Source organism: Acinetobacter guerrae (assembly GCF_009372255.1).
In the GTDB taxonomy this organism is placed as follows: Bacteria; Pseudomonadota; Gammaproteobacteria; order Pseudomonadales; family Moraxellaceae; genus Acinetobacter; species Acinetobacter guerrae.
This window is the reverse complement of record NZ_LXGN01000012.1, coordinates 1-57,671: the sequence shown is the minus strand read 5'-3', so window position 1 is coordinate 57,671 and position 57,671 is coordinate 1. Positions and strand designations below refer to the sequence as shown.

Annotated in this window: 52 protein-coding genes (1 of these 52 running past the window's edge); 45 read left to right on the top strand and 7 right to left on the bottom strand. The window is 38.5% G+C overall.

The features are described 5' to 3' along the window. From tviB to A7A69_RS08145, 20 genes are all read left to right on the top strand, one after another. Positions 1 to 650, top strand: partial view of a Vi polysaccharide biosynthesis UDP-N-acetylglucosamine C-6 dehydrogenase TviB gene (gene tviB, locus A7A69_RS08240; RefSeq protein WP_120370372.1) — the 3' portion only. Its footprint begins 628 nt before the window's first position; only the last 650 of its 1,278 coding nucleotides appear in the window; its start codon lies off the left edge, out of view; the stop codon is at positions 648 to 650. A gap of 38 nt (positions 651 to 688) precedes the next feature. Next, positions 689 to 1,747: a dTDP-glucose 4,6-dehydratase gene (gene rfbB / locus A7A69_RS08235; protein ID WP_152876924.1), complete on the top strand. Its 1,059-nt coding sequence runs from the start codon at positions 689 to 691 to the stop codon at positions 1,745 to 1,747. Next, complete coding sequence (gene rfbA, locus A7A69_RS08230) at positions 1,747 to 2,622, top strand: glucose-1-phosphate thymidylyltransferase RfbA (protein ID WP_152876922.1); 876 nt, start codon at positions 1,747 to 1,749, stop codon at positions 2,620 to 2,622. The genes rfbB and rfbA overlap by 1 nt, the downstream gene beginning before the upstream one ends. Beyond that, entirely contained in the window at positions 2,619 to 3,029 is a 411-nt protein-coding gene (locus tag A7A69_RS08225) for a sugar 3,4-ketoisomerase (RefSeq protein ID WP_152876920.1), read from the top strand. The genes rfbA and A7A69_RS08225 overlap by 4 nt, the downstream gene beginning before the upstream one ends. Continuing rightward, positions 3,016 to 3,558: a GNAT family N-acetyltransferase gene (locus A7A69_RS08220; RefSeq protein ID WP_152876918.1), complete on the top strand. Its 543-nt coding sequence runs from the start codon at positions 3,016 to 3,018 to the stop codon at positions 3,556 to 3,558. The genes A7A69_RS08225 and A7A69_RS08220 overlap by 14 nt, the downstream gene beginning before the upstream one ends. A gap of 1 nt (position 3,559) precedes the next feature. Next, positions 3,560 to 3,967 (top strand): MaoC family dehydratase, encoded by a 408-nt coding sequence (locus A7A69_RS08215; RefSeq protein WP_152876916.1) that lies wholly within the window; start codon positions 3,560 to 3,562, stop codon positions 3,965 to 3,967. A gap of 17 nt (positions 3,968 to 3,984) precedes the next feature. Next, positions 3,985 to 5,100, top strand: coding sequence for a DegT/DnrJ/EryC1/StrS family aminotransferase (locus A7A69_RS08210; RefSeq protein ID WP_152876914.1), 1,116 nt, complete (start codon positions 3,985 to 3,987; stop codon positions 5,098 to 5,100). Between the two features lies 1 nt (position 5,101). After that, positions 5,102 to 6,349, top strand: a complete 1,248-nt coding sequence (locus tag A7A69_RS08205) for an O-antigen translocase (RefSeq protein WP_152876912.1) — start codon at positions 5,102 to 5,104, stop codon at positions 6,347 to 6,349. A 9-nt stretch (positions 6,350 to 6,358) separates the two neighbouring features. Then, positions 6,359 to 7,195: a glycosyltransferase family 2 protein gene (locus A7A69_RS08200; RefSeq protein WP_152876910.1), complete on the top strand. Its 837-nt coding sequence runs from the start codon at positions 6,359 to 6,361 to the stop codon at positions 7,193 to 7,195. A 7-nt stretch (positions 7,196 to 7,202) separates the two neighbouring features. Continuing rightward, positions 7,203 to 8,297, top strand: a complete 1,095-nt coding sequence (locus A7A69_RS08195; RefSeq protein WP_152876908.1) for a glycosyltransferase — start codon at positions 7,203 to 7,205, stop codon at positions 8,295 to 8,297. Between the two features lie 26 nt (positions 8,298 to 8,323). Further along, positions 8,324 to 9,454 (top strand): hypothetical protein, encoded by a 1,131-nt coding sequence (locus A7A69_RS08190; RefSeq protein WP_152876906.1) that lies wholly within the window; start codon positions 8,324 to 8,326, stop codon positions 9,452 to 9,454. Between the two features lie 46 nt (positions 9,455 to 9,500). Further along, positions 9,501 to 10,436 carry a glycosyltransferase family 2 protein gene (locus A7A69_RS08185; protein WP_152876904.1) on the top strand — a complete coding sequence of 312 codons (936 nt, stop codon included), beginning with the start codon at positions 9,501 to 9,503 and terminating at the stop codon, positions 10,434 to 10,436. 10 nt (positions 10,437 to 10,446) lie between these two features. Continuing rightward, positions 10,447 to 11,496 carry a glycosyltransferase family 4 protein gene (locus A7A69_RS08180; RefSeq protein ID WP_338325126.1) on the top strand — a complete coding sequence of 350 codons (1,050 nt, stop codon included), beginning with the start codon at positions 10,447 to 10,449 and terminating at the stop codon, positions 11,494 to 11,496. Beyond that, positions 11,493 to 12,320, top strand: a complete 828-nt coding sequence (locus A7A69_RS08175; protein WP_152876900.1) for a glycosyltransferase — start codon at positions 11,493 to 11,495, stop codon at positions 12,318 to 12,320. The genes A7A69_RS08180 and A7A69_RS08175 overlap by 4 nt, the downstream gene beginning before the upstream one ends. 15 nt (positions 12,321 to 12,335) lie before the next feature. Then, a complete protein-coding gene (locus A7A69_RS08170) occupies positions 12,336 to 12,953 on the top strand; it encodes a sugar transferase (RefSeq protein WP_152876898.1) in 618 nt (205 codons plus the stop codon). Between the two features lie 28 nt (positions 12,954 to 12,981). Beyond that, positions 12,982 to 13,857 (top strand): UTP--glucose-1-phosphate uridylyltransferase GalU, encoded by an 876-nt coding sequence (galU, locus tag A7A69_RS08165; protein WP_152876896.1) that lies wholly within the window; start codon positions 12,982 to 12,984, stop codon positions 13,855 to 13,857. Positions 13,858 to 13,882: 25 nt separating this feature from the next. Further along, positions 13,883 to 15,148 (top strand): nucleotide sugar dehydrogenase, encoded by a 1,266-nt coding sequence (locus A7A69_RS08160; RefSeq protein WP_152876894.1) that lies wholly within the window; start codon positions 13,883 to 13,885, stop codon positions 15,146 to 15,148. Continuing rightward, a complete protein-coding gene (pgi, locus tag A7A69_RS08155; protein ID WP_152876892.1) occupies positions 15,145 to 16,818 on the top strand; it encodes a glucose-6-phosphate isomerase in 1,674 nt (557 codons plus the stop codon). Before A7A69_RS08160 ends, pgi begins: the two co-directional genes overlap by 4 nt. Positions 16,819 to 16,824: 6 nt before the next feature. Next, positions 16,825 to 17,847, top strand: coding sequence for a UDP-glucose 4-epimerase GalE (gene galE, locus A7A69_RS08150; protein ID WP_152876890.1), 1,023 nt, complete (start codon positions 16,825 to 16,827; stop codon positions 17,845 to 17,847). Positions 17,848 to 18,014: 167 nt separating this feature from the next. Further along, positions 18,015 to 19,856 carry an LTA synthase family protein gene (locus tag A7A69_RS08145; protein ID WP_152877026.1) on the top strand — a complete coding sequence of 614 codons (1,842 nt, stop codon included), beginning with the start codon at positions 18,015 to 18,017 and terminating at the stop codon, positions 19,854 to 19,856. A 26-nt stretch (positions 19,857 to 19,882) separates the two neighbouring features. On the opposite strand, the gene A7A69_RS08140 is transcribed toward A7A69_RS08145, so the two are convergent. After that, on the bottom strand, positions 19,883 to 21,250 hold the full coding sequence (locus tag A7A69_RS08140; protein WP_152876888.1) for a phosphohexomutase domain-containing protein: 1,368 nt from the start codon (positions 21,248 to 21,250) through the stop codon (positions 19,883 to 19,885). A 134-nt stretch (positions 21,251 to 21,384) separates the two neighbouring features. Beyond that, the gene (locus tag A7A69_RS08135) at positions 21,385 to 22,284 is read right to left on the bottom strand and encodes a LysR family transcriptional regulator (protein ID WP_120370390.1); all 900 of its coding nucleotides are present in this window, start codon (positions 22,282 to 22,284) and stop codon (positions 21,385 to 21,387) included. Between the two features lie 470 nt (positions 22,285 to 22,754). Between A7A69_RS08135 and lldP the strand changes: the two genes are divergently transcribed. Genes lldP through dld form a run of 4 tightly spaced genes read left to right on the top strand, consistent with a single transcriptional unit; the run spans position 22,755 to position 28,072 of the window. Beyond that, positions 22,755 to 24,416 carry an L-lactate permease gene (gene lldP / locus A7A69_RS08130; protein WP_171406774.1) on the top strand — a complete coding sequence of 554 codons (1,662 nt, stop codon included), beginning with the start codon at positions 22,755 to 22,757 and terminating at the stop codon, positions 24,414 to 24,416. Between the two features lie 19 nt (positions 24,417 to 24,435). Beyond that, positions 24,436 to 25,188 carry a transcriptional regulator LldR gene (gene lldR / locus A7A69_RS08125; RefSeq protein ID WP_152876886.1) on the top strand — a complete coding sequence of 251 codons (753 nt, stop codon included), beginning with the start codon at positions 24,436 to 24,438 and terminating at the stop codon, positions 25,186 to 25,188. Beyond that, positions 25,185 to 26,339, top strand: coding sequence for an FMN-dependent L-lactate dehydrogenase LldD (gene lldD / locus A7A69_RS08120; protein ID WP_152876884.1), 1,155 nt, complete (start codon positions 25,185 to 25,187; stop codon positions 26,337 to 26,339). The genes lldR and lldD overlap by 4 nt, the downstream gene beginning before the upstream one ends. 20 nt (positions 26,340 to 26,359) lie before the next feature. Then, positions 26,360 to 28,072, top strand: coding sequence for a D-lactate dehydrogenase (dld, locus tag A7A69_RS08115; RefSeq protein ID WP_152876882.1), 1,713 nt, complete (start codon positions 26,360 to 26,362; stop codon positions 28,070 to 28,072). A gap of 128 nt (positions 28,073 to 28,200) precedes the next feature. On the opposite strand, the gene A7A69_RS08110 is transcribed toward dld, so the two are convergent. Then, a complete protein-coding gene (locus A7A69_RS08110) occupies positions 28,201 to 29,424 on the bottom strand; it encodes an amino acid aminotransferase (protein WP_152876880.1) in 1,224 nt (407 codons plus the stop codon). Positions 29,425 to 29,826: 402 nt separating this feature from the next. Then, the gene (locus A7A69_RS08105) at positions 29,827 to 30,294 is read right to left on the bottom strand and encodes an Lrp/AsnC ligand binding domain-containing protein (protein WP_152876878.1); all 468 of its coding nucleotides are present in this window, start codon (positions 30,292 to 30,294) and stop codon (positions 29,827 to 29,829) included. 136 nt (positions 30,295 to 30,430) lie between these two features. On the opposite strand from A7A69_RS08105, the gene A7A69_RS08100 reads away from it, so the two are divergent. The 5 genes from A7A69_RS08100 to hemN all read left to right on the top strand — a co-directional run bounded on the left by A7A69_RS08100 (position 30,431) and on the right by hemN (position 36,447). Then, positions 30,431 to 31,690 carry a D-amino acid dehydrogenase gene (locus A7A69_RS08100; RefSeq protein ID WP_152876876.1) on the top strand — a complete coding sequence of 420 codons (1,260 nt, stop codon included), beginning with the start codon at positions 30,431 to 30,433 and terminating at the stop codon, positions 31,688 to 31,690. A 30-nt stretch (positions 31,691 to 31,720) separates the two neighbouring features. Beyond that, the gene (alr, locus tag A7A69_RS08095; protein WP_152876874.1) at positions 31,721 to 32,824 is read left to right on the top strand and encodes an alanine racemase; all 1,104 of its coding nucleotides are present in this window, start codon (positions 31,721 to 31,723) and stop codon (positions 32,822 to 32,824) included. Positions 32,825 to 32,834: 10 nt separating this feature from the next. Then, entirely contained in the window at positions 32,835 to 33,194 is a 360-nt protein-coding gene (locus A7A69_RS08090; protein ID WP_152876872.1) for a RidA family protein, read from the top strand. 188 nt (positions 33,195 to 33,382) lie between these two features. Continuing rightward, entirely contained in the window at positions 33,383 to 34,816 is a 1,434-nt protein-coding gene (locus tag A7A69_RS08085) for an amino acid permease (protein WP_152876870.1), read from the top strand. Positions 34,817 to 35,082: 266 nt separating this feature from the next. Continuing rightward, complete coding sequence (hemN, locus tag A7A69_RS08080; protein WP_171500796.1) at positions 35,083 to 36,447, top strand: oxygen-independent coproporphyrinogen III oxidase; 1,365 nt, start codon at positions 35,083 to 35,085, stop codon at positions 36,445 to 36,447. Position 36,448: 1 nt separating this feature from the next. Here the strand turns inward: hemN and A7A69_RS08075 are convergent, their stop codons facing one another. Then, positions 36,449 to 36,817: a winged helix-turn-helix domain-containing protein gene (locus A7A69_RS08075; RefSeq protein ID WP_152876866.1), complete on the bottom strand. Its 369-nt coding sequence runs from the start codon at positions 36,815 to 36,817 to the stop codon at positions 36,449 to 36,451. Between the two features lie 240 nt (positions 36,818 to 37,057). On the opposite strand from A7A69_RS08075, the gene salA reads away from it, so the two are divergent. From salA to A7A69_RS08055, 4 genes are all read left to right on the top strand, one after another. Then, positions 37,058 to 38,329, top strand: a complete 1,272-nt coding sequence (gene salA, locus A7A69_RS08070) for a salicylate 1-monooxygenase (protein WP_152876864.1) — start codon at positions 37,058 to 37,060, stop codon at positions 38,327 to 38,329. A 174-nt stretch (positions 38,330 to 38,503) separates the two neighbouring features. Further along, entirely contained in the window at positions 38,504 to 39,394 is an 891-nt protein-coding gene (locus A7A69_RS08065) for a LysR family transcriptional regulator (protein ID WP_120370404.1), read from the top strand. Positions 39,395 to 39,727: 333 nt separating this feature from the next. Beyond that, positions 39,728 to 40,975 carry an OprD family outer membrane porin gene (locus tag A7A69_RS08060; RefSeq protein WP_152876862.1) on the top strand — a complete coding sequence of 416 codons (1,248 nt, stop codon included), beginning with the start codon at positions 39,728 to 39,730 and terminating at the stop codon, positions 40,973 to 40,975. 37 nt (positions 40,976 to 41,012) lie between these two features. After that, the gene (locus A7A69_RS08055; RefSeq protein ID WP_171500795.1) at positions 41,013 to 42,410 is read left to right on the top strand and encodes an MFS transporter; all 1,398 of its coding nucleotides are present in this window, start codon (positions 41,013 to 41,015) and stop codon (positions 42,408 to 42,410) included. 73 nt (positions 42,411 to 42,483) lie between these two features. Here the strand turns inward: A7A69_RS08055 and benM are convergent, their stop codons facing one another. Continuing rightward, positions 42,484 to 43,398: a benzoate utilization transcription regulator BenM gene (gene benM / locus A7A69_RS08050; protein WP_152876860.1), complete on the bottom strand. Its 915-nt coding sequence runs from the start codon at positions 43,396 to 43,398 to the stop codon at positions 42,484 to 42,486. 432 nt (positions 43,399 to 43,830) lie between these two features. On the opposite strand from benM, the gene benA reads away from it, so the two are divergent. The 5 genes from benA (at position 43,831) to benE (ending at position 48,900) form a co-directional block, all read left to right on the top strand. Further along, positions 43,831 to 45,216, top strand: coding sequence for a benzoate 1,2-dioxygenase large subunit BenA (benA, locus tag A7A69_RS08040; protein ID WP_120370415.1), 1,386 nt, complete (start codon positions 43,831 to 43,833; stop codon positions 45,214 to 45,216). Next, entirely contained in the window at positions 45,213 to 45,722 is a 510-nt protein-coding gene (gene benB / locus A7A69_RS08035; RefSeq protein WP_151832913.1) for a benzoate 1,2-dioxygenase small subunit, read from the top strand. The genes benA and benB overlap by 4 nt, the downstream gene beginning before the upstream one ends. A gap of 74 nt (positions 45,723 to 45,796) precedes the next feature. Then, complete coding sequence (gene benC, locus A7A69_RS08030) at positions 45,797 to 46,813, top strand: benzoate 1,2-dioxygenase electron transfer component BenC (protein ID WP_152876858.1); 1,017 nt, start codon at positions 45,797 to 45,799, stop codon at positions 46,811 to 46,813. A gap of 30 nt (positions 46,814 to 46,843) precedes the next feature. Next, a complete protein-coding gene (locus tag A7A69_RS08025) occupies positions 46,844 to 47,629 on the top strand; it encodes a 1,6-dihydroxycyclohexa-2,4-diene-1-carboxylate dehydrogenase (protein WP_152876856.1) in 786 nt (261 codons plus the stop codon). A gap of 47 nt (positions 47,630 to 47,676) precedes the next feature. Continuing rightward, positions 47,677 to 48,900, top strand: coding sequence for a benzoate/H(+) symporter BenE (gene benE, locus A7A69_RS08020; RefSeq protein WP_152876854.1), 1,224 nt, complete (start codon positions 47,677 to 47,679; stop codon positions 48,898 to 48,900). 100 nt (positions 48,901 to 49,000) lie between these two features. Here benE and mobR read toward each other — a convergent pair whose 3' ends face one another. After that, positions 49,001 to 50,725 carry a phenol degradation transcriptional regulator MobR gene (gene mobR / locus A7A69_RS08015; RefSeq protein ID WP_152876852.1) on the bottom strand — a complete coding sequence of 575 codons (1,725 nt, stop codon included), beginning with the start codon at positions 50,723 to 50,725 and terminating at the stop codon, positions 49,001 to 49,003. 393 nt (positions 50,726 to 51,118) lie between these two features. On the opposite strand from mobR, the gene A7A69_RS08010 reads away from it, so the two are divergent. From A7A69_RS08010 to A7A69_RS07980, 7 genes are all read left to right on the top strand, one after another. Continuing rightward, on the top strand, positions 51,119 to 51,412 hold the full coding sequence (locus tag A7A69_RS08010; RefSeq protein WP_151981866.1) for a phenol hydroxylase subunit: 294 nt from the start codon (positions 51,119 to 51,121) through the stop codon (positions 51,410 to 51,412). An 18-nt stretch (positions 51,413 to 51,430) separates the two neighbouring features. Then, complete coding sequence (locus A7A69_RS08005) at positions 51,431 to 52,426, top strand: aromatic/alkene monooxygenase hydroxylase subunit beta (RefSeq protein WP_152876850.1); 996 nt, start codon at positions 51,431 to 51,433, stop codon at positions 52,424 to 52,426. Between the two features lie 21 nt (positions 52,427 to 52,447). After that, a complete protein-coding gene (locus tag A7A69_RS08000) occupies positions 52,448 to 52,714 on the top strand; it encodes an MmoB/DmpM family protein (protein ID WP_151724887.1) in 267 nt (88 codons plus the stop codon). 66 nt (positions 52,715 to 52,780) lie between these two features. Beyond that, the gene (locus tag A7A69_RS07995; protein WP_152876848.1) at positions 52,781 to 54,307 is read left to right on the top strand and encodes an aromatic/alkene/methane monooxygenase hydroxylase/oxygenase subunit alpha; all 1,527 of its coding nucleotides are present in this window, start codon (positions 52,781 to 52,783) and stop codon (positions 54,305 to 54,307) included. A gap of 117 nt (positions 54,308 to 54,424) precedes the next feature. Beyond that, positions 54,425 to 54,787 (top strand): phenol hydroxylase subunit P4, encoded by a 363-nt coding sequence (locus A7A69_RS07990; RefSeq protein ID WP_152876846.1) that lies wholly within the window; start codon positions 54,425 to 54,427, stop codon positions 54,785 to 54,787. Positions 54,788 to 54,801: 14 nt separating this feature from the next. Continuing rightward, entirely contained in the window at positions 54,802 to 55,863 is a 1,062-nt protein-coding gene (locus A7A69_RS07985) for an NADH:ubiquinone reductase (Na(+)-transporting) subunit F (RefSeq protein WP_152876844.1), read from the top strand. 321 nt (positions 55,864 to 56,184) lie between these two features. Then, positions 56,185 to 57,063 (top strand): SphA family protein, encoded by an 879-nt coding sequence (locus A7A69_RS07980; RefSeq protein ID WP_338325128.1) that lies wholly within the window; start codon positions 56,185 to 56,187, stop codon positions 57,061 to 57,063. Positions 57,064 to 57,671 lie beyond the last annotated feature (608 nt).

Sequence of the window (57,671 nt, the reverse complement as noted above, 5' to 3'; positions counted from 1 at the left end):
TTGAAAATACTCAGCGTGATGTCAATATTGCACTGATCAATGAATTGGCTTTAATTTTTAATAAATTAGACATAGATACCGAAGAAGTACTGAAAGCAGCGGGTACCAAGTGGAACTTTTTACCGTTCCGTCCGGGTTTAGTCGGTGGGCATTGTATTGGCGTGGATCCTTACTATTTAACCCATAAAGCCCAGTCTATAGGGCTTCATCCTGAAATTATCCTTGCGGCTCGTCGTTTAAATGATCGTATGGGCGAATATGTCGCTACTCAGCTTATTAAAGAGATGGTCAAGCAGCGTATACAGGTGGTTGGGTCAAAAATCTTAATTATGGGTTTAAGCTTTAAAGAAAACTGTCCTGATATTCGCAATACCAAAATTGTAGATATGGTGAAAGCACTCAAAGAATACGATCTGGATCTGGATATTTATGATCCGTGGGTGGATCCGCAAGAGGTTGAACATGAATATGGCTTGGCACCAGTAGCGGATCTGAAATCGGATAATTATGATGCAATTGTAATTGCAGTGGCACATGATCAGTTTAAAAGTATGACGATTGATCAATTTAAACAATTAGGCAAAGAAAAACATGTTTTATATGATTTAAAATATGTGCTTGATAAAGAGCACAGTAATATTCGATTGTGATTTTAAAGTTAAAAGATAGAACAATAGGTTAGTTATATATGAAGATATTAATCACAGGAGGAGCGGGTTTCATTGGCTCTGCGGTTATTCGGCACATTATAAAAAATACGAATAATGAAGTCCTGAATGTTGATAAATTGACTTATGCAGGTAATCTAGAATCTTTGCAAGAAATTGAAAGTAATCACAATTATCAATTTAAACAGATTGATATTTGCGATGTAGATAGAATTACTCAGGCATTTAATGATTTTCAGCCTGATCTTGTAATGCATTTGGCAGCAGAATCGCATGTTGATCGTTCAATTGATGGGCCAAATGCATTTATACAAACAAATATTGTGGGAACCTATACTTTACTAGACGTTGCTAGAAAGTATTGGTTATCGCTAGAAAATGGTAGGAAAGAAAAATTTAGATTTCACCATATTTCGACAGATGAAGTATACGGTGATTTGCACGGTACAGAAGATCTATTTACTGAAACGACTTCGTATGCTCCAAGCTCTCCATATTCAGCGAGTAAAGCAAGTTCAGATCATTTAGTTCGTGCATGGCAAAGAACCTATGGCTTGCCGACTATTGTAACAAATTGCTCTAATAACTATGGTCCATACCATTTTCCAGAAAAATTGATTCCTTTGGTGATTTTAAATGCTTTAGATGGTAAACCGCTACCAATCTATGGTAAGGGTGATCAAATTCGTGATTGGTTGTATGTGGAAGATCACGCTCGTGCGCTTTTTAAAGTCGTTACAGAAGGTGAGATTGGTGAAACCTATAATATTGGTGGTCATAACGAAAAACAAAATATTGAAGTCGTCAGAACCATTTGTAAAATTTTGGATGAATTAAAACCTCAAGCAAATAGTCAACCGTATGAAACACTTATTACTTTTGTGAAAGATCGCCCTGGGCATGATTTGCGTTATGCGATTGATGCATCGAAAATAGCAAAAGAATTAGGTTGGAAACCAGCAGAAACCTTTGAAACAGGTATCCGTAAAACGGTTGAATGGTATTTGAATAATATAGAGTGGTGCCATCGTGTACAAGATGGTAGCTACAAACGTGAAAGATTAGGTGTAACTGTATAATGACAACGAAAGGCATTATTTTAGCGGGTGGTTCAGGAACTCGTTTGTATCCAATTACCAAGGGTGTGTCGAAGCAGTTATTGCCAATTTATGACAAGCCGATGGTGTATTATCCGTTGTCTGTACTTATGTTGGCGGGTATTCGTGAAGTATTAATTATAAGTACACCTGACGATATTGATGGTTTTAAGCGCCTGCTTGGTGATGGTTCACAGTTTGGTATAGAACTTAGTTATACAGTACAACCAAGCCCAGATGGTTTGGCGCAAGCTTTTATTCTTGGTGAAGATTTTATTGGCGATAGTAATGTTTGCTTAGTGCTTGGTGATAATATTTTTTATGGCCAAGGCTTTACACCAATGCTTCGGCAAGCTGTCGCACGCCAAAAAGGCGCAACAGTATTTGGATATCAAGTCAAAGATCCTGAACGTTTTGGTGTGGTTGAATTTGACGAACAAAAACGTGCTATTTCGCTTGAAGAAAAACCCGAACATCCAAAATCACATTTTGCCGTAACAGGTCTTTATTTTTATGATAATGATGTTGTTGAAATTGCGAAACAGGTTAAACCTTCTGATCGTGGTGAATTAGAGATTACGACAGTAAACCAGATGTATCTTGAGCGTGGTGATTTGAATGTTGAACTGCTTGGACGTGGTTTTGCATGGTTAGATACGGGAACGCATGCGAGTTTACTTGAGGCAGCTCAATTTGTAGAAACCATCGAAAAACGCCAAGGTTATAAAGTTGCCTGTCTAGAAGAAATTGCCCTTCATAATAGTTGGTTAAGTAAACAGCAAGTTTTAGATATTGGTCAAAGTATGAAGAAAAATGATTATGGGCAGTATTTGATTTCATTGGTGAATGATCTATGAAGCTAATTGATTGGATTGACTTACCAAATTTGGGTGATGAACGTGGCGGTTTAGTTGTTGCTGAGGCCAGTAAAAATATTCCTTTTGATATTAAGCGTCTTTATTATATTTTTGATGCAAAACCAGATATTCCACGTGGTTTTCATGCACATAAAGAACTGCATCAAGTTGCATTTTGCATAAAAGGTAAATGTAGAATGCTCATGGATAATGGGCTTGAAAAACAAGAAGTATGGATGGATGAAGCTAATAAAGGTTTGATGATTCCACCTATGGTATGGCATGAAATGCATGATTTTTCGGAAGATTGTGTATTGTTAGTGTTGGCGAGTGATTACTATGATGAAAGTGATTATATTCGAGATTATCAGGCATTTTTGGTGGAGTTGAAAAATGAAAGAGTTTAATTTAAAGGCAAGTACAATATATTTAAGATTAGTTACTGAGAGTGATGCGGAATTTATTTGTGGTTTAAGAAATGATGAAACTTTAAATACCTATATTTCGCAATCTACCGCAGATGTTGAAGCACAAAAAAAGTGGATAATAAATTATAAGAATAAAGAAAAAAATAATGAAGAGTATTATTTTATGATTTGTAGAAATGATACAGATGAGGTGATAGGAACAGTTCGACTTTATGATTTTAAGGAAAATCCTAAGTCTTTTTGTTGGGGAAGTTGGATTTTGAATGAAAATAAAACGAAATATGCGGCTGTTGAAAGTGCTTTATTAGTTTATGAGGCGGGTTTTTCAATTTTAGAGTTTGAGCAAAGTCACTTTGAAGTCATGAAAGGTAATGATAAAGTCCATTCTTTTCATCTGAAAATGGGTGCAAACAAAATTTCAGAAGATGAAATAAATGATTATTATATTTTTCCAAAATTAAAATATGAAGAAAATAAAATCCAATATTCAAGATTTTTAGGGAGTTAAAATGCTAAACATTCATGAATATAAGGTGGGTATGTTTGCTGAGCTATCGCGGGCTTTTTCCGCTGAAGAAGTTAATGCTTTCTCTAAATTATCAGGTGATACTAATCCTATTCATTTAGATGAAAATTATGCAAAAAAAACAATATTTGGTGAAAGAATAGTACATGGTGCTTTGGCTTCCAGTATTTTTTCTACTATTTTTGCAAATCAATTACCTGGTGTTGGTTGTATTTATCTTAAATCTGAAAATAAATTTCTTAAGCCTATTTATTTAAATAAAGTTGTTGTTTTTTCTGTTCAGGTGGTTGATGTTTTGATTGAAAAAAGACGAGTTGTATTTAAAACTACGGCATTCTGTGATGATAGGGAATGTATTGTAGGCTTGGCTGAGTTATATATACCTGAATAAAATATTGAAGAAATATCATGATTCCTTTTTTAGACTTAAAAAATATTAATCAACAATATCGTGAACAACTGATAGAGGTTTGCACGCGTGTTATTGATTCAGGTTGGTATATTGGTGGAAGAGAATTAGAGAAGTTTGAACAAAACTTTGCAACTTTTTGCGGAACACAATATGCAATTGGCGTTGCCAATGGTTTAGATGCTTTGATATTGACACTAAGGGCTTGGAAAGAGCTTGGAAAATTACAAGATGGTGATGAAGTCATCGTTCCTTCAAATACCTATATCGCAAGTATTTTAGCGATTAGTGCTAACCAGTTGAAACCTGTGCTTGTTGAGCCAGATTCAAATACTTTTAATCTTGATCCAAAAAAAATTGAAGCTGCGATAACAGATAAAACAAAAGTGATTTTGCCTGTCCATTTATATGGTCAGCTTGCAGCAATGCCTGAGATTATGGATATTGCAAAGAAGTATGACTTGTTAGTTTTAGAAGACTCTGCCCAAAGCCACGCCGCAGAAATTCAGGGTAAAAAAGCAGGCAACTGGGGGGATGCCTCTGGATTTAGTTTCTACCCTGGTAAAAACTTAGGTGCTTTAGGGGATGCTGGAGCGATAACGACGAATGATACAGAGCTTGCAAATATGCTTAAAGCTTTACGCAATTATGGTTCACATGAAAAGTATAAAAATCTAGTACAAGGGGTAAATAGCCGTCTTGATGAGATGCAAGCAGCTATGCTTGATATTAAACTTAAATTTTTAGATGCCGAGACACAGCATCGACGTAAGATTGCAAATTTATATTTAACAGGAATTAATAATCCGTTCATCGCACTTCCGCTAAATAATATTAAGGCTGAAGAGTACAAACAACACGTTTGGCATTTATTTGTGATTCGGACAGAACACCGCGGAGCCTTACAAGCCTATTTGCTTGAAAATGGCATTCAAACTTTAATTCATTATCCTATTCCTCCTCACAAACAACAGGCATATAAAGAATGGAATGATTTGAGTTATCCAATTTCTGAGCAAATTCATACAGAAGTAATGAGTTTACCTATAGGACCGACACTGAGTTTGCAAGATGCAGAGCACGTGATACGACTATGTAATAACTTTAAAGTCTAAAATGAATTTACTCAAAACTAGTGTACTCAACGGTGTTGCTGTTTTAATTAAAACAGCAACACTGTTTGTATTAAATAAAATCTTGGCTTTATATGTAGGCCCAGCGGGTTATGCTGCTATCGGCCAATTCCAAAATTTTGTACAAATGGTTACAACTTTTGCTGGTAGTGCAATTAATACAGCAGTGATTAAATATACAGCAGAGTATTATGAAGATGAAAATAAACAAAGAGACATATGGAGAACAGCTGGAAGTATTGTTCTAATTTTTAGTCTGATTTCTTCATTATTTATTTATATTTTTCAGAAAAAACTTTCTTTTTATATTTTTCATACGGATACTTATCAATCCGTTTTTGTATGGTTTGCTGTTTTCTTAACTTTTTTTACATTTAATGCACTTTTTTTGGCAATACTGAATGGTAAAAAGGAAGTTCTGAGACTGGTTGTCGCAAATATTGTCGGCAGTATTTTTTCTTTGATTGTAACAAGTATTTTAGCAATAAAATATAGTTTATATGGGGCTTTGGTTGCGCTTTCGATTTATCAATCATTAGCCTTTTTAGTCACACTTTTTCTATGTTATAAGTCGGATTGGTTTAAACTGGCTTATTTATTTGGAGAGATAGATAAGACGATTGCAAAGAAATTTGCTGGATTTGCTTTAATGGCTTTGGTAAGCGCAATTTGTGTTCCACTTTCGCAAATGGTTATTCGTGGTTATTTAACTCATGAATATGGTCTTACGTATGCAGGCTACTGGGAGGCTATGATTCGTTTGAGTGCCGCGTATTTAATGCTAGTAACAACAACATTAGGTGTGTACTATCTACCGCGGTTGTCTGAGTTATCATTTATCCATGATATAAAAAAAGAAGTCTATTTGGGTTATAAGTTTATTTTTCCTTTAGCTGTTTTGGGTAGTGTATTCGTTTATTTCCTCAGAGATTGGATTATTACTCTACTCTTTACTCCATCATTTTTACCAATGCGTAACTTGTTTTTATGGCAAATGATAGGGGATGCACTTAAAATTGGAAGCTGGATATTGGCTTACTTAATGTTAAGTAAAGCTATGACTAAGCTTTTCATCACAACGGAAATTATTTTTGCAATAACATCTATCTTTCTCACTTTTATCTGTACAAAAGCTTTCGGGTTTGAAGGGGTTTCAATTGCATATTTACTTAATTATGGAATGTATTGGGCTGTCATGAGTTTTTTTGTTTTTAGACTATTGCCAGAGTAGGTATAAAATATGAATAAAGAAAATCAACCTTTAGTCTCAGTTGTTATACCTTGTTATAATCATGAAAACTATGTTCAAGACTGCATTAGAAGTGTAATTGAACAGACTTATCAAAATATTGAACTTATTATTATTGATGATGGTTCAAGAGATAATTCTGTACACAAAATTCAAGAAATGGTAGAGAAGTGTCAAAAAAGATTTAAGAGATTTGAATTTAGAGATAGACCGAATAAAGGTTTAAGTGAAACCTTGAATGAAGCATTGGAATGGTGTAAGGGTGAGTATTTCTCTGCAATTGCATCAGATGATCTAATGAAAGAAAGAAAGACAGAAAAGCAAGTAGATTTTTTACAAAAAAATACGAAAGTTGCGGCAGTTTTTGGTGGCATCGAATTAATAAATGATAAAGATCAAATCATAGATAAAAGGGTGACCCCTAATAAAACTTATAATTTTAAAGATATAATTTTAAATAAACATGATCTTCCAGCTTCTACTCAAATGGCTCGCTTAAAAGTGGTTAAAGATATCGGGGGGTATAATGCAGATTATAAAATTGAAGATTGGTATATGTTGTTAAAAATGGCTGAGAAAAATTTTAGTATAGTCTATTTAGAAGGGATTTTTTGTTCTTATCGTTTTCATGATCATAATTTTTCAAAAAATATGGAAGTTATGGGGAAGGAAATGAAAAAAATTATTTTAAGATATAGAGATAATGTTTTTTATAAAAATGCTTTGAAAATTATATATAAGCAGGAGTTTAATTATTTTAAAAACAGGAGAGAATATCTTAAAGCAATTAATGTTCTATTTAAATTTTTTGTTGCTTCTATAAAATAGGTCGATAATGAAAATTTTAGTAATAGTACCCGATTTAGCGGTTGGTGGTGTAACTAGTGTTGTAGTAAATCTAGTAAAAAAATTAAAAAAAGAATTTAATGCAAGAGTTTTTATTGTGACATTATTTTCTAAAAATGATGTTCAAGTAAATGATATCGAAGTTTTTAGTTTAAACATTTCTTCTATTAGTGGTGTTTTTAAAGGTTTTTTTCTACTTAAAGATATTATAGAAAAAAGTAATCCTGATGTTATACATAGCCACACATTATATCCGCATTTGTTAATTAATCTTTTAAGTTTGCTTTATAAAAAAAAATATAAGCTAATTAATAGTGAACATGGTACATATAGCTCAAAATTAAAATTCTATAAAAGAATGAATTTTTTTAGGATTCTTAATCCTCAGGCTGAATTAGTTACTAATGTGAGTGTTGCTAGTTGTGAAAGTTATATTAATGCAAATATTGTAAAAAGAGAGAAGATAAAACTCATTTACAATGGTATCGACACTAAAAAATATTATTTTTCTCAAAATGTGAGAGATAAAATTAGAAAAACTCTCAATATTGATGAGAAAATTAAAGTCATTGGATATGTTGGTCGGCTATCTACAGAAAAGAATGTCACTAATTTGATAGAGGCAATTTTACGAATTCATTCAATTAATTTAAAATTAATTATTATTGGAGATGGGCCGGAACGTGAGAATTTAGAAAGATTGGTATCTGAAAAGCAATTAAATGATAGGGTATTTTTTCTTGGTGCTTTAACAAATGTAAATGAATATTATTCAGCTTTTGATTTGCTAGTTCTTTCAAGTAATACAGAAGGTTTACCTACTGTATTACTTGAAGCTATTTCATCAAACTGCCTTGTAGCTTCAACAGATTGTGGCGGTGTGAAAGAAATACTACCAGATAATTATGAATTTTTAGCCAAGCCTAATTCTCCAGAAGAGCTTTCTTTAATTATTAATAAATTATTAAATTTGGATTCTCTAATAGTAAGTGAAATTAAAGAAAGTTGTTTCAAAAAAGTGGAAATGTACTTCTCAAATGAAGCCATGTGCCAGAGCTGGTGGAGAGTTTACAATGAACTGTAATATTTTAGACAATAAGGTATATTTTTATGATGTATAAAAGATACCCTGAAAGTAAAATGAGAGGGTTTAATAGTTCATTATGCTTCTTGTTAATATTATTTTCTTCTTTTTTTAGTATTAATTCATTACCTATAAATCCAGTATATTGCTTAGGGTTTCCATTAATTTTCTTTTCTTTTCTTTTCTTTAAAACTACTATTGATAAATTCCAATTAGGTCTTTATATCTATTTTTTAATTTCATGTATATTTTTTGCACTTGGCAGTTACTTTTTTTCTCATATTGATTCAAAAATAAATTATTTGTCTACTATACTATACTTATATTGTATTCTTATGGGAGGACAAACAGTTGCATCTGGAATGAATGTTGCAGTTTCTCGTCGAATTTATATTTATAATTTTACTTATAATCTCTTAATAATTTTTATGATTTTTGAGTTTTTTTTAAGGGTTGTTAATTCAAGTCATACTGGTTCTTTTTATGACTATAAATGGAGTTTGTTGTATTTTGACTCGAATTTTGTTTCATTTATTATTTTATTTTTTTTAATGTTTGCTTTTTTTTTAAAAGAGAAAAAAATTTTTAATATTGGTAAGATACGGTTTTCTTTATTGCTTATTTTGTTATTTTTTACATTTTCAAGAGCAAGTTTGTTTGCATTTATAGTAACTTATCTATTTGTTAAATCTGCAAATAAGTATAAAACGTCAATTTTTATTTTATTTTTGATTGGTTATTTTTATGCTGCATCTGAGTTAATTGGTAAATATAAGTCTGGTATGAATTATATAGATGTTGATGGTAGTTTTAATAGTAAATTTTATCTGATTTCTGTTGCTATTGATAATTATAACTCAATTCCATTTATAAATAAGCTGTTTGGGATTGGTTTAAATAATTTCTTGTATTATTCTGGGGGGATTTTTGCTCATAATATATTTATTACATTGCTTTACGAGTTTGGGATATTTGGTACGCTAATGTTTGTATGTTTTTTGTTTTATTCATATCTTAAAATAGGAAAAGACGTTGCATATATATATATTCCTTTATTGGTGGCTGGATTCTCTTTGTTCTCAGCTTATGTGCCTTTTTTATTTGTACTGATATCTTGTATGTATATTGAAATAAAGTATCTAGAACGAAGAGCGTAAACTTTAATTATATTTATAGTTTTAAAAGATGAGTAGTGTGATTTAAATGTTAGTATCAGAACCTTTAGTAAGTATTCTTATTCCAGTTTATAATGTTGAGGCTTTTGTTAAGGAAGCAGTTCTTTCAATTTGTAATCAGACATATAAAAATATTGAAATAATAGTAATTGATGATTGTTCTACCGATAAAACACATAATATAGTGGCTGAATTATCTATTGTTGATCCAAGAATTAAGCTTTATAAGAATGATAAAAACTTAAAAATAGTAAAAACCTTAAATTTTGCGTTAGAGCAGGCAAAGGGAGAGTTTATTGCAAGAATGGATGGTGATGATATTAGTTATCCAGATCGTATAAAACATCAACTAGAATTTCTAATGGAAAATCCTCAATATGATCTTGTTGGATGTCATGTTGATACGATTGATGAAAATGGTAGAAAAATAGGCAGCCTTAAACTGCCAGTAAGAAAAAAAAGTATAGATAAAAATATTTTTTTATCTTCTCCAGTTTTACATATTTGGTTAGCTCGCACTTCTGCCTATAAACAATTAGAAGGTTATAGAGAGATACCTGGTGCTGAAGATTACGACTTTCTTCTACGTATGCATACTAATAATTTTCGTTTTACAAATTTAGATAGCTTTGACTATGCTGTTCGTATAAGAGATGGTAATACAACATCTACAATTGGGTTTTCTCAAAGATTGATGTCAAATTATGCTGTTGAATTACACAAAGAAAGAGTATTATCTGGAAAAGATAGTTTTAGTAGGGAAAATGTTGTTTTATACCTTAATAAATATTCTAAATATGAGAGGGATTTTGATAAGTCAAATGTTTATCTAAAGCAAGCAATTTTATATAAATCAAATAAGAGGTATATAAAAATGTTATTTTTTTTAGTTGCTGCGTCTTTAAAATCGAAATTTCAGTTTCAATATTTAATACGTAGAGTTTTGTTTAAATTTATTTCTTAAAAGTATCTTTATGATGAAAATTAGTTTTATTATAAGCTCCTTAAAATATAAGTCTGGGATAGAACGTGTAGCATGTGTTTTGGCAAATGCTTTATATAATTCTGGATATTTAGTTGAAATTATTAATCGTGATACAAAAAAAAATAAAGTTGCATATCCTTTAGAAAAAGGAATTGAAGTCTATGCCTTTTCAGGTAATTATTTTAAATTTTATCAAAGTGTTGAAAAACATATTCAATCTAGTAAGCCAGATTATATCGTTTTGCATAACATGGGGAAACTCTCTCTATTGCTAAGTTTTTTGACGATTTCATTTAATTCAAAAATTATTTCTTTAGAACATGTTGCATTTTTAAGTCGGCCTGTATGGGTTCAATTTCTTTATAAAATTAGAGCAAAAAAAATTAATAAAATCGTTACGCTAACCAATAATGATGCTCAAGCTTATAGTTCATTTCATAAGAATGTAACTGTTATAAATAATAGTTCCCCCTTTATATTGAGTTTAGAGAAACCAAGTTATTGCCAAGATTCCAAAACAGTTATATCTATTGGTAGACTTACGTATCAAAAAAACTTTAAGGATCTACTTTTGGCTTGGTCATTGGTTAATAATGAAATCAATGATTGGTCATTGGACATTTATGGAACTGGAGAAGAGTTACATTATTTAAAAAAACTTATCGAGGATCGAAAAATAAGAAATGTTACTTTAAAAGGGCAAACTGACAATGTAGAACAAGTATATTCTAATGCTGCTTTTTATGTGATGTCCTCAAGATATGAAGGCTTACCAATGGTCTTAATTGAAGCGCAGACGTTTGGGCTTCCTATAATTTCCTATGATTGTCCGCATGGACCAGCAGAAGTAATCGATCACGATAAAAATGGTCTTCTTGTTGAAGATCAAAATTACAAAAAACTTGCTGCAGCAATTTTGTATTTGATTAATAACCCTGATAAAAGACTGAATATGTCCGCTCAGTCTTTACAAGAGGCAAAAAAATATTCTGTTGAATTTATTGTAGGTCAATGGGAAAAAATGGTTTTTACTAAATGAAATTTAGCACTTTAATTTCTTTATATCATAAAGAAAACCCTCTATTTTTAGATCAATGCTTTGAAAGTATCTGGAATAATCAAACCATTCAACCCTCAGAAATTATTCTTGTTTTAGATGGCCCAATTGGTGAAGAACTTAGTCAATTTGTGGAAAAATGGAAAAAGGTCATAGGTGAACCTTTAAAAATCATTCCATTAAGCCAAAATGTTGGTTTAGGAAAAGCGTTAAACGAAGGCCTAAAACATTGTTCAAATGAATGGATTTTTCGGATGGATACAGATGATATCTGTATACCAGATCGATTTGAAAAACAGTTAAAATCTATAAAGGAAAATCCAGAAATTGTATTATTTAGTGGACAAGTTATGGAGTTTGATCAGGACATCTCTGATGCAAATATTCTTAAAGCAGTCCCAGTTGGTTTTGAGGAAATCAAAAAATTTGCTCAAAAGCGTTGCCCTTTTAACCATATGACCGTTGCTTATAGAAAGTCAATTATCGAAAAATTAGGTGGCTATCAACATCATTTATTTATGGAAGATTACAATCTGTGGTTACGTGTGATCGGTGCTGGTTATCAAGTAGGTAATCACCCTGACGTGCTGCTTTATGCACGGGTAGGGAATGGTATGCATGCCAGACGTAAAGGTTTAGAATATATTAAAAGTGAAAAACAGTTACTAGATTTAAAAAAACAACTAAAGTTACAGTCGCCCATTCATGCTAATATACTTTTTATCGCAAGATCTTTATTTAGATTATTACCCGCAAGTTTGCTTGGTAAAATTTATAATATGTTCCTTCGTAAAAGGGCTAAATAATAGAGTTAGAGTGTAATGAAAAGACTGATCGATATTTTTATCTCTTTGATAGCATTAGTAGTTTTGTCACCAATATTCTTCATGGTGATGTACAAAGTCCGAAAAAACCTCGGTTCTCCTATCTTTTTTTATCAGGAGCGACCAGGTAAAAACGGTAAACTTTTTAAGATGATTAAGTTTCGTTCGATGAAGGATGCCTTTGATCAAGAGGGTAATCCATTGCCTGATGAAAAGCGTATAACCCCTTTTGGACAAAAGTTACGTTCGACATCGCTAGATGAAATGCCACAACTTATCAATGTTCTGAAGGGTGATATGAGCGTAGTTGGTCCGCGCCCTATGTTAAAAGAATTTGTTGAACTTTATTCACCTGAACAAGCAAGACGATTAGAAGTTCGCCCAGGTATGACGGGTCTTGCTCAAGTCAGCGGTCGCAATGAACTCGACTATGAAGAACGGTTTAAATGTGATGTTTGGTATGTAGATCATCACAGTGTTTGGGTTGACTTTAAAATTATGTTTAAAACCGTTGAGGTCATGACCAGACGAGAAGGAATAAACGCGCCTGGTCATGTTGGGCCTTCTTTATTTAAAGGCAATAACGCGCAAGAGCAAGATGAAGTTAAATCTTAAATTTTTATTTAAACAGTAATATTTTCACATGATCAAAAAAGCAATTTTACCAGTAGCAGGTCTTGGTACTCGTTTCTTACCTGCGAGCAAATCTATTCCTAAAGAAATGGTGACCGTGGTCGATCGCCCTGCTATTGAATATGTGGTACGCGAGGCCGTTGCAGCAGGTATCGAGCAAATTATTTTGGTGACTCATTCATCTAAAGCGTCCATTGAAAATTATTTTGATCGTAATTTTGAACTTGAAACCACGTTAGAACATAAAAAGAAATTTGATTTACTCCAAGAAATTACTGAGATTGTGCCTGCACATGTCAGTGTGGTAAGTGTCCGTCAACCACAGCCTTTAGGCTTGGGGCATGCAGTACTATGTGCAAAAGGTATCGTTGGAGCGGATGATTTTGCTGTGCTTTTGCCAGATGTATTAGTAAAAGCAACATCTGAGCAAAGTGATTTGGCACGTATGATTCAGCGTTATAACGAAGTATCTGCTGCCCAAATTATGGTAGAGGCTGTACCTGATGATTTAGTAGATCAGTACGGAATTGTCGATGTTGCGACAATTCCAGAGGAAGGGCAAAGCCAAATCATGCAAGGGATTGTAGAAAAACCTGCGGTGGGTGCTGCACCATCAAATCTTTCAGTGGTGGGTCGTTATGTTTTACCTGCCAAGATTATGCAGCTCTTGGAGCAAACACCAAAGGGTGCAGGTAATGAAATCCAGTTGACTGATGCAATTGCCATGTTACAACAGACAGAAAACGTTGAAGCCTATCGTATGCAGGGACAGACTTTTGACTGTGGAAGCAAATTAGGCTATTTAAAAGCGGTACTACATTATGGAGTTGAACACCCGAAGTTGGGTGACGATTTTAAAGCATTGATTCGTGAGTTAGCTCTTTAAATTTATAAGACTTTAGGTATAAAAAATGAAGATTGCGATATTGGGCACCACATTGCAGGCTGGTGTAATGGCAGCTTTGTTAGCTGAATATGGCAATCAAGTCTATTGGTGTTGTCAACATTCGCATCTATCGGCAAATTTGCAGACAATTCAATATCAAGATGATGAGGTAAATCGTCGTTTAGCCAAACAACGTGATAACAAAGCATTATTTCAAACGACTTTTGTAGATATTCCACTTGATATCGATGCTTATCTATTTTGTTATAGTCCCGCAGAGTTTGAACTTGCGCTCAATACACTCAAAGAAATTGCATTACGACCAATTATTCATCCACGTTTGATGGTGAATGGCTCAACGTTTGGCTTACATGGCACAGATAAGCTTAAAGCAATCATGCCGAATGATTATTGGGTATATCTTCCAGATGTGATTCAGGAAGGCAATGCAATTAATAGTATTTTGAATGTCAAACACATCATTGTTGGAATAGAAGCAGATGCTTCAAAATGGATGATGGAGGAATTACTTCGTCCATTTTTTCGTTATCAAAATCAATATTTGTTTATGCCGATTTTGGATGCCGAGTTTACCAAACTCAGCATTTCAGGCATGTTAGCAACGCGTATTAGCTACATGAACGATTTGGCTATTGTGGCTGAAAAGCTAGGCATTGATATTGCGAATGTGCAGCAGGGAATGGGGGCAGACACTCGTATTGGTTCGGCCTATCTTGCTGCGGGCGTCGGTTTTGGTGGTGAAAATTTCTCGCATGATATTTTGACGCTTTCTAGCGAAGTTTCCAAGAGTGGGGCGAAAAGTCGTTTATTACAACAAGTCTGGGAAATTAACGAGCAACAAAAAGAAATTTTGTTTCGTAAACTTTGGAATTATTACCATTCAGATTTGAAAGGCAAAACCATTGCCATCTGGGGTGCTGCATTTAAAGAAAATAGTTCTAGCATCCATAATTCTCCCATTCATGCGATGCTGGCGGCATTATGGGCGCAAGGCGCAAAAGTTAAATTACATGATCCACAGGCTTTACAAGAAATTTATAAAACCTATGGCGAGCGTGATGATTTGACCTTAGGTCTCGATGCTTATGAAGTCACTCAGGATGCAGATGCGCTTTGTGTCATGACGGGATGGAAGCAATATTACAGCCCAGATTATAAAAAACTACAGCAAAATATGCGGCATCCGCTTATTCTGGATGGACGTAATCTTTATGATCCTCACTATGTTAAGGCTCAGGGCTTTGCTTATGAAGGTATTGGACGAACATGAACGAAAATATCGAAAAATTTCCAAAGCAAAATAAAAAATCGGTAGAAATACAGCTAAAGCAACTGGCTGAAATGATGCACAGTACTCATCTTAATCAGTTGTTTGCCGAACAAAAAAATCGTTTTGATCAATTTTCATTGAGCTGTGACGATCTCGTTTTTGATTTTAGTAAGCATCGGGTAAATACGGATGTGATTCAGTCTTTGGTTGCTTGGGCTGAGTCTAAAAACTTAAGTCAATGGATTAAAAGATTATTTTCTGAAGAACAAATTAACTATACTGAGCAACGCGCTGCCATGCACTGGGCATTGCGATTACCTAAAAATACGGTGCAGTTTTCTGAACTGTCAATGCAAGTCAATGCACAACTGGATCGGATGTTTCGATTGGTTGAAAAAATTCATGCGGGACAATATCGTGGCGTAACAGGCGAAGTTATTCAGGATGTGGTGAATATTGGCGTTGGTGGTTCTGATTTAGGTCCATTGATGGTGACTCATGCTTTGTCTGATTTTAAAGTGCCAACAGCAAAACCATTGGACGTACATTTCGTATCGACGATGGATGGTAGCCAGCTTTCCGACTTATTGCATCAGTTACGCCCAGAAACGACCCTGTTTATTATTTCTTCCAAGTCATTTGGTACGATTGATACCTTATCCAATGCCGAAACAGTACGTTTATGGCTAGAAAAATCTTTGGGACGCCGCGATTGTGTCTTAAAAAGCCATTTTATTGGAGTGTCAACTAAACCTGAAAAAATGACTGAATGGGGGATTCATCCTGACAATCAATTCCTGCTTTGGGATTGGGTCGGTGGACGTTATTCACTATGGTCATGCATCGGTTTGCCAATTGCGCTTAAAATCGGCGTACAAGGCTTTCAGGAGTTTTTAGCAGGTGCTTATCAGGTTGATCAGCATTTTCGTCAGTCGCCATTTCATGAAAATGCACCTGTGATGATGGGATTACTTGGGGCATGGAATACTCATTATTTAAACATGCAAACCCATGCAGTCTTGCCTTATGATGGTCGCTTAAAATATTTTGCGTCTTACCTACAGCAATTGGAAATGGAATCGAATGGGAAGTCGATTCAACGTGATAATCACAAAGTTGAATCTGGCACGTGTCCAATTGTTTGGGGCGAAGTTGGACCAAACGCCCAACATGCTTTTTATCAATTACTACATCAAGGTACACATGCGGTGAGTTGTGATTTTATCGCGCCAATTCAACGTTATAATGCCAATCATTTTACCTATGTTGAAAATGCTGAAGCATTGATTGAGCAACATCATTTGGCTTTATCCAACTGTTTGGCGCAGTCGCGACTTTTGGCTTTTGGTAATCAGGCTTTAGATCAAAAAGAGCTAGAAAATTTACCCATCTATAAACAGTATGCAGGCAATCAACCAAGTTCGACTTTTTTAATTAAAGAGTTAAATCCAAAAACTTTAGGTATGCTGATTGCACTATATGAGCACAAAGTTTTTGTACAATCTGTGTTATGGAACATTAACCCCTTCGATCAATGGGGGGTAGAAAAAGGTAAGGAAATTGCCAATCAGATTCTACCGATCTTAAATGGTCAGCAACATGAGACAGCACATTTGGATGCCTCTACCCAAGGCCTGATTGAATTGCTGCTCGGAAATAAAAAGGTTTAAGAAAACATGGCAAATATTTTAGTAACTGGTGGCGCTGGATATATCGGTTCGCATACCTGCGTTGAATTACTCAATGCAAATCATGATGTTGTTGTATTTGATAATTTATCAAACAGTTCTATAGAGTCGCTTAATCGTGTTCAGGAACTAACAGGAAAAACCCTGACTTTTGTGGAAGGTGATATCCGTAATAGTGAACAACTTGATCATGTGTTTGCGCTGCATAAAATTGATGCCGTAATTCATTTTGCGGGTTTAAAGGCAGTCGGTGAAAGTCAGCAACAGCCCCTAATTTATTTTGATAATAATATTGCGGGAAGTATTAACCTTGTAAATGCCATGCAACGTGCAGAAGTCTTTAAACTGGTATTCAGCTCATCTGCAACGGTTTATGATGAAGCCAATATCTCACCGCTAAATGAAGATATGCCAACGGGAATGCCATCGAACAATTATGGCTATACCAAACTGATTGTTGAACAGTTACTACAAAAATTATCGATTGCCGATGAGCGATGGTCTATTGCTTTATTACGCTATTTTAATCCAGTTGGTGCGCATAAAAGTGGACGTATTGGTGAAGACCCTCAAGGTATTCCAAATAATTTAATGCCTTATGTGACTCAGGTCGCTGTAGGTCGTCGTGAAAAGTTAGCAATTTTTGGTCATGATTATGACACTGTTGATGGAACAGGCGTGCGTGATTATATCCATGTGGTGGATTTGGCAAATGCTCATTTATGTGCCTTGAATAATCGTTTGCAAAATATCGGCTGTCGTGCCTGGAATATTGGAACAGGCAATGGTTCATCGGTATTACAAGTCAAAAATACCTTCGAGCAGGTCAATGGTGTGCCCGTTGCGTTTGAGTTTGCACCACGTCGTGAAGGGGATGTTGCAACTTCTTTTGCCAATAATCAACGTGCAATGGATGAATTAGGCTGGACGGCAAACTACACGCTAGAAGATATGCTCAAAGACAGCTGGCATTGGCAAAAGCAAAATCCAAAGGGTTATGGTGATATTTAATATTAGATCTAAGTCGGTATAAAATATTGATTTAATTTAAATAATTTTAAATTTATAAAAGCAGCTTTAGGGCTGCTTTTTGATGTCAGCTTGAAATGCCAATTTACCAAGCCATTTCTGAATTTATGCTAAAATGGCGTTTCGTTGTATTTCTCCCAGATCTGCCTATGTATTTTTTACGCCAGCAATTGCTGTTTATTGGCGTTGCTTTTTTATCTGCATGTATTGGTGTCTACATTGGCTGGGGCGATGCATTTACACTTAAAAAGTTTTATTTATACATTGGCTATAACAAAGTTTTATTTGCAGTTTTATTTAATTACGCCATTATTCAGCTTTTTTTTATTGCGACTGGACGCAAATATACTGCGCTGATTTTAAGTCAAATTTTTGTGATGTTTCTGAATTTTATTAATCAGAAAAAGCAACAGTATTTATTGAGTAATCTCAGTCCAGAAGATGTGTTTTTATTACCAGAGGCGATGAAGGCTTCTCCGTGGTCATTACAACTGATTTTCTTTATTTTAATTGCACTGTTCCTTGTGGTATTGGTGATTGCAATCAGAAAAGAAGAAAAAACAACGATACATAGTTATGTTCCGAACACGATTATTTTCTTTTTTATCAGTAGCAGTCTGATATATCTCAATTTTATTATGAATCCGACAGGGGCTTGTCAGCGTGAAGATCGTCCCGCCATTTGTAATCAACTCGCAGATTTTCCCAATACACGAAATGACTGGGTTGGAGATTATCGTAAAATTCAAAACTATGGTTTTAGTACATTTTATATTTCTAAAATACTCGATCAGGTAACAGATCGATTATTGCCCCGTGCGCAAGTATCTGAGCAGGTGATACAAGATATTTTGCATCAAAATCCAGAAATTAAGGGTACTTTGGCTGATGATGCAATAAAACCCAATATCGTGATTATTATGCAAGAATCCTTTTGGGATCCGCGACATCTAGATCAGGCTTTAGGACGTAATTTATTGCCTTTTTTCCAGAAAAATCAGGTATCGCAATTGATTTCTCCTTCATTTGGCGGTGGGACAGCCAATGTTGAATTTGAGGTATTGACCAGTTTAAACACGGCATTTTTTCCCAATGAATTATTGTATGTGTCTAAAGTGAAACGTCCGATTTATGCGTTACCCTTTTATCTGGATGGTTTGGGATATCAAACCATTGCCATGCACAATAATTATGGATACTACTACAATCGTAATAAGGTCTATCCTGCTTTGGGCTTTCAACAATTTATTTCTCTAGAGAATATGGTTTCGCAGGAAAAACGACCTCAGATATTTAACGCAGGAGGGTGGGCGACTGATGTGCTGATTTACGAAAATATTAAAAAAGTTTTGCAGCAAGGGGATCAGCCCAAGTTTATCTATGCGATTACGGTTGAAAATCATCCAATGTACAATGATGATCGTTATGGCAAACAACAATTGAAGTTCAGCAAAACGCTTTCAGAGATCAACCAACGAAAACTAAGTACTTATACGGCTGGAGTTGCACGAGCAGATCAGAAATTATCAGAATTGACTGCGTATTTAAAAACCTTAAAACAACCCACAATTTTGCTGGTTTTTGGCGATCATTTGCCAAATTTGCAGGGCGTTTATGATGAATATCATTATTTTAAAAATGACCCAGAGCGTACTGCTTTAAAGAACTATCAAACGCCTTTGGCGATATGGAGTAATTTTCCAATTCAGAAAAAAGTGTTACAGCAGGAGTCGGTTCCAAGCAGTTTCGTGGCACCCAAATTGCTACAGGTCGCAGGATTGCCGCTTTCTCCATATTATCATTTTATGCGGCGCTTATCGGGTTGTTATGCGGTGATTCACCCTAAATTTTTGATGCCAGCTTCTGAGTGTAAGCATGATGCCAAACAACTTTTAGAGCAGTATAAAAATATCAATCAAGATACTTTATCGGGTGAAAATTATCTTTATGGTTTAAGTCTAACGACAGACAATACGGCTGAGATCGAGTAATCTCAGCCGTATTTTAATGCGGTCATTTAAGCCTGAATGAGTGTTGTTAACTCATCGACATAATCTTGCATTGGACGAGCCTGATCACCGCGACTCTCGATATTCAAACGCAGTAAAGGTTCGGTATTAGAAGCACGCACATTAAAACGCCAAATACCGAAATCTAAACTGACACCATCAGTACGGTCGATTTGTGGATTTTGCGCTGCATAATGATCAAATAGCTTCTGAATAGTGATTTGCGTATCTGCCACTTTGAAGTTAATTTCACCACTACATGGAAACTTCGCAATCATATTCTCGACTAAGGTTGAAAGTGATTGACCTGTTTCAGACAGCAGCGCAATGGTGAGTAACCATGGAATCATGCCACTATCACAATAAGCAAAGTCACGGAAGTAATGGTGTGCACTCATTTCACCGCCATAGACTGCATTGTGTTCGCGCATCACATCTTTAATAAAAGCATGTCCAGATTTGGACTGTACAGCTTCGCCCTGATATTTTTCGACAATATCTAAAGTGTTCCAGACCAAGCGTGGATCATGCACGATTTTTTCACCCGATTGTTTAATCAAAAAGGCTTGAGCTAACAGACCGACGATATAATAGCCTTCAATAAATTGCCCTTTTTCATCGAATAGAAAACAACGGTCGAAGTCGCCATCCCAGGCGATGCCTAGATTTGCCCCATGTTTAAGCACTGCATCACGGGTGCTATCACGGTTTTCAATTAAAATAGGATTAGGAATGCCATTGGGGAAAGTGCCATCTGCTTCGTGATGAATTTTAATAAATTCAACAGGGACATTCAGCGTTTTAAATTTTTCTTCAATCGCATCAATCACGTGACCTGCTGCACCGTTGCCTGCATTGACCACCAGTTTTAATGGTTTGATTTTTGCTGGATCAATATAGCTCATCAGGTGATCTACAAACTCAGGCAGAATATTGTAGTGACTGGTTGTTCCTGTAACCGCGACCTCTGTAAATTGACCAGATTCTGCCAAAGCTTGGATGTCTTTTAAACCTGTATCAGCACTAATTGGGCGGGCATTTTCACGGACCAGTTTCATGCCGTTATAGTCCATCGGGTTGTGGCTTGCCGTAACCTCAATACCGCCTTGTACATCTAGATGGAATGCAGCAAAGTAAACTTCTTCGGTACCTGTCATTCCTAAATCCAGTACATTCACGCCTGCATCGTTTAAACCGCGAATGGTGGCTTGCTTTAAGCCTTCACTACTTAAACGAATATCGCAACCAATCACAATCGTTTTAGGTTGATAGATCTGTCCATAAGCACGACCAATGTTATAGGCAATATCTTCATTGAGTTCAGTGCCGAGTTTGCCTCGGATATCATAGGCTTTAAAGCAAGTCAGTGTCGTCATTTCTAGAATAATTAGCGTTAAAAATTTGTGAAATGATTATACAGAAGTTTGGTTAAAATCCGAGTTGCAAATAAGAACGCTTACATGATTCAACTCACATAGGATGAATGTCATTCACTCAAGAATATTAAAAATCAGGACATATTTTTAAAAATTTCATAGCAAGATTTACGAAACCATTGATGGCTGGTTTTATGATGACAACACATATGCCAGTGTTGTTTGATGCTATACGTTGGAAAATCGACAGGCGCATCCAAAATTTGTAAATTATCACGTGATAACAGTACTTTACTTAAATAATAAGGTACCGTTGCAATCGCATCGGTTTCCTGTACCATCAAGCCGACACCCAGATAGCTCGGTAGGCGAATCAAAATATCACGCTTCACGCCACTGTTTTGCAAAGCATTTTCAATTTGATAATGCCCTACACCCGTATCAATATCGATATGTAGTTCGCGCATATAATCTTCGATCGTAAAGTTCTGCGCGTTAATACGTGGGTGATCTTTACGTGAAATGACCACATAGCGCTGTGAAAATAGTTTTTGTTGATAAAAGCCATCTTCAAGTTGTGGTAAAAAACCAATCGCCATATCAATCTCACCATTGGCCATTTGGTAACTGGTTTCCAGACTGATCGGACGGACATTAATGCGAACTTGTGGCGCACTTTGTGCCAAAAAATTGGAAATTTTGGGTAAAAGTACCAGATGCGATACATCGGTCATGGCAAGTGTAAGCACCATGTCAGATTTAGAAGGTTCAAAGTGAAGACTAAAATTATTAATACTCTCGACTTTATTGATGACTTCACTGACCAATGGAAAAATCTGCTTGGCCAGTTCGGTTGGAATCATTTCATTTCCCACACGTAAAAATAGCGGATCATCAAAATGTTGACGAATTTTGACCAAGCCATTACTAATCGTGGGTTGACTCACGCCAATCGCATCTGCTGCCATCGAAACACTTTTGGATTTATAAATATGATAAAAAATATTCAGTAAACGGCTATCTAAATCGAACACCTGTCATTTCCTTTACACCGAACAGATTGGCTAGCTTTCTATTGCAAGAATCTACTGATCCTCATGATTCGTCAATCCTTGTAAGAAGGATTTTATCTAAAAGAAAAGCTGATTATGGGTAAGTCTGGCTTTATACGAGATTTGGCAAAGAAAAGAAACGGCGTTTTGTCTCAAACAATACTTTTCAAAATGATTTCTCATTGACGCATATGAGTGATCTAAAACTTTAGTCGTATGATGAAAATAAGACATACCCGCTAAGTCCTTTATTTTATCATATTTTAATATTGGTATTACCAATATTGCCATTTGGATGGCTTGAAATGTTTAATTGGGTTATTTAAGATGCATTTGTTTATGTTTCACTTCTCTATTTTTTGCTTTAACTAAAATTGGTATTACCAATTTTATAATAAATACTGAATTTTGATAATTCATATCAAGCAAATATGTGGCAGCATTTCAAGGAGATGACAATGCTCAATGTTTGGCAGCAAGTTTATGATCCACTTGGCAATCTTTGGCTTTCTAGTCTTATTGCCTTGATTCCGATTATCTTTTTCTTTTTGGCTTTGGCGGTTTTTCGTCTAAAGGGCAGTATCGCTGCGACTTTAACAGTGATGATTGCACTGGCTATTGCGTTGTTCTTTTATCAAATGCCAGCTGCGATGGCATTTGCTTCGCTCATTTATGGTTTTTTTTACGGTTTGTGGCCGATTGCATGGATTATTTTGGGCGCAGTATTCCTGTATAAAATTTCGGTCAAAACGGGTCAGTTTGACATTATTCGTTCCAGTATCCTTTCAATTACGGAAGATCAGCGATTACAAATGTTATTGGTTGGCTTTGCTTTTGGTACTTTTCTGGAAGGGGCTGCGGGTTTTGGTGCACCCGTGGCGATTACTGCTGCTTTACTGATGGGGCTTGGTTTTAAACCCTTGTATGCTGCGGGTCTTTGCTTGATTGTGAATACGGCGCCTGTTGCCTTTGGTGCGATGGGTATTCCGATTATTGTCGCAGGGCAGGTTTCTGGGGTGGATACCATGGAAATCAGTCAGATGGTGGGTCGTCAGTTACCTTTTTTAGTCATCATCGTATTGTTCTGGATCATGGCAATTATGGATGGCTGGCGTGGTGTCAAAGAAACTTGGCCTGCGGTAATTGTGGGTGGTGGTTCTTTTGCCATTGCTCAATATTTGACTTCAAACTTTATTGGGCCAGAATTGCCTGATATTACAGCGGCAATTGCTTCATTGATTAGTTTAACTTTGTTGTTCAAAGTCTGGCAGCCGAAACATATTTTCCGTTTTGCAGAAGCAGAAAAATTAGACCAACAAACAGCGCCTGTAACTCAATATTCTTTTGCACAAATAGCCAAAGCTTGGTCGCCGTTTGCGATTTTAACTGCGATGGTAACGTTGTGGAGCATCAAACCTTTTAAAGATTTATTTGTTAAAGGCGGTGCACTGGAACACTGGATTTTTAAAATAGAAGTTCCTGCTTTACATCGATTGGTTGAAAAAATGCCGCCAATTGTGGCTGAACATACGCCTTATGATGCGATTTATAAATTTGACTGGTTTTCAGCAACAGGAACCGCCATTTTTATTGCAGGGATTATCACAATCATCTTGTTAAAGATGAGTGCTAAACAAGCAGTATGTACTTTTGCTGAAACCCTAAATGAACTAAAAGTTCCGATTTATTCAATTGGTATGGTATTGGCATTTGCGTTTATTGCCAACTATTCGGGTTTATCCGCAACTTTAGCATTGGCATTGTCACATACAGGTCATGCATTTACATTCTTCTCGCCATTCCTTGGTTGGTTGGGCGTGTTCCTGACGGGATCAGATACGTCATCCAATGCGCTATTTTCAGCATTGCAGGCGACGACGGCACAGCAAATTGGGATTCCAGAGGTATTACTGGTTGCGGCAAATACCAGTGGTGGGGTCACAGGAAAAATGATTTCACCGCAATCGATTGCCATTGCTTGTGCAGCAGTAGGATTAGTTGGAAAAGAATCAGATTTGTTCCGTTTTACCGTAAAACATAGCATCATATTTACCATCTTTGTGGGGATCATCGTGACGGTACAGGCTTATATTGTACCTTGGATGATTCCTTAGCGAAATTGAAGGAAAAATAATGCGAGTCTCTGATCAGGTGGTACAGAAGTTACAGACGCTTATTGAGCAGCGTAATCTCAAACAAGGAGATCGGTTGCCTGCCGAGCGTCAACTCGCGACCAGTTTGGGGATCTCGCGTCCATCGCTACGTGAAGCGATTCAGCAATTGATTAGTCTGGGAATTTTATCCAGTCGTCGTGGGGATGGTACTTATATTCAACAGCTACCTGAAACATGGTCGCAGCAGTTGATTGTTGAACCGATTAGCCATTTGATGCTGGACGATCCACATTATCGTTTTGATGTACAGGAATCGCGTTTGGTACTTGAAGGCGGGACAGCTTGGTATGCTGCTTTGCGTTCAACCGAGGCTGATCGCGCCAAGATCCATCAGTATTTTGATGAAATAGCACGGCATCAGGCACATGGTGATTCGGCAGCAGCGGCAGTTGCCGATGCCAATTTTCACTTGGCGATTGCCGAAGCATCTCATAACGTGGTGCTGATTCAAATGATGCGCAGTTTATTTGATTTATTGCAATACAACGTCTTTTTAGGGCGTAAAAAAGTCTATGAACATCCAATTAGTGCCGATTTACTGAGTGATCAGCATTTTCAGGTGATGGATGCAATTGACCGTAAAGACGCTCAGGCAGCACGAGATGCAGTGTGTGGCCATATAGAATTTGTCATCGATCATGTACGTTCTCTGGATGAAGACGAAGCTCGCCAGAAACGTGCTACACGTTTAAACAGGATTGATCCAACATGATTATTTCTTCTTCAAATGATTATCGTGAGGCGGCACGTCGTCGTTTGCCTCCTTTTTTATTTCATTACATCGATGGCGGGGCTTACGCAGAATACACATTGAAACGTAATGTTGAAGATTTATCTCAAATTGCATTAAGACAACGTGTGTTGAACGATATGTCCAGTTTAAGTCTGGAAACCAAACTGTTTAATGAAACGCTGTCGATGCCTGTGGCCTTGTCACCAGTCGGTTTAACGGGAATGTATGCGCGTCGTGGTGAAGTACAGGCTGCGGTTGCAGCCGATAAAAAGGGCATCCCCTTTACGCTTTCGACCGTTTCTGTTTGTCCGATTGAAGAAGTCACCCCCGCAATTGGTCGTCCAATGTGGTTTCAGCTCTATGTCTTGCGTGACCGAGGTTTTATGCGCAATGCATTAGAACGCGCCAAAGCAGCGGGTTGTTCAACATTAATCTTTACTGTAGACATGCCTGTACCGGGCGCACGCTATCGCGATGCACATTCAGGTATGAGTGGCCCAAATGCTGCCATGCGCCGTTATTTGCAAGCCGTGACGCATCCGCAGTGGGCATGGGATGTCGGTTTGTTAGGACGTCCACATGATCTGGGCAATATTTCCAAATATTTAGGTAAGCCGACAGGACTAGAAGATTATATTGGTTGGTTAGGTACCAATTTTGATCCTTCAATTTCTTGGAAAGATCTGGAATGGATCCGTGAATTTTGGGATGGACCAATGGTGATCAAAGGCATTTTAGACCCAGAAGATGCCAAAGATGCGGTACGTTTTGGTGCAGATGGTATTGTGGTGTCTAATCATGGTGGGCGTCAGCTCGATGGTGTGATGTCCTCTGCTCGTGCATTACCTGCCATTGCCGATGCAGTTAAAGGTGATCTGACCATTCTGGCCGATTCGGGTATTCGCAATGGTCTGGATGTGGTGCGCATGTTAGCTTTGGGCGCAGATAGTGTGATGTTGGGTCGAGCCTTTATTTATGCACTTGCTGCGGCAGGTGGACAGGGCGTGAGTCATCTGTTGGAGCTCATTGATAAAGAAATGCGTGTTGCCATGACCTTAACAGGCGCAAAAAGTATTGCTGATATTAATGCGGATTGTTTGGTACGCGTCAATAAATTGATTCAAGCTTAAGTTGCTGCAAGGAGATGTCCATGCTGTCCCATGTTGATCCGAATGTATTGTCACAACTACAAAAGTTAGTGGGTAAAGCCTATGTGCTCACTGATGATCGACATACTCGGCAATATCGTCAAGGGCATCGATTTGGTGAAGGCAAAGTGTTGGCTGTGGTGTGTCCAGGAACTTTGCTGGAACAATGGCAGGTATTGCAAGTCAGTATTGCAGCAAATTGTATTGTGATTATGCAGGCGGCCAATACAGGACTGACAGGCGGCTCGACGCCTTATGGCGAGGATTATGATCGTCCTGTGATTATGATCAGTACTCGCCGTTTAAAAGGCATACAGGTGCTTCATGATGGTCAGCAGGTGGTGTGCTTACCTGGTGCAACACTTGATCGTTTAGAACAGACTCTAAAGCCTTTCAACCGAGAACCGCATTCGGTCATTGGTTCTTCCTGTATCGGCGCATCGGTGTTAGGTGGCGTGTGTAATAATTCAGGCGGGGCATTGGTACGACGTGGGCCAGCCTATACTGAGCTAGCACTCTATGCACAGGTTGATGATCAAGGACAGTTACGTCTGATCAATCATTTAGGTATTGATTTAGGTGAAACTCCTGAAGAAATTCTGAGTCGATTAGAGCAGCAGCAATATCAGCATCGTGATATTCAGGATGATGCAACGCGTCAGGCATCCGATCATCGTTATGCGCATGATGTGACACAGGTGGATGCAGATAGTCCTGCGCGTTTTAATGCAGATCCTTCACGTTTATTTGAAGCCTCAGGCTCGGCTGGAAAAGTCTGTGTATTTGCAGTACGTCTGGATACCTATGAAAAAGTGGCCAGTGATGTGTTCTATATTGGCAGTAATGATGCCAATGATCTGACTGCGATTCGGCGTTATTTACTCACCTCATTGCCGAGCTTACCCATTGCAGGTGAATATATTCACCGTGATGCATATCGTATTGGTGAAAAGTATGGCAAAGACACGTTCTTATTTATTGAAAAATTTGGCACCGTAAATGTCCCTAAAGCCTTTGCTTTAAAAGATAAGGCGGATGGTTTTTTGGAAAAATTTAAAATAAAAGGACTTACAGATCATTTATTACAAGCGTTGACTTTCTTTTTGCCCAATCATTTACCTAAACGCATGACAGAATTTCGGGATCATTATGAGCATCATTTGATTTTACGAGTGGAAAATAATAGTAAAGATCAGACAGCGCAATTTCTAAAAGAATATTTTGCTGTGCATCCTACAGGGGCTTATTTTTTATGTGATGAGGAAGAAGGTCGCAAAGCCTTTTTGCATCGATTTGCCATCGCGGGTGCTGCGATACGTTATCGTGATACCCATCGTGGCGAAGTAGAAGATATTGTTGCGCTAGATATTGCCCTGCGCCGTAACGATCGAGACTGGGTCGAACAACTTCCTACTGACATGGAACAGAAAATTTTACATAAACTGTATTATGGGCATTTTTTCTGCCATGTGTTTCATCAGGACTATATTGTCAAAAAAGGGGTCGATCCTTTAGCAATGGAACATCAGATGTGGACATTACTCGATGCACGTCGAGCAGAATATCCAGCAGAACATAATGTCGGACATTTATATATCGCCAAACCAGCATTGGCCAATTTTTATCAAAAGCTCGATCCGACCAATAGCTTTAATGTCGGAATTGGACATACCTCTAAACTTAAATATTGGGGCAAAAGCAAGCTGTCTCGCTAGCTGACTCCTGTAAAATCCTGATGCTCATTTATCTTGCTCAGAAAATTATGTATACAAAAATGCCCGAGACCATCTAATCTCGGGCATTTTATATTTAAAATTTGTCAAATTATTTCAGCATCAAACTATCAAACTGAAGATGCAGTAACTGCTTCTTTGGCCAATACTTCCGCAACAGCTTTTGCGACCACATAGACATTGTTCATGTTAAGACCAGCAACACAGATCCGACCACTGCGTACCAGATAAATGGCATAGTCTTCACGTAAGGTGTCAACTTGCTCGCCAGTAAGACCTGTATAGCTAAACATGCCTTTTTGTTCTACTAGATAGTTAAAGTCACGCTCAGGTAAAGCCTTGGTTAATTCGTCACGCAAGATCTGACGCATTTTAATAATACGTTCACGCATCTGCTGAACTTCAGCTTGCCATTGTTGATTTAACTCAACATCGTTAAGTACCTGATCGACCAACCAAGCCCCCGTTGTTGGTGGGCTAGAGTAAATACGGCGTACAGTGGCTTTAAGCTGCCCAAAAGTGGATTGCGCTGCTTCAGTGTCATCACAAACAAAAGTCAGACCACCCACACGTTCGCCATAAAGTGAGAAAATTTTGGAAAAAGAGTTACTGACGATAAAATTCAGACCTGCTTGATCCATCGCACGAATCGCATAAGCATCCTGTTCCATACCATCGCCAAAGCCCTGATAAGCTATATCTAAAAATGGAATCAGGTTGCCCGCTTTAAGTACTTCAATCACTTGATCCCATTGTGCAGGATTTAAATCTGCACCCGTGGGGTTATGGCAACATGGGTGCAATAAAACAATACTTTGTTCAGGCAGTTGTTTGAGGGCAGAAAGCATTCCCTCAAAATTCACACCGCCCGTTTGGGCATCAAAATATGGATAAAAGTGGGTTTTAAAGCCTGCTCCATTAAAAATGGCAACATGGTTATCCCAAGTAGGTTGGCTGACCCAGACTTGCGAATTTGGAAAATAGTTTTTGAGGAAATCCGCCCCGACTTTAAGCGCACCTGAACCACCTAAAGTTTGGATAGTTACAGCGCGACCACTTTGTACAGCAGGGCTGTTTGTTCCAAACAATAACGCTTGAATGGCTTCACGGTAAGGTTTAAAGCCTTCCATTGGCAAATACAGTTTGGTTTTGCTTTGCAATGGTTCAATGCGTTTTTGCGCTTCAATAATGGTATCAAGCTGAGGAACAATACTGTCTTCATTATAATAAAGACCAATACTTAAATTGACTTTGCCTTGACGTGGGTCGGCATTGAATTGTTCCATAAGCGATAAAATCGGATCGCCTGCATATGGGGGGATATGTTGAAACATCAAAAAAATCCTTTCATTTCGCGGTTTGAACCAAAACTGCGCGGAGTTGGTGCGAGTGCATGATATTTAAGCAAACATCAAACTTGACTAATGTATCAGTAAGACCTGTATCGCGCCATGCTCTTCTAGTCTTAGAACTGAAAAATTTTTAACCTTCGTTTGCAAAGATCAATGAAGTGAATTTTAAAACTTTTTTATAGTTCGATGAGTTTTTTAGGATCGGAATGCATTAAAAAAGTGCAAATTTCTGAATTTTAGCCAAAAAAAAACCACACAGGGGAGTGTGGCAAAAGTTTTAAGCTCTGAGGACTTCAATTTAAAACTTGAGACTTAAAGGAAGCTTAATTTGCTGAAACAGTATGTAAATTCTCTTTTTATGAGAATGTAGCTGAATAAAACCCTTTATTGGTCTAGATCAAGATACAGAGTTTCCTTAATTTCTTCCATGACAACATAACTATGCGATGAAGCCGACGCAGGCAACTTTTTGAGAATATTCCCAAGTAGTTTTCGATAGGCGCTCATTTCTTTAAGTCTGGCTTTGACTAGATAATCAAATTCGCCTGAAATCAAATGACATTCGAGCACTTCAGGTACTTCAATCAGATCTCGCGCGACTTGATCAAACACATCGCCTGATTTGGCCGAGAGTTTAATTTCCAGAAATACCAGTAAATTCCGATCGACATGTGCAGGATTGAGCCGAGCATAGTAACCCATAATAATGCCATCACGTTCTAGACGCTTGACCCGTTCTGAACATGGAGTGGTAGATAAGTTGACTCTTGACGCCAATTCACTGATCGCAATTCGCCCCTCGTGTTGCAAGATATGCAGAATCTGCCGATCAGTTCGATCTAGTGGACGCATTATTTTTTCCTTTTTTTAGAATATTTACCCGACAAAAACATCGATTTTCCTAGATTATAATGCTTAAAACAGTGAAATAAACTATTGAAGCAAAAATATACTAGTGAAATCAACTGGTGTGTTTGAGGGAATAGCAATGCGCGTGATCGTTTTAGGGAGTGGTGTGATTGGGGTGGCAAGTGCGTACTACCTTGCGCAGCAGGGAGCAGAAGTTACAGTACTGGATCGTCAGGCTGGGCCTGCTCAAGAAACCAGTTTTGGTAATGCTGGACAAGTTTCCCCGGGCTATTCAACTCCATGGGCGGCACCTGGTATTCCGTTTAAAGCAGTGAAATGGATGTTTCAGCATCATGCTCCACTCGCGATTAATATTGATGGCAGCATGTGGCAGTTACAGTGGATGGCTCAAATGCTCAAAAACTGTAATTTAGAAAGTTATACTAAAAATAAAGAACGGATGATGCGTGTAGCTGAATATAGCCGTGATTGTTTGAAAGAGTTGCGGGAAAACATAGGCATTCATTATGAAAACCGTTCTAAAGGAACTTTACAAGTGTTTCGTAGCGAGGCACAGCTTGAAGCAGTACAGCGTGACATCGAGGTATTGAAAGAATGTGGTGTCAGCTATGAATTGCTTGATCAAAACGATTTAGCCAAAGTTGAACCTGCGCTGGAATATGCCAAAGACAAATTGGTAGGCGGTTTACATTTACCCAATGATGAAACGGGAGATTGTTATCTGTTTACCAATGCACTTGCACAAAAAGCCAAAGAGTTGGGTGTCGAATTTCAATTTAACCAAAACGTTGAAGGATTGGTGGTTGAAGGTGATGAAATCAAAGGTGTCCGAGTCAATGGTCAAGTTTTAACTGCAGATCGTTATGTCTTGGCATTTGGTAGTTATTCGCGTGATTTTTTAAAACCCTTAGATTTAAATTTACCGGTTTATCCTGTCAAAGGTTATTCATTGACCATTCCAATTGTGCAACCTGAGTTTGCACCGCAATCTACAGTGCTTGATGAAACTTACAAAATTGCCATTACTCGATTTGATCAGCGGATTCGTGTCGGTGGAATGGCAGAACTCAGTGGTTTTAATCTGGGATTGAATGAGGATCGTCGTGCCACACTGGAAATGGTGACGAAAGATTTGTTCCCAGGCGGAGATATGGCACAAGCATCGTTCTGGACAGGGTTACGCCCAATGACACCAGACAGCACACCAATCATTGGTGCGACTCGTTTTAGTAATTTGTTCCTAAATACGGGACACGGTACTTTGGGTTGGACGATGGCTTGTGGTTCAGGAAAGTTGATTAGTGACATTGTACTCAATCATCAACCTGAAATAAGTACCGAAGGCTTGTCGCTACAGCGTTATTCACACGCAGCATAATTTTAAATTTGCGTTCAGGGAAGAACTTGTATGCCACGTCCAATCCGTGCCTTTATTCATCAAAATGCTTTGACTCATAATCTTAACATTGCCCGAAAGCATGCCTCACAGCATGAAGTCTTTGCTGTAGTAAAAGCCAATGCATATGGGCATGGAATTGAACGGGTTTATCCAGCGCTCAAAACTGCTGATGGTTTTGCCTTACTAGACATCGATGAAGCCAAACGCTTACGTGCACTTGGCTGGACAGGGCCGATTTTATTGCTAGAAGGAATTTTTTCGCCTCAGGATTTATTCGATTGTACGGCTTACCAACTCAGTTTTAGTCTCCATAGTGAAATACAGGCGAGATGGGTGCGACAGCATCCTGAATCTGCTCAGTTTGATATTTTCCTGAAAATGAACAGCGGAATGAACCGTTTGGGCTTTCAGCCTAAAGATTACCCTCAAGTTTGGCAGACACTTAAATCTTGCGCTGCCGTAAAAAGTTTGACGCATATGATGCATTTTTCTGATGCCGATGGCGAACGTCTAGGTCAATCGGGAATTGATGAACAGCTCAAAATCTTTGAAGACACAGTGCAGGATTTACCGGGTGAACGCTCCATCTGTAACAGCGCTGCTATTCTGCGGCATTGTTCGCAACTGACTTCTAAAACGGTACGTGCGGGCATTTTACTTTATGGCAGCTCGCCTGATTTTCCTAAACATCATATTCAAGACTGGGATTTACAGCCAAGTATGAGTTTGCGCAGTGAAATCATTGCCATTCAAGATTTACAGCCCACGCAAACAGTAGGTTATGGCTCAACGTTTCAGGCAGATCAAGCCATGAAAATTGGCATTGTGGCCTGTGGTTATGCCGATGGCTATCAGCGTATTTCTGCTACGGGTACACCTGTGTTGGTTGATGGAATCCGAACCCGAACGATTGGTCGTGTCAGTATGGATATGCTGGCAGTCGATCTAACAGAGATTAAAAATGTCGAAATTGGTAGTGAAGTGGTGCTTTGGGGAAAATCTCGTTCGGGTACGATTTTGCCAATTGATGAAGTCGCGGAGGCTTCAGACACAGTGGGTTATGAATTGATGTGTGGTGTAACCGCACGTGTTCCATTTTTTATTGAAGCATAAGGATAGAGTGATGTCAGTCTCTGATATTGAAAGAATTAACAGCAATCAGGTGATGAGTTCTGCCACCATTTTTAATCAAGTGGTGTATTTGTCGGGACAAGTCCCTAAAAATACTGAGCTTGATATTGAAGGTCAGACCCGTGAAATCTTGGCGACCATCGATCAACTGCTAGCACAGGCGAAAAGTGATAAATCGCGTCTGCTTTCAGCGCAGCTTTTTATTAAAAACCTAGATGACTTTACTCAAGTTAATGCCATTTGGACTGAGTGGCTTGATGGGCTAGCAACACCTGCAAGAGCGACGATTCAGGCAGATTTAGTAAATCCCGCGTGGCTGATTGAAATCGCCGTGATTGCAGCACAGCAATAAAGCGATTGATCTATTTTCATTCACCTAATGTTTAATTTTAAAACCAGAATTGCCACGGAAAAGGATTCCTTCTGGTTTTTATTTTGATGGTACTTGGCATCAATTCTGTGGTTTCTGCCCTGTTATTTTGGTTGGCAGTCAGCCAGAACTGATCAAAGAAAAGGGACATTTAAAAAGGATATTTAATTATGACAACAGTACGTCATTCTGAAGACGAAAATTCGTCGCATGATCTTCAACGTAAACTCTCCAATCGACACTTGCAATTGATTGCGATTGGCGGTGCGATTGGCACTGGGCTATTTATGGGTTCAGGTAAAACCATTTCACTGGCAGGACCTTCAATTTTATTTATTTACATGATCATTGGGGTCATGTTTTTCTTCCTGATGCGCGCGTTGGGCGAGCTATTATTGGCCAATCTGCATTACAAATCGTTTGTTGATATGGCACATGATCTGATAGGGCCTGGCGCTGGTTACTATTTAGGTTGGACGTATTGGCTAGGATGGGTGCTGGTTGGAATTGCTGATTTGGCGGCGATTATTAATTATCTTGGTTTTTGGTTGCCCGATGGCATGAGTTTTACGCCGATGGGGCAAGCATTGATTAGCGCGGGTTGTGTGGTTTTTGTTTTGGCGCTGAATTTGCTGACGGTTCGTTTATTTGGTGAAGTTGAATTCTGGTTTGCATTGATCAAGATTCTGGCGATTCTTGGATTGATCGTGATTGGTGGTTTTATGGTATTTAGCCATTTTCAGGCCCCGACAGGTACGGTGGCTTCTTTTAATAATATCTGGTCTTCGGGTGGGATGTTTCCAAAAGGTGCAGCAGGCTTTTTGGCAGGCTTTCAGATCGCAGTGTTTGCTTTTGTCGGAGTAGAGTTGATTGGTACGACAGCGGCGGAAACTAAAGACCCAAAAAAGAATTTACCCAAAGCGATTAATGCAATCCCTATTCGGATCATTTTGTTTTATGTGTTGGCATTATTGGTGGTGATGTCGGTGACGCCGTGGAATATGATCAGTGCCGATAAAAGTCCATTTGTTGAATTATTTTTGCATGCAGGTATTCCAACTTCAGCGATTATTATGAATCTGGTGGTACTTTCTTCAGTTACCTCCTCCATGAACAGTGGTGTGTTTTCGACTAGCCGTATGTTGTTTGGTTTATCCAGAGGTGGTCAGGCACCGCAAGCATTGGCTCGTTTATCCAAACGCGCTGTTCCTGCCAATGGTTTGATATTTTCCTGTCTGTTTATTATGGCAGGTGCAGCATTACAGTATTTTGTACCCAATACCATTGAAGCATTTACGCTAGCCAGTTCTCTCTGCGTGATTTTATTTATTAGCGTTTGGGGATTAATTATGGTGTGCTATTTACGTTATCGTAAATTAAGACCTGAATTACATGCCCAGTCGACATTTAAAATGCCAGGTGGAATCTGGATGAGCTACGTGGTGTTGGCATTCTTGCTGTTCACTTTAGTGATTTTGGCACTGGAACCTGACACATTAAAAGCCTTATATGTGAGTCCATTGTGGTTATTGATTTTGGCAGTGACTTATCAGTTATTGTACAAACCACGAATGAAGCAACTTAAACAGCTGAAAAGTTCTTAATTAAATCGCTCTTTTTTGGAGGCATATTTATTTAAATAAATATGCCTTTTTTTATTTTAACTGAGTCTATAAATTATTTTAATTCCAACCAAAATTGTAGGTTTATAATATCTGATTTTTAAATTAAAATGGATGAGAATGATTATTTTTTAATATTAATCTATTGTTTTTATTGTATTTTTAATTTTAAGTAATTTGTTTTTGAGGTTTTTGTGCGGGTTTAAATGGATTATAATAAAAAGATAAAGGTATTTTGGTGTCTTAAAATGTCAAATGTTTTGATTCAAAAATATAATGTTCCAGGACCTCGTTATACCAGTTATCCAACTGTTCCTTATTGGCAGGAAGATACATTCTCACTGGAGGCTTGGCAGCAAACTTTGCACCAATCTTTTATTGAATCAAATGCAAGTGAAGGTATCAGCCTGTACATTCATTTACCTTTTTGCGAAAGCTTGTGTACTTTTTGCGGTTGCCATAAAAAAGTCACCAAACGCCACGAGGTTGAAGCGCCTTATATTGCGGCGGTACTCAAAGAATGGTCATTGTATTGTGAGTTATTGGAAGAAAAACCGATTATTCGGGAAATTCACTTAGGCGGGGGGACGCCAACTTTTTTTTCTGTAACGCATTTGCAGCAGTTAATTCATGGCATTCTAGATCGGGCTTATGTTGCTGAACAGCATGAGTTTAGTTTTGAAGGTCATCCTAATAGTACCAGCAGAGAACATTTACAGGCATTGTATGAACTGGGTTTTCGTCGCGTCAGTTTTGGGGTTCAAGATTATAGTCTGAAAGTTCAAAAAGCGATTCATCGCATTCAGCCGTTTGAAAATGTCGCCAATGTGACTCAATGGGCGAGAGAGATTGGTTATGACTCAATTTCACATGATTTAGTATTTGGTTTGCCTTTTCAGGAATTGCAAGATGTACTGTTTACCATCGATCAGACCAACCGTTTATTGCCAGATCGTTTAGCTTTTTATAGTTATGCGCATGTGCCGTGGATTAAAGGCAATGGTCAACGGGGTTTTAAAGATCATGATGTGCCCAAAGATGACGAGAAAAGAAAACTTTATGAAGCAGGCAAACAAAAGTTATTGGATCATGGTTATATTGAAATTGGGATGGATCATTTTGCCTTGAAAACTGACCCCATGTATCAGTCGTTTTTACAGGGCAAGTTACATCGTAATTTTATGGGTTATACCGCATCTAAAACGCAAGTCATGATTGGATTGGGTGTTTCTGCGATTAGTGATAGTTGGTACAGCTTTGCTCAAAATGAAAAAGTATTGGAAGACTATTATGCCCGACTGGAAAATAATGAAATTCCAGTGTTTCGTGGACATGTTTTGACTTCAGAAGACCTGATGATTCGCCAACATATTTTAAATCTGATGTGTCAGTTTGAAACCTCGTGGGATGATCCAAAGCATAGTTTTAAAGAGTTGCCACAAGTGTTGCAACAACTTGAAGAAATGCAGCAGGATGATTTACTAGAAATTGCTGAAAAAGATATGAGGGTAACTGAACAAGGTAAGGCGTTTGTGCGCAATGTTTGTATGGCATTTGACTTGCGGATGAAACGTAAAATACCCGATAACCAGATTTTTTCGATGACAATTTAGCTTAGGCTTGATGCGTTGAAGCAGATGAGGGTTTTAAATAATCACAAAGCTGTTCAAAGTCTGCTTCAATCGATGCAAGTGCTTTTTGCTCCATACCTCTAAATTTTTTTAAAATCTCAAGTCCGAAAGGCGTGACGACTGCGCCTCCACCAGATTCACCGCCTTTGTAGGTTTCTACCAGAGCAGAAGTGAACAGTTGATTCATGGTTTCTACCAGTTGCCATGCGCGACGGTAGCTCATATTCATCTTTTTGGCTGCTTGAGAAATTGAACCTGTATCTTGAATGGCTTCGAGTAAATCGGCTTTTCCTGGACCAAAAGCAATCTCTTGATCAACCATAAATCTAAGGCGTAATTTGAGTTGAGTCATCGTTCAGCCATAAAAATCATAAATGAGAAACAAGTAGAATTTTATATTGAAATGCAAAAAAGCCCTAATCTGAACATCAAAATCCAAGCTCAATGCATAAGCTAAGACAAAGGTACGAGCGATTTTTTAATAGAGTTATTTAAATTTTTAATAACTACTCTTGAAAACATTCAATTGGATTTATTCCTGCTATCTCTCGCACAATACTCTTATAGAGAAAAAACTCAAAGGATTTGAGAAATGAGCAAGAAAATTCGTGTTGCGATTGTAGGTGGTGGTATCGCAGGTCTGGCACTGGCGGCAAATTTATTTCGATATCAACATCTGGATGTAAGTTTATATGAAGCTGCTCCAAAATTCTCAGAAATTGGGGCGGGAATCTCTTTCGGTGCAAATGCAGTTAAAGCAATTGAATGTTTAAATCTGGCGGCTGAATATCATGCCATTGCAGATCAAGTGGCTCAACCATTTCAGGATGTCTGGTTCCAATGGCGCAATGGTTATAACGATGAATATTTATCAAGTTCAGTCGCGCCTAAAGTTGGACAGTCATCGGTACATCGCGCCGACTTTTTAGACAGTATTTTAAAACAAGTTCCACGTGAAAAATGTTATTTCAATAAAAAATTAGCCTCTCTTGAAGAAATAGCCAATGAAGTGATTTTAAGTTTTCAGGATGGAACTTCGGCACACGCAGATTATGTGATTGGTGCAGATGGAATTCATTCGGCTGTACGTAATTATGTTTTAGCAAGCCAACAGTTACAAACGGCTCATCCACAATTTACAGGGACATGGGCTTATCGAGGCATCATTCAATATCAGGATTTTAAACAGGCACTTGAACAGGCAGGTCTTGATGTGCAAATTGCCGATGTTCCGCAAATGTTATTGGGTAAAGACAAACACATTTTGACTTTTCCAATTCGTCGTGGCGAACAGATTAATATTGTCGCGTTTAAATCTGATCGTAGCCAAAACACATTGCCTGAAGGTACAGTGTGGACGCAACCAGTCGATCAAAACACGATGCTCGCCGATTTTTCTGACTGGAGCGAAAGTTGCCAAATATTACTAAAACTAATCGAAAAACCAAGCATCTGGGCTTTACATGAGTTAGCCGAATTGGATACTTATCAAAGTGCATCAGGTCGAGTGATTCTGATGGGTGACGCAGCACATGCCATGCTACCGCATCAAGGAGCGGGTGCTGGTCAGGGGTTGGAAGATGCCGTCATACTGGCTGCATTATTTGAAGAAAAAAGTCTTGGCAAACACACTTTGCCTAAGCTTTCACAAGTTTATGAAGATTTGCGTAAACCGCGTGCCTGTCAGGTACAACGTACCTCGCGCGAATCGGGTGAAATTTATGAATTGTGTTCATCTCAATATTCAACCTTTGAGCAGGTTGGAGAACATTTAATTCATCGTTTTGACTGGTTATGGCAACATCCAATCAAGCAAGATGTTGCCTTTGCTAAAGCTCAGATGAAAATACAGTTTGCGTCGTGAAACCTGATAAAGAGAATATGATGTTAAGTCATATTCTCTTTATTTTTTAGGATATAACGGCTTTTGATCATGAAAATGTGCTTAGATTTTTATGGTCTCTGTCATCAGATGGATAACTCAGATGGAGAATTTCTAGTTTCGATTTAAAATGCATAAAAATAATGGAAATTCATCATGGATCTGGCTTTAATACGTGTCTTTATTTGTGTTTATGAAACTAAAAATATCACCAAAGCTGCGGATATTTTAAATCTCAGTCAGCCTTCAGTCAGTTACAACTTAAATCGTTTACGTCAGCAGTTGCACAATCCATTATTCGAACGTACTCAATATGGCGTTGAGCCGACAAAATTAGCTCACGAATTATATCCTGTTTTCAAACGCGCCATCTGCGATGTCGAAATTGCAATTGATGAAGCATTAAATTTTAATCCAGCCACCTCAACCAAAGTGTTTCGTCTGGGGCTTTCAGACATTGGTGAAATTTGTTTGTTGCCTGTATTGGTTGAATATTTACAACGTTATGCACCGAACATTAAACTTGAAATTGAAGAAATTAAAATTGATCAAGTTGAAAAATGGCTGGTCGAAGGATTTATTGATGCTGCTGTTTTTAATAGCACGCACTTAGCGTTTCATCAGTTAGAGTATGAAACGCTGTTTCAGGAGCGTTATGTGGCATTGGTTAATTGCCATCATCCACGCATTCATGAACAGATCAGCTTACAGGATTATTTGGCAGAATCGCATGTCGCGATTAAATCCACTACTGGTCATACACAAGTAGATCATGTCTTAAAACTCTTGGGTTATCAGCGTAATATTGCGCTCGAAGTTCCTCATTTTGGGGTTTTACAAGGCGTACTCGATCGCACAGAACTGGTGGTAACTTTACCCATGCGAGCAGCAGCCCAGTATTTGAACCAAGCCAATGTCAATGTGATCGAGCTGCCTTTTGATATGACTGGTTTTTTTGTTGGTATTCACTGGTTTTCTCAAAGTAATGAACCAGTGGCAAGACAATGGTTTATACAGACCTGTAAAAAGGTGATGTCGGTATTGTGATCAACTTGATCAGATTAACTAAAATGCGCATTATTATCATATTGTGATTAAATTAATAATATTTATATGTCCTATAAATATCATAATGACAATTTTAACTTTATTTTTTTATAAATAATTTGGTTTTTTTCTAGATTTAATCTCTATTTTTTTATGTTCTATATGGAATAAGTCATTTGCTCAAAGATAGCGATCTATTAAATATACTTTAAAAGTATGAATATATGTTTTTTCATGTATCGACACAACATAACAAAAAACATAAATTAAATTTCTGATTATATTTTCTACGAACTGATCGGGACGATCATTATTAAATTTACGGATGAAATTATGTTTTATTTGAAATCAGCGTTCAACTTAAATGTTTATAAAAATGGAATTGTATTTGGAGTCATTGGGGTTTCTACATTATTTTCACTTTCTTGTTATGCAGAAGATAATTGGACTTTTAATTTAAAAAATGCCTTGATCGATCGTAATTATGATAATAGTGCAGTTAAAGATACTGGAAGTTGGTCACAAAGTGCATCTTTATTTTATAAGTCAGATTATTATTCTACACCCATTGAAAATTTAGACATTGGTGTGGATGGTACTGTTCAATACGCGGTACGTTTAAGTCATGATAAAGGTGTGGCTGATACCGTTTTACCCTTTGATACTGAAGAAAAAAAGCAGGCAAGTGATTTCTTGAAATATGGTGGTACACTTAAACTGAAGTACGATCAGACTGAGTTACGTGTGGGTGAGTTATGGCCTGATCTTCCAGTAACAGCAGTGGACCGTAGCCGTCAATTATTGGCTTCTTATCAAGGTGTCAGCCTAAATTCGAAACTTACCGATCAATTAAGTGGTGAAATTGGTGTAATCACGAAAGTTTCACCACGTAATCAGGAAGGTTTTCATAAACTTTCATTTACTAAAAATGGAAGAACATATTATTCTGATGGTTTAAATTATATTGATGTGCGATATCAGCCAATTAATAATTTAAAATTAGAATATTATTATGGAAATTTGGATAATCTTTATAATAAACACTATTTAGGTGTGGATTATTTAAGTAAATTTTCTTCCGATTTATCATTAACCTCTAAAGTTAAATATTTTAAAGCCAGTGAAGACAATAAAAACTATGACATTGACAGTCAAAATATCGGATTATTAGAAATTCTCAAATATAAAAATCATACTTTTGGTTTGGGTTATCAACAAATTATTGGTGATACCTATCCTTTACCAGATGGTTTTTTGCCTGAAACCTATTTTATTAACTGGAATGCAACAGGGTTTTTTAAGGAAAACGAGAAATCTGTTCATTTTATGTATGGTTATGATTTTAAAGATTATGTGCCTGGTCTAAATGTGATGTTAAAACATGTTTATGGTTATGATTTTAAAACGGTTTTAGGTCAGCGCAATAAAGAACAAGAAACCAATTTAATCGTCAATTATGCATTTCAAAACCCTGCATTAAAGGGGGTTGCATTCCAATGGTTATATATTCCTTACAAAGTCCGTTATGGCAATGATTTTAATGAAAATCGCGTCTTTTTAAGCTATAGCAAAAAATTCTAAGGGTTTAAAAAAGTTCCTTATGGAAGGAGGAGAGAACATGTCTCAGGAAATTAATGTCAATCAGATGATTGACGAATCAAAACTTACACCCTTTCATTGGCGTGTGATTGTTTTAAGTACGCTGATCATTATTTTTGATGGATATGATCTGGTGATTTATGGCGTTGCTTTACCTTTGCTCATGAAAGAATGGGCAATTGATCCAGTCACCGCAGGTTTTATTGGTAGTGTTGCGTTATTTGGCATGATGTTCGGTGCGCTGATTTTTGGTACGATGGCCGATAAATTAGAGCATCTGAATATTAGCCGTAAAAAAGTCATTGCGGTTTGTATTATTTTATTCAGTTTATGCACGGTACTTTGCGGTCTTTCTAAAACCACGACTCAATTTGCAATTTTCCGTTTTCTGGCGGGCGTGGGTATCGGTGGTGTCATGCCCAACGTGATTGCTTTGGTCAGTGAATATGCACCTAAGAAATTTAAAAGCTTCTTTGTTACCCTAATGTTTAGTGGTTACGCCATTGGCGGTATGGCTGCGGCAGCGTTGGGTTCTGTGTTAGTTCCTGTATATGGCTGGAAGATCATGTTTATGATCGCGGGAATCCCGTTGATTATTCTATTGCCATTGATGAAGTTATTACCTGAATCGATTGACTATCTGGTACGTAAGAAGAAGGATGAAACAGTACGTTATATTTTATCCAGACTTGTACCGAGCTATCAAAATCAGCCTGATGATGTTTTTGTCTTGAATGCCAGTAACCAAACTCAGGCACAAGCACCGATTAAAATGATTTTTACAGAACAACGTGCCTTTAGTACCGTAATGTTTTGGTGTTCGATTTTCATGACGTTAATCATGGTTTATGCACTCGGTAACTGGTTGCCAAAACTTATGATCGAAGCAGGTTATAATTTATCAAAAAGTTTGATTTTCTTATTCTCACTTAATGTTGGTGGCATGATTGGCTCGATTTTGGGCGGTTATTTGGGTGATCGCTATAATGTGAAATATGTGACCATGGCGCTACTTCTACTTGGTGCAGTGTCATTAAGTCTACTGTCGTTCCAGTTTGATAGCGTGGTGTTGTACTTCCTAATTGCCTGTGCTGGTGCAGCATCAATCGGGACACAAATTATGTTGTTGGCGTATATGGCACGTTTTTATGCTCCAAATATTCGCTCAACAGGAATTGGCTGGGGCTTGGGTATGGGGCGTGTCGGGGCGATTCTTGGGCCTATTCTAACGGGTTGGTTATTATCATTACATCTGCCACATTTTTATAATTTTCTAGCGCTGAGTATTCCTGCGGTGATTGGCATAGTGACTGTATTTTTAATTAATGATCGTCGGGCTTATCATGCCGATCAGCAGGAAATCGTAGCCACTGATCCACAGGAAAAATCTAAAATTTCTGAGCCTGCTGTGCAATAAATGATTAAGTGAGATCACATTGCATGAAATGATTTATCCAAAAAATGTCTGCTGCTTTACAGCAGACATTTATTTACATTAAGGCATTATTGGAAAAACCTTCATAGGCATAGATCTGGCGAATGGTTTCAAGCATTGAGTATAGATAGGTGCTTTCTTCCATATTTCGCGCCGCAATAAAAATAGGGCTAATCGCATCGGGATCGAGTAAAGGCACATAGCTTAAATTATATAGCTGAATACTGGTGGTGCTTTCTGGAACAATACAAATACCTTCACCTGCGGCTACTAAGCCTAAAGCCAATTGTACTTCACGGACATCATTGAGCTTGGTGGGTTCGAGTCCGTGTTCAGAAAAGATCGATAGTACATGCGTAGAGAAATTGGGTTTTGTAGTCGTTGGATAAAGTAAAATTCTTTCATCGACAATATCAGTTAAATGTACGCCAGTGTCTTTCATGCGGTTAAGTGGGTGGCTGGCATGCACTGCAACCATTAAGCGTTCATTTCTGAGCAAAGTGCGTTTAATCGCAGGATCACTAATTTTAAGTCTTCCAAACCCAACATCGATGCGTCCGTCTTTTAAGGCTTCGATTTGTGCATTGGTGCCCATTTCATATAATTCAATTTTGAGATTGGGATGTGCCTGACGATATAAATAAATAATGCGAGGTAATAATCCAAATAATAACGAACCGACAAATCCAATTTTAATGGTCGTTTCGACAGAAGCGATACGTTTGGTCATAGAGATCATTTGATCTGCATTGGACAAAAGTTTAACGGCATATTGATAAAAAAATTGACCAACTGAAGTGGTTTTAACAGGTCGACTACCACGTTCGAGCAACTGTAAGCCTAATTCTTCTTCCAGATTTTGAATTTGTCGGCTTAAAGGCGGTTGCGCGATACAAAGTTTATCTGCCGCTTTGGTAAAACTTTGTTCTTCGACCACTGCAACAAAATACCGTAAATGTCTAAGTTCCATTTAAAATACTCCAAAGGTATTTTAGTATACAAATAATGTGTTGGAATTTATTAAAACATTCTTTTAAGGTATAAACAAGCAATAGCTGATGTGATGATGGAACATGTATAAATCAGTTGAAATGGCTTTTGTCGATATTGCCACAAATCGACCATAGCAATATCAGTCGCGATTACACAAACCCAGACAAGGTAAGTAATGACTGCTGTTGAGATTGCGGATGAAGCCGAAATTTGCCCACCGTAATCTGAATAAGCCATTCAAATAGAGTGTTTTACTTTTGAATTGCTCAAAGCACCGAACCTGTTTGCATCATCTGAAGTAGAACAATCACCGCGCAAGTGCTTAATTGCGATTAGGAATCAGGTTATGTCATATCAAGTAGACAAACCTGATGACTTCCTTAAATATCTGGAAAGTCGGAGAATGGACATGCCACGTATTCCTGTTATCAATACTAGCCATCTTGACCGTATTGATGAATTACTCGTTGATAATATCGAAACAGGTGAATTTAAACTTCATCGTTCAGTTTTTACAGATCAAGCCTTATTTGACCTTGAAATGAAGTATATCTTCGAAGGTAATTGGGTGTACTTGGCACATGAAAGCCAGATCCCCAATAATAATGATTATTACACCACATATATTGGTCGTCAGCCGATCTTGATCGCACGTAATCGTAATGGCGAACTCAATGCGATGATCAATGCTTGTTCGCACCGTGGCGCACAGTTGTGCCGATATAAAAGTGGCAATAAATCAACTTATACCTGTCCATTTCATGGTTGGACGTTCAATAATTCAGGCAAATTACTCAAAGTTAAAGATCCAAGTGACGCAGGTTATTCGGACTGCTTTAACAAAGATGGTTCACATGACCTGAAAAAAGTAGCGCGATTTGAAAGTTATAAAGGTTTTCTATTTGGCAGCCTAAATCCAGATGTACCTACTTTGCAGGAATTTTTAGGTGAAACCACCAAGATTATTGACATGATTGTAGATCAATCTGATCAAGGTCTGGAAGTTTTACGTGGATCATCTACCTACACCTATGAAGGTAACTGGAAACTGACCGCCGAAAATGGTGCGGATGGTTATCACGTTTCTGCGGTGCACTGGAACTATGCGGCGACAACGCAACATCGGAAAGAAACTCAGGCAGGCGATAATATTCGTGCCATGAGTGCAGGATCATGGGGTAAACAGGGCGGCGGTTCTTATGGCTTTGAACATGGTCATATGCTGCTATGGACACAATGGGGCAACCCAGAAGATCGTCCGAACTTCCCTAAAGCCGATGAATATACCGAGAAATTTGGTGCAGCGATGTCTAAATGGATGATCGAGCGTTCACGTAATTTATGCCTGTATCCGAATGTTTATTTGATGGATCAATTTGGCTCACAAATTCGGGTATTGCGTCCAATTTCAGTCAATAAAACCGAAGTTACGATTTACTGTATTGCCCCTGTTGGCGAAGAACCTGAAGCGCGCACACGTCGTATTCGCCAGTATGAAGATTTCTTTAATGCTTCAGGTATGGCAACGCCAGATGACCTAGAAGAATTCCGTGCTTGTCAGGCAGGCTATGCAGGGATTGATCTGGAATGGAACGACATGTGCCGTGGAGCAAAACATTGGATTTATGGGCCAGATGATGCAGCGAATGAAATTGGCTTAAAGCCTGCAATCAGCGGCATTAAAACCGAAGATGAAGGTTTATATCTGGCACAGCACCAATACTGGCTTAAAACCATGAAACAGGCGATTGCTGCTGAAAAAGATTTTGCTTCAAGTCAAGGAGAGACAGCATGAATGTTTCAGCAAGCCTAGATAAAATCACGATTGAAAATGTCTGCCAGTTTTTATACCGCGAAGCCCGCTTTCTGGATGATGAACAATGGGATCAATGGCTAGAATGCTATGCCCCCCAAGCATCGTTCTGGATGCCAGCTTGGGATGATAATGACAAACTTACTGAAGATCCACAGTCAGAAATTTCACTGATTTATTACCCTGACCGTCAGGGTTTGGAAGATCGAGTATTTCGTATTAAAACAGAACGCTCGTCCGCCACCATGCCAGACACCCGTACTGCACACAATATCAGCAATGTTGAAATTGAGTCGCGTGAAGGTGATCAAGCCACCGTACGTTTTAACTGGAATACATTAAGTTTCCGTTACAAGAACAGCTATAGCTACTTTGGCATGTCGCGTTATGTGATCGATTTTTCAGGTGAAAGCCCAAAAATCCTGAGCAAGTACGTCGTACTTAAAAACGACTACATCAATCAAGTGATTGATATTTATCATATCTAAAAAAGAGGTCAACCTCAGTCAAAAGGAGACTTGGCTGAGGTCTCAAAGTTCAATAATTTTGTAGGATTCATGCCATGTCAAACCATCATGTAGCACTTCAATTTGAAGATGGCGTTACCCGTTTTATTCGTGTCGCACAAGGCGAAACCCTGTCTGATGCAGCTTATCGTCAACAAATTAATATTCCACTAGATTGTCGCGAAGGCGCATGTGGAACTTGTCGAGCATATTGTGAATCAGGTAGTTATGACATGCCTGAAGATAACTATATTGAAGATGCATTGACCCCAGAAGAAGCTGAACAGGGCTATATTCTGGCCTGTCAATGTCGTCCAACGTCTGATGCGGTATTTCAGATCCAAGCCTCTTCCGATGTTTGTAAAACCAAGATTCATAGTTTTGAAGGCACTTTGGCGCGAGTTGAAAATCTGTCTGACTCTACAATTACCTTTGATATTGAGCTAGATGAAGGTCAACCCGACATTCATTTTCTTGCAGGACAATATGTCAATGTTGGCATTCCTGGAACAACAGAAACACGCTCTTATTCATTTAGCTCTAAACCCGGTCATCGTTTAACAGGTTTTGTGGTGCGTAATGTCCCTCAAGGCAAGATGAGTGATTTTTTGAGTAAACAGGCCAAATCAGGCGACAAGATGACCTTTACTGGGCCATTCGGTAGCTTCTACTTACGTCCTGTAACTCGCCCTGTCCTCATGCTGGCGGGTGGAACAGGCATTGCGCCATTCATGTCGATGCTTCAAGTGCTTGAAGAAAAAGGTGCTGAGCATCCAGTACGCTTAGTCTTTGGTGTGACCAATGATTTTGATCTAGTCGCACTGGAAAAACTAAACGAGCTTCAACAAAAATTACCTTGGTTTGAATACCGTACCGTTGTGGCGCATGCAGACAGTCAACATGAGCGTAAAGGGTATGTCACAGGTCATATCGATAATGACTGGCTGAATGGCGGTGATGTTGATATTTATCTGTGCGGCCCTGTGCCAATGGTCGAAGCAGTAAGAGGCTGGCTAGATACAGAAGGTATTAAACCTGCCAGCTTCCTGTTTGAAAAATTCTCTGCCAATTAATTTTGTGACCTGAATCATGTGGAGCAAAAGATGACCCAAATGCAGCGGTTTAATCAGAAAGTGGTGATTGTCACGGGTGCAGCACAAGGCATTGGTCAAGGTGTTGCGCTTCGAATTGCAGCCGAAGGCGGAACATTGGTCTTGGCTGATCGTTCTGACCTAGTGGATGACGTTTTAAAGCAATGTCAACATTTAGGTGCTACAGGCAGTTGTATCCATGCAGATCTGGAAACGTATGCAGGTGCACAGGCTGTGGTAGCACATGCAATTGAATACTATGGTCGAGTCGATATATTAATTAATAATGTCGGTGGTGCAATCTGGATGAAACCTTTTCAGGAGTTTTCTGAAGAGGAAATCTTGAAAGAAGTAAATCGCTCTTTATTTCCAACGCTCTGGTGTTGCCGTGCGGTCTTGCCTGAAATGATAAAAAATCAGAAAGGTACCATTGTAAATGTATCCTCTATTGCAACACGTGGTATTCACCGTATTCCATATTCAGCCTCAAAAGGCGGTGTAAATGCTCTAACTGCATCACTGGCATTTGAACACGCCCAAGATGGAATTCGAGTCAATGCCATCGCGACAGGAGGAACAGAAGCACCACCAAGAAAAATTCCACGTAATGCTAATCCACTCTCCGAAAATGAAAAGACATGGATGCAGCAAGTGGTAGATCAAACCATCGATCGAACTTTCTTGGGTCGCTACGGCAGTGTTGATGAACAGGTCAATGCGATTGTGTTTTTGGCATCAGATGAATCTTCATATATCACTGGCAGTGTGATTCCTGTCGGTGGTGGTGATCAGGGGTAACTGATCACTTTTAAAAAGCTAACAGGATGATTCTGCAAGGAGGCACTATGACATCCCTGTTTAAAACCTTAAAAGAGGATTGGTCGCTATCAGCCACAGTGGCGGGTTTTTTAGCTGTTCTGATCTCTTATTCTGGACCACTGATTATATTTTTTCAGGCTGCCCAGAAAGCACAGGTTTCGCCAGAAATGATGATTTCATGGATCTGGGGTATCTCAATCGGGGCTGCCCTGACTGGCATTTATTTATCGATTCGTTTTAAAACCCCCATCATTACTGCTTGGTCGGCACCAGGTACGGCTCTACTTGTAACTTTATTTCCAAATATTAGTTTAAATGAAGCAGTCGGAGCCTATATCAGTGCTGCCATTGTCATTTTAATTGTTGGCATGACAGGCTATTTTGATAAATTGCTGAAATGGATTCCACAAGGAATTGCAGCCGGTATGATGGCGGGTATCCTATTTCAATTTGGACTTGGGCTATTTCACGCGACTGATTCTTTGCCGCTAATCGTGTTTAGTATGCTGTTGTGCTATTTATTGGCACGACGCTTTTCGCCACGTTATAGCATGTTGTGGGTATTGTTATGTGGCGTCGCATTGAGTTTCTTGTTGGGTAAAATGAATCCTGTAACAATGGATTTTCATTTAGCAATTCCGCAGTTTATTCGGCCTGAATGGTCATGGTATTCCACCTTAAATCTGGCGATTCCTTTAATTTTAGTGAGCTTAACTGGGCAGTTTTTGCCGGGTATGGCCATTTTAAAACTCAGTCATTACGATGTGCCAGCCAAGCCAATTATTGCAGCAGCTAGTCTTGCTTCCCTTGCGGTGGCCTGTGTGGGTGGTATTACGATTGTACTGGCATCGATTACCGCAGCGTTATGTATGGGCAAAGATGCGCATGAGCTTAAAGAAAAGCGTTATATTGCAGGGGTCGCAAACGGTTTGTTTTATATTTTAGGTGGTTTGTTTGCAGGCAGCCTTGTGGCGCTTTTTAGTTTACTTCCTAAAGAACTGGTCGCGGCACTCGCTGGGCTTGCACTACTTGGCGCTATTGCCACGAATATGCGTATGGCAATGCAAGAAGATACGCAACGCGAAGCCGCGCTAATGACCTTTCTGGCGACGGTATCGGGTATGCATTTTCTAGGTTTAAGCTCAGTTTTTTGGGGAATGTGTATCGGAATGGCAGCATACCTGATCTTGATAAAACGCAATAGCATTCTTGCGGCTGTGCCAGAGTCATGCTCTCGTTCAGGTAAATAATGGTTTAAGTTTTATCTAAATGAAGCAGGGTTGATAGAGCGGGATGCAGCAACTCTGATTGAAGCACTTGGCTGGAATGGGATGATCGCTTTTGACTGATTTATTGCTTCACTATACCCAGTGAATATTTTTTCAGACGATAGTCCAGTGTTGCCCGACTAATACCCAGTAAGCGCGCAGCCTCAGACACGTTAAATTGGCTCCGATTCAACGCAGTTTGAATCAGATCCAACTCAAACTGTTCCAGAGAAAAATTTTGATCCAATAAATGTTCAATCGTCTGCTGCTGTGTTGCTGTAAGGTTGATATCAGAAGATAACACCTGATCGTGCGTGGATTGCGGATGGTGCAAATGCTGTTGCGGTAATAGACTACTTAATTTGATCTCTTGTTGATGATCGGTCAACAAAGTCGCACGTTCCAACATATTTTCGAGTTCGCGGATATTGCCCGGCCACTCATAACCCATTAAATAATTTAATGCTTTATCACTCAAACCTTTGATGGTTTTATCATACATATTCTCAAAGCGTTTTAAAAAATGTTTTACCAATAGTGGAATATCATCGCGCCGTTCGCGTAATGGCGGAATCACTACAGGAAATATATTTAAACGATAGAATAAATCGGCACGAAAGCGTCCTTGCTGCACTGCTTCAAACAAATCTTCATTGGTGGCAGCGACAACCCGAACATCAATATAACGAGTTTGAGAATCGCCCACCCGTTCAAATTCACCTTCTTGTAATATCCGTAGTAGCGCAGCTTGCGCACGAGGAGATAGCTCAATGACTTCGTCCAGAAAAATGGTTCCGCTATGCGCACGTTCAAACTTGCCCATGCGTGATTGGGTTGCACCTGTATAAGCCCCTTTTTCAACACCAAACAGTTCAGCTTCAATTAGATCGGGTGGAATACTGGCACAATTGACGGCAATAAAAGCTGAATTTTTACGTTGACTGGTTTCATGAATTCCACGGGCAAATGCTTCTTTACCGACACCAGTTTCTCCTTGTAATAAAACAGCTACCTTACTGCCCGCAGATTTTTTGAGTAATTCACATACCTGCCGATAAGCGGCGGATTCACCGACTGAATTAAACATGGTGTAATCTGCTTCAGCGGGCGTATAAATATTCTGTTTTAGCGTTTTTAATTCTGCCTGAAGGGCAATGATCTGATCAGCCACAGGATCGGGCGACATAAAACGAATAAGCTCATCTGCATTTTCCCAAGCTGCCAAGGGTTTGCCAATAATCTGACAATGATCATCTCCTTTAGCAGAACACTTGGTTTCCTGATAAATAATGGTTTGTCCCATCACAAAGCTACTATAGCCACAAGCATATCCAAGCAACATCCAACAGGCAGGTTCATTTGACGTGCCAAATTCATTGAGATGCACTTCGGATTCAAAAGAATGCAACCAGTTAAAATCGGCATAAAAGTTGCCAGTTTCATGTGAGAGCTTGAGGGTATTGACTTCGACTTGTACCATGCCGCGAATGCCATGCATTTGAGGCCCTGCCATAAATGCTTCTTCGGCGGTCATATTCGGACGTAGTTTATTGGTGACTTCGGCATCTTTCATGCCTGCCTGATAACCACAACGAATAAAAAAATGTTTGGTTCGTTCATGCCCAAGCATTTGATAGAGGTCTTTACGCAGATAGCCCATGATGCTGGTATGCAATAGCAGCATACGGTTTTCTTCAAACCAGATTTGACCATGTTGGGCATCAAACTGAATATTGTCCAGTAAGTCCTGAATATTCTGATTTTGTTTGAGTCGAGGTTTAAACAGCCGTTGGTCCTTGGCATGCATGGTCAGTTCCCATCCTAGGTGATGACTTTATACCAAAGTGTAGCTTATTTTGTGGCTTATAGTGATGAGCGTTAGAGCATAATTCTATACCCAAAAAGTATGATAAAAACGCAATCCACGTTTTCAGTTATACGCTATTTATGTGATGGTTCGCTGTTCATGATTTGCTGAATATTCCCAATTTTTTGTTCATCATTTGCTGAAATTAATCTTTATTTAAATAAATAAAAACTCGAATACACATCCGATAAATTTTTAACTATCTGAAAATTATAACTATTAAATAGTTGGCACAAGTTTTGATAGAGATCTGATATGCAGCAATGCAATGGAATGATTTTTTACAAGATCAGCCTGTTGAAATCAGACGGGTATGGATCAGGGATAGCCAATATGAATCACGTTGATTGTTCAAATGTCAGCTTTACCAAATATATTCGGATTACGGGCGATCGACATGCCAAGTTCGTTGAGTTCGATTTCGCCATCAATGATCCGACCTTATTTGTAGAACTGGTATTGCCTCAACAAGCTTTTGAAGATTTTTGTCGTATCAATCAGGTGGTCGAAATGACCGAGCAGCAACAGCAACTGAATGATGCCCTTGAAGATAAATGGCGTTACGGCATAGAGCCAACCCTTGTGCGTCAGACACGCCAAAGCTCAGATCAAGATGATCAATCTTAAGTCGATACGGAGATAAACATGACTTTAGAAATTAAAACATCAAGCATTCAGCCAGTCCGCCAGACCTATGCCTATATAGAACGACGTTTTGGCAATAAGCCTGCAACTCGTTATCAAGAAGTGAGTTTTGATATTCAGGGCGAAGCAAATTTTCATTATCGTCCGTTATGGAAACCAGATAAAACCCTGAACGATAAAACTCATACCGCACTAGTGATGCAAGACTGGTATGCCTTTAAAGATCCTCGCCAATTTTATTATGGCGCATATGTACAACATCGGGCGCGTCTACAAGAAAGTACTGAAAATAATTATGCGTTTTTTGAAAAACGCCGTTTAGTCGATAACTTGAATGAAGAGGTTAAGCAGAAAATTATCACGGCACTGCTGCCGTTTCGTTATGTCGAACAGACAGCCAACCTGCACATGATGTCAGGCAGTGCTTATGGTTATGGGACAGTCATTACTCAAGCCTGTATTTTTGCTGCAATGGATCGTTTGGGAATGGCGCAGTATTTATCCCGTATAGGTTTGATTATTGATGATAACTCTGCCGAAGCATTGGATCAGGCAAAAGACCATTGGATGAATGATGCGGCATGGCAGCCTTTACGTCGCTTATGTGAGTTGAGTCTGACCGAACAGGACTGGTTCAAGTTGTATCTATTACAAACTTTATTAATCGACAGCATGTTGCAGGCTCTAGTTTATGGTGAATTGGATCAATGGCTGGTAGAGCATCAGGGGCGTGATATTGCAATGCTTACTGAGTTTATGCAGGAGTGTAATAGCGATCTACGCAAATGGTCGGATAGCGTACTTAAGACGGCGGTCGATGAATCGGAACACAATAAAACCTTAATTCAAAAATGGATAGAAGAACTATTACCACAGGTCAAATCTGCTTTTGAAGCATGGGCAAATCTGGGATTGGAACAAAGTAATGTTGATCGTGCGATGAGTCTGATTGCAGAGCGTTGTAAACGTGCAGGCTTGTTACTTAATTTGGTCTAAGGGATTCAGGGAGAACACCACATGTCAAAAGTTTATTTAGCATTACAGGACAATGACACCTCACGCTATATCGTCGAGGCAATTGAACAGGATAATCCTGAAGCGACAATTCAATATTTGCCCGCCATGATTCGCATCGAAAGTGATGGCGAACTGATCATTCTTGCGCAAACCGTAGCAGAAAAACTTGGACAAGACTGGGATATTCAATCCCTGCAACTGAACATGATCACACTCGGTGGAAACGTAGAAGAAGATGATGACAGTTTTAAATTGAAATGGAACTAACTGTTTCTTGATTCTGTTTTTTAGGATCAAAGATTTAGATCACAAATAATGAGCAAGGATTTCAGGATGAATAGCCAAGTTAAAAACCCAAGTAAAAAACTCAATGCCAAAGATCGCTACCGTATGCTGACACGTGATCTGGATTGGGAATTTTCATATGCAGATCGTAAAGATGCGTTTCCTTATGAAGAGTTTGAAGGCATTAAAATTACAGATTGGTCGAAGTGGGAAGATCCATTTCGTCTGACAATGGATGCCTACTGGAAATATCAGTCGGAAAAAGAAAAAAAATTGTATGCAATTTTTGATGCTTTTGCCCAAAACAACGGGCAACTCAATGTAAGCAATGAACGTTATCTCAATGCAATTAAGCTATTTCTAACCGCTGTTACGCCACTGGAATATCAAGCCTATCAGGGTTATGCGCACGTCGGTCGTCAGTTTAGTGGGATTGGCGCACGGATTGCTTCGCAGATGCAGTCTATTGATGAGTTACGTCATGTGCAGACCCAGATTCATGCCATGAGCCATTACAATAAATTTTTTAATGGCTTCCATGACTGGGCACATATGCATGACCGCGTTTGGTATCTGTCTGTACCAAAGTCATTTTTTGAAGATGCACGTTCGGCAGGGCCATTTGAATTTTTGTTAGCCATTAGTTTTGCCTTTGAATATGTATTGACCAATTTATTGTTTGTGCCCTTTATGTCAGGTGCCGCTTATAACGGCGATATGGCAACGGTGACATTTGGTTTTAGTGCGCAATCGGATGAAGCTCGTCACATGACTTTGGGACTAGAAATTGTCAAATTTTTGCTTGAACAGCACGAAGACAATGTTCCAATTGTACAAGAATGGATTGATAAATGGTTTTGGCGTGGAACCCGTTTACTGTCGATTGTCGGCATGATGATGGACTATATGCTGCCAAATAAAGTGATGTCATGGAAAGAAGCATGGGAAACCTATTTTGAGGAAGCAGGCGGCGCTTTGTTTAAAGATTTGAGTCGCTACGGTATTCGTATGCCGAAATACAGCGATGTTATCCTTAAAGAAAAAGAACATGTTTCACATCAGGCATGGTGGATTTTCTATAACTTTGGTCATGCCGCAGGCTTCCATACATGGATTCCGACGGATGAAGAAATGGATTGGTTATCTGAAAAATATCCAGATACTTTTGATCGTTACTACCGTCCGCGTTGGGAATTGGCACGTCAATTAGAAGCCGAAGGAAAACGTTTTTATTCTGATGGTTTGCCACAACTTTGCCAGATTTGTCAGATTCCGATGACCTTTACCGAAATGGATGGTGACCAGAGCATGTTCAGCTATCGTGATGCGATTTATAACGGTGAGCGTTATCACATGTGTTCAGATGGTTGTCACGATATCTTCTGCCGTGAACCTGAAAAATATGTACAGGCATGGCTGCCTGTGAACCAAATTTTACAAGGCAACTGTGGTGGCCCTGATCTTGAAACCATTCTTAAAGAGTATTACCACATTCGCGCAGGTGAGGACAATCTGGATATTGAAGGTTCGCCAGATCAGCAACTCTGGAAAAAATGGAAAGGACAAAGCGCATAAATCACCCCTGTGTTGATGAAATTGCGGAAAAAAATAGGTCTTTAAAGACATCAAGGATATCTCGGATATTTGCAAGGAAGGAAGCAATGCAAATATCCGACAATAGGAGAACGAGACATGCCAGTACGTGCCATTACTAAAAATTACAGCTTTAGCCCAAGAGATGCCCAAGCCAACTATGGTGACAATATTTTGATTTACATCGGCTGGGATCATCACACTTTATTTTGTTCTGCTAAAGCATTTTTGATTTCACCACACGCTACATTTCAACAGCTTTTGCAAACGCTAATGCCCGCAGGTTTCTCGCAGCACCCTGACTTTAATGCGATTGATTGGCAGCAAGCAAAATTTCAACTGGATCGAAAAGAATTCAAACTTCAGCCTGATGCTACTTTGGCAGAACTGGGCTTTGGACATAAGTCCTTACTACGCTTTTCGACCCCTGGTTTAAATGGCTATAACAATACCTATGTCTGATCAGGAGGTGTGAAATGAGTTATCAAGTTACGATTGAACCCCTTGGCACCACCATCGAGGTTGCCGAAGATCAAACGATCCTTGATGCGGCATTGCGTCAGGGTGTTTGGTTACCCTTTGCCTGTGGTCATGGGACATGTGGAACTTGCAAAGTGCAAGTGACAGATGGATTTTATGATGTTGGTGACGCTTCACCTTTTGCTTTAATGGATATCGAGCGTGAAGAACAAAAGGTTTTGGCCTGCTGTTGTAAACCTGAATCTGACATGATCATTGAGGCAGATGTAGATGAAGATCCAGATTTCATTGGTTATCTGATTGAGGATTATCAGGCGACTGTATTATCGATTAGTGATCTTTCTCCGACCATTAAAGGGGTCCGTTTACAGATCGATCGTCCTATGCAATTTCAGGCAGGACAATATATCAACTTGCAACTACCTGATATCGAAGGAACACGGGCATTTTCAATTGCAAATTCGCCCAATGAACTGGGCATTATCGAACTGCATATTCGCCATGTACAAGGCGGTGTAGCAACGACCTATGTACATGAGCAGCTTGCAGTCGGCGATGCATTACAGCTTTCAGGACCATATGGACAATTCTTTGTCCGTAAGTCCGATATGCAGGATGTCATTTTTATTGCAGGCGGATCAGGTTTATCGAGTCCACAGTCGATGATTTTGGATTTATTGCAATCTGATGACCAACGTACCATTTATTTATTTCAAGGCGCGCGGGATGTGGCTGAGCTTTATCATCGCGAATTATTTGAAGATTTAGTCAAGCAATATTCTAATTTTCGTTATATCCCTGCTTTAAATGCGCCAAAAGCAGAGGATCAATGGACAGGGTTTACAGGCTATGTGCATGAAGCGGTTGCCAATTATTTCGAGCAGCGTTGTTCTGGACACAAAGCATATTTATGTGGGCCACCTCCAATGATCGATGCAGCAATTTCTACATTAATGCAAAGTCGTTTGTTTGAAAGGGACATCCATACCGAACGCTTTTTAAGTGCTGCTGATGGTGCAAAAGCAGAATCACGTTCAGCGTTATTTAGGCATATTTAAAAGACAAGATATTTGGTAGTTCCAGAGCGCATCATCATTTTGGAACTGCCAAGTTAGAACTTTGAAATACGCTGAATTTACTACCAATACTGCATTTAGCAGCAATATTTTAGTTAAGGACAATAAAATTAGACTCGCATCAGAACTAATACTGCTTAAATAAAGAGCTTGGATCATTTTCTGTCTTGTACTTTATTTTCAGTATGGGTGAGGTGCATGCCAAATTTCGGGGATTGGAGTTTGGCCAGAGTCTCATTCAGGATGGATAGGACGCAAAATATGAAACAACAACAATGGAATAAACAACCCATAAACAGAAAAATCTTAAAGAATATAAGTGGCGTGGCCGTTGGGATAATGTTAGGAATTTTTTCAAGTTCCGTATGTGCGACTGAAAGTGGAGCAGATTCGTTTCCTCATGGTGCAGAAGGCATTATGGCAGGCGCTTTACCACCCGCAGGTTTATATTTTTTAGGCTATTACCAGCAATATCGTGCGACAGAATTTCTCGATTCCAATGGCGACGAACTGATTCCAGATTTCGATTTGGATGTGCATGCATTTGTACCACGTATGGTCTGGATGACTGATCAGAAAATTTTGAATGGACAGTTAGGATTTTATGGCATTTTGCCGTTGGTCGATTTACGTGTACAAATGGCTGGAGAGCGTGATCATCGAAGTGGTCTTGGCGATATGATGCTAGCTCCTATGTTAGGTTGGCACAACGGCAGTCATCACTGGATTGCAGCTTTTGAGAATATTTTACCTACAGGCGATTATGATGCAGATCGTCTCGCCAACATTGGTAAAAACTATTATACCTTTAGACCAATTTTTGCTTATAGCTATAATCATGCGGGTTGGGATATCTCGACTAAAATGGCCTATAGTTTTAACACCGAAAATAACGATACAGATTATCAGTCAGGGCAGTATTTTTCGGCAGATTACAGTCTCGGTTATCAGGTATTTCCTGATGTGAGTATCGCGGTTCAAGGCTATGTCTTTAAACAAATGAGCGATGATAAAAAAGAGAGCATTGATATCGGTTTCCGTGGTGAAAGTATTGCTGTCGGCCCAGCAATTCAGTATCAGCAACAAGGTTGGTCGCTTGAAGCAAAATATTTAACCGAAACAAAAGTGGAAAATCGACCTAAAGGAGATACTGCATGGTTAAAACTCATCTGGGCTTTTTAGTTGATTAAAATAATTTTGAATATCCTCTGTTCCCATCTATGGATTGGAGGATATCTAAAAAAATACATAAAAATTCTATGATGAAATAAGTATTTAAAAAAGAATTCAACCAATCTAATTAAAAATCTTAATCACCTTTCAGCTTAAAAATAGCCCTCTCTTTTGTCTAAGCTAATATTCCATTTATGATGGTAAAGCATCACACTGTATCTATTGAATACAGACTTTGATTCCTCAAAAAACTATTTCACAAGATGTTATGTTGTGTTTTTAATTTAATGAAAAATAATAAATTTTATGGCTTAAATGACCCTGTAAGTTTAACTTTCCAACTACAGACAAGAAAAATATGTATTACACATTAACATACCTAAAAAGCATGAAAACATACTTTTAGAGGTGTTGGATAAAACATGCTTTTTCGGTAGAGTTGATCATTAAGGAACAGATAAAAGCAGGCTGCAAATCCATAACGCATTTACGATTTCACAGTGAAACACCCCAAATTTATAGGTCAGTTAATTGTGAAATACCCATGCAACATGTGGACGTAGTTTGAAAGTTGGGCTAGCAGCGTAAGCCACCCAACTTATTCATTTTGGCGATTT

Bases quoted from the DNA above. Each gene is read 5' to 3' on its own strand.
- A7A69_RS08085 (WP_152876870.1), top strand. From the start codon at position 33,383: ATGACAACAGTACGTCATTCTGAAGACGAAAATTCGTCGCATGATCTT.
- A7A69_RS08195 (WP_152876908.1), top strand. From the start codon at position 7,203: ATGAAAATTTTAGTAATAGTACCCGATTTAGCGGTTGGTGGTGTAACT.
- A7A69_RS08055 (WP_171500795.1), top strand. From the start codon at position 41,013: ATGTCTCAGGAAATTAATGTCAATCAGATGATTGACGAATCAAAACTT.
- A7A69_RS07985 (WP_152876844.1), top strand. From the start codon at position 54,802: ATGAGTTATCAAGTTACGATTGAACCCCTTGGCACCACCATCGAGGTT.
- A7A69_RS08215 (WP_152876916.1), top strand. From the start codon at position 3,560: ATGCTAAACATTCATGAATATAAGGTGGGTATGTTTGCTGAGCTATCG.
- A7A69_RS08140 (WP_152876888.1), bottom strand. From the start codon at position 21,250: ATGACGACACTGACTTGCTTTAAAGCCTATGATATCCGAGGCAAACTC.
- A7A69_RS08175 (WP_152876900.1), top strand. From the start codon at position 11,493: ATGAAATTTAGCACTTTAATTTCTTTATATCATAAAGAAAACCCTCTA.
- benA (WP_120370415.1), top strand. From the start codon at position 43,831: ATGCCACGTATTCCTGTTATCAATACTAGCCATCTTGACCGTATTGAT.
- A7A69_RS08190 (WP_152876906.1), top strand. From the start codon at position 8,324: ATGATGTATAAAAGATACCCTGAAAGTAAAATGAGAGGGTTTAATAGT.
- A7A69_RS07990 (WP_152876846.1), top strand. From the start codon at position 54,425: ATGCCAGTACGTGCCATTACTAAAAATTACAGCTTTAGCCCAAGAGAT.
- dld (WP_152876882.1), top strand. From the start codon at position 26,360: ATGCTGTCCCATGTTGATCCGAATGTATTGTCACAACTACAAAAGTTA.
- A7A69_RS08145 (WP_152877026.1), top strand. From the start codon at position 18,015: ATGTATTTTTTACGCCAGCAATTGCTGTTTATTGGCGTTGCTTTTTTA.
- galE (WP_152876890.1), top strand. From the start codon at position 16,825: ATGGCAAATATTTTAGTAACTGGTGGCGCTGGATATATCGGTTCGCAT.
- A7A69_RS08000 (WP_151724887.1), top strand. From the start codon at position 52,448: ATGTCAAAAGTTTATTTAGCATTACAGGACAATGACACCTCACGCTAT.
- hemN (WP_171500796.1), top strand. From the start codon at position 35,083: ATGTCAAATGTTTTGATTCAAAAATATAATGTTCCAGGACCTCGTTAT.
- A7A69_RS08160 (WP_152876894.1), top strand. From the start codon at position 13,883: ATGAAGATTGCGATATTGGGCACCACATTGCAGGCTGGTGTAATGGCA.
- A7A69_RS08220 (WP_152876918.1), top strand. From the start codon at position 3,016: ATGAAAGAGTTTAATTTAAAGGCAAGTACAATATATTTAAGATTAGTT.
- A7A69_RS08100 (WP_152876876.1), top strand. From the start codon at position 30,431: ATGCGCGTGATCGTTTTAGGGAGTGGTGTGATTGGGGTGGCAAGTGCG.
- mobR (WP_152876852.1), bottom strand. From the start codon at position 50,725: ATGCATGCCAAGGACCAACGGCTGTTTAAACCTCGACTCAAACAAAAT.
- A7A69_RS08065 (WP_120370404.1), top strand. From the start codon at position 38,504: ATGGATCTGGCTTTAATACGTGTCTTTATTTGTGTTTATGAAACTAAA.
- A7A69_RS08170 (WP_152876898.1), top strand. From the start codon at position 12,336: ATGAAAAGACTGATCGATATTTTTATCTCTTTGATAGCATTAGTAGTT.
- salA (WP_152876864.1), top strand. From the start codon at position 37,058: ATGAGCAAGAAAATTCGTGTTGCGATTGTAGGTGGTGGTATCGCAGGT.
- A7A69_RS08185 (WP_152876904.1), top strand. From the start codon at position 9,501: ATGTTAGTATCAGAACCTTTAGTAAGTATTCTTATTCCAGTTTATAAT.
- benE (WP_152876854.1), top strand. From the start codon at position 47,677: ATGACATCCCTGTTTAAAACCTTAAAAGAGGATTGGTCGCTATCAGCC.
- A7A69_RS08210 (WP_152876914.1), top strand. From the start codon at position 3,985: ATGATTCCTTTTTTAGACTTAAAAAATATTAATCAACAATATCGTGAA.
- A7A69_RS08205 (WP_152876912.1), top strand. From the start codon at position 5,102: ATGAATTTACTCAAAACTAGTGTACTCAACGGTGTTGCTGTTTTAATT.
- benB (WP_151832913.1), top strand. From the start codon at position 45,213: ATGAATGTTTCAGCAAGCCTAGATAAAATCACGATTGAAAATGTCTGC.
- A7A69_RS07995 (WP_152876848.1), top strand. From the start codon at position 52,781: ATGAATAGCCAAGTTAAAAACCCAAGTAAAAAACTCAATGCCAAAGAT.
- A7A69_RS08060 (WP_152876862.1), top strand. From the start codon at position 39,728: ATGTTTTATTTGAAATCAGCGTTCAACTTAAATGTTTATAAAAATGGA.
- rfbB (WP_152876924.1), top strand. From the start codon at position 689: ATGAAGATATTAATCACAGGAGGAGCGGGTTTCATTGGCTCTGCGGTT.
- benM (WP_152876860.1), bottom strand. From the start codon at position 43,398: ATGGAACTTAGACATTTACGGTATTTTGTTGCAGTGGTCGAAGAACAA.
- pgi (WP_152876892.1), top strand. From the start codon at position 15,145: ATGAACGAAAATATCGAAAAATTTCCAAAGCAAAATAAAAAATCGGTA.
- A7A69_RS08110 (WP_152876880.1), bottom strand. From the start codon at position 29,424: ATGTTTCAACATATCCCCCCATATGCAGGCGATCCGATTTTATCGCTT.
- A7A69_RS08180 (WP_338325126.1), top strand. From the start codon at position 10,447: ATGATGAAAATTAGTTTTATTATAAGCTCCTTAAAATATAAGTCTGGG.
- lldP (WP_171406774.1), top strand. From the start codon at position 22,755: ATGACAATGCTCAATGTTTGGCAGCAAGTTTATGATCCACTTGGCAAT.
- galU (WP_152876896.1), top strand. From the start codon at position 12,982: ATGATCAAAAAAGCAATTTTACCAGTAGCAGGTCTTGGTACTCGTTTC.
- A7A69_RS08025 (WP_152876856.1), top strand. From the start codon at position 46,844: ATGACCCAAATGCAGCGGTTTAATCAGAAAGTGGTGATTGTCACGGGT.
- A7A69_RS08200 (WP_152876910.1), top strand. From the start codon at position 6,359: ATGAATAAAGAAAATCAACCTTTAGTCTCAGTTGTTATACCTTGTTAT.
- lldD (WP_152876884.1), top strand. From the start codon at position 25,185: ATGATTATTTCTTCTTCAAATGATTATCGTGAGGCGGCACGTCGTCGT.
- A7A69_RS08225 (WP_152876920.1), top strand. From the start codon at position 2,619: ATGAAGCTAATTGATTGGATTGACTTACCAAATTTGGGTGATGAACGT.
- A7A69_RS08005 (WP_152876850.1), top strand. From the start codon at position 51,431: ATGACTTTAGAAATTAAAACATCAAGCATTCAGCCAGTCCGCCAGACC.
- rfbA (WP_152876922.1), top strand. From the start codon at position 1,747: ATGACAACGAAAGGCATTATTTTAGCGGGTGGTTCAGGAACTCGTTTG.
- benC (WP_152876858.1), top strand. From the start codon at position 45,797: ATGTCAAACCATCATGTAGCACTTCAATTTGAAGATGGCGTTACCCGT.
- A7A69_RS08090 (WP_152876872.1), top strand. From the start codon at position 32,835: ATGTCAGTCTCTGATATTGAAAGAATTAACAGCAATCAGGTGATGAGT.
- A7A69_RS08010 (WP_151981866.1), top strand. From the start codon at position 51,119: ATGAATCACGTTGATTGTTCAAATGTCAGCTTTACCAAATATATTCGG.
- A7A69_RS08075 (WP_152876866.1), bottom strand. From the start codon at position 36,817: ATGACTCAACTCAAATTACGCCTTAGATTTATGGTTGATCAAGAGATT.
- alr (WP_152876874.1), top strand. From the start codon at position 31,721: ATGCCACGTCCAATCCGTGCCTTTATTCATCAAAATGCTTTGACTCAT.
- lldR (WP_152876886.1), top strand. From the start codon at position 24,436: ATGCGAGTCTCTGATCAGGTGGTACAGAAGTTACAGACGCTTATTGAG.
- A7A69_RS08105 (WP_152876878.1), bottom strand. From the start codon at position 30,294: ATGCGTCCACTAGATCGAACTGATCGGCAGATTCTGCATATCTTGCAA.